We start from the raw sequence: 57,671 nt of genomic DNA, 5'->3' as shown, positions 1-57,671 counted from the left end.
ACGCGTCCCGCGCGACGCCCGCGGCCGCGCCGGGCACCGCATCCAAGATCCCTGCCCCCTACACGACCCTCGTCGGCCGCACCGCCGAGCACGACGAGGTCATCCAGATGCTGTCGAGCCCGGGCGTGCGCATCGTGACGATCGTGGGGCCGGGCGGGATCGGCAAGTCCCGGCTGGCGATCGACGTCGCCGAGGCGATCGCCGCCGGCGGCCGCGAAGTGGCCTTCGCGACGCTCGAGTCGGTGACATCCCCCGACCGCGTCATCAGCGTGATCGCGCGCGCGGTCGGCGTCCGCGAGACCGGCGACGAGCCCCTGGAGACGAAGCTGGTCACCGCGCTGTCCGGCCGGGACCTGCTGCTCGTGATCGACAACATGGAGCATCTGCTCGATGCGACGCCCGAGCTCGTCGACCTCATCACGCGCCTGCCGCACCTGCAGCTGCTCGTGACGAGCCGTTCGCCGCTGCGGGTGCGGGCGGAGCGGACGTTCGAGCTCGGACCGCTCGATGTGCCGGCGCCCGACACGTCGTCACGGGATGCCGCCGCCACGAGCGCCGTCACGCTGTTCGTCGAGCGGGCCACGGCCCTCAACCCCGCCTTCGAGCTCACCGACGCCGCCACGGCCGATGTCGCGGGCATCGTCCGCGCGCTCGACGGCGTGCCCCTGGCGATCGAGCTCGCCGCCGCCCGGACGCGGACGATGTCCGCCGGGGAGATCCTGGAGCGGCTCGACTCCGCCCTCAGCCTCCTGGTCGGCGGGGCGCGCGACCTGCCGGAACGCCAGCGCACGGTCCGCAGCACGATCGAGTGGAGCGTGCGGCTGCTGGATCCGGCGACGACCGCGGCCTTCGAGGCGCTCTCGGTCTTCTCGGGACCGTTCAGCTTCGAGGCGGCCGAGGCCGTGCTCGACGCGGGGGAAGGCGCCGACGCCTACACCGTCATGGAGGCCCTGATCGACACGAGCCTGCTCGGGCAGCACGAGCGCAACGGCGAGCGCGTGTTCTCGATGCTGGCGCTGGTGCGGGCGTTCGCCCGGGACCGGGCCGAAGCTGAGGCTTCGGCATCCGGGACCGCGCAGGCGCGCGAACGCTGGGTGTCGTACTACCTCGCCCTGGCCGGCCAGTCACCGGCGCGACTGCGGGGCGCCGGTCAGCTGGGCTGGATGCGCCGGCTGGATGCCGCCTCCGAGAACCTCGCGTCGGTGATGCGGTACCTGCTCGACCGGTCACGCCTCGACGAGGCCGCGGAGTACGCCTGGTCGCTGTACTTGTACCTGTGGGTCGCGGGCCTGCTCGGGGTCGTGCGCGACTGGATGGCCGAGCTGCTCGAGCATGCTGAGCGGGACGCCATCGCACTTCCGCCGCGCACCGAGGCGATCGCCCTTTATTACACGCGCGCTGTCGCGTTCTGGCAGGACCCCGAACTGGATGTGCGCCCCGGCCTCGAGCGCAGCGCCGGGCTGTTCGATCAGGCCGGCGAGCCGTTCGGTGCCGCGCTGGCCCGGGTGTCCCTCGCGCTGGGCCACCTCGCGGCACCGACCAACCCGGACGTGGATGCGGCGCGAGGCACCCTGGACCGCAGCCTGACCGGGTTCGCTCAGGCCGGTGACGCCTGGGGCCAGGCGATGACCCACGTGACGCTCGGACGCATCGACCTGGCCGTGCAGAACGTTCCGGGCGCTGCCGCGCACTTCGACGAGAGCTGTCGCCTCGCCGCGGAGGCTGGCGAGATGCTCGGCCTCGTGATCGCGCAGCACCACCGCGGGTGGCCCAAGCTGTACGGCGGCGACATCGACGGGGCGGAGGACGATTTCGCCGAGGCCCTCGACATGTCCCTCGCCATGCGTCACGACGAGGGCATCGCGTACGGGCTGCAGGGACTCACCGGCATCCGCGCGGCGCGGGGCGACGCCTCGCAGACCGGCCTCCTGCTCGGGGCCGCCCAGCGCCTGCGGCGACGCACCGGGCTGGTCAACACCGCCGGTTTCACTCTGGAAGGACCCTTCGTGGCCGCCCTGCGCGAGCACGGCGGCGCCGCGGCGCTCGATGCGGCGGCCGCCGAGGGCGCCGAGCTGCCCATCGCGGAGGTGCTCGCCCGTGTCACCCGCTGAGCCCGGACCCGACCGCGTGCTGCCGGTCACGAGAGTGGTCGCGCTCGTGATCGTGCCGTTCCTCGTGGCCGCCGCCTTCCTGCTGTTCGTGTTTCCCGCCCGCACCGGCGAACTCTTCGCGTGGGCGATCGCGCCGCCGGTGTCGGCGTACATGCTCGGTTCTGCATACGTCGGCGGGATCTGGTTCTTCCTCGGAGTCGCCGTGACGAAAAGATGGCATCGGGTCGCGCCCGGCTTTCCGGCGGTCGTCGTGTTCGCCGGCGGTCTGCTGGTCGCCACGCTGCTGCACCTCGACCGCTTCTCGCAGAACCTCTCGTTCTCCACGTGGATTGTGCTGTACGCGACGACCCCCTTCGCCGTCGCGTGGCTGTGGTGGATGCAGCGGCGCAGCGATGACGGACGCCTCGATGTGCCCGACTCCCGGGTCCCGCGGCCCGTTCGCGGAGTCATGCTTGCGGTGGGTGCGGCATCGCTGGTCACCGGAGCGGTGATGTTCCTGGCCCCGTCACTTGTGATCCCGTTCTGGGCGTGGGAACTCACGCCGCTCACGGCGCAGGTGCTCGGCGCGGTGCTGTCCCTGCCGGGGATCGTGGCGATCGGGTTCCTGCGCGACGACCGCTGGAGCTCGTTCCGCATCCTGTTCCAGGCCCAGCTGGTGAGCCTGGTCGCGATCATCTGCTCGCTGATCGCCGGTCGAGACGCCCTGCTGTGGGATCGGCTCGCGACACCCGCGTTCCTCGCGCTGATCGCGGTCGCGTTCATCGGGTACGCGACGCTGACCGCCGGAATGGAGATCCGCATCCGGCGGTCTGTGAAGAACGTCTGAGCCGGACGTATCCGGTGGCTCACGTTCAGGACTATGGTTCAGTCATGTCAGCACACCCTCGCCCGGGTCGCCGCGGCCTGCGCTCCAGCGCCGCCGTCGCCATCGCCCTCCTCGCTCTGATCTTCGGAGTCACCGCCCCCGCTTACGCTGCGAAACCCACGACACCTGTCGTCGAAAAGTACGTCTCGCTCGGCGACTCGTACGCGGCAGGCCAGGGCGCGAGCGATTCGCTGGACTCCTGCCAGCACACCGCGGCTGCCTACCCGGTGCTGCTCGATGCAGCCCCTGGCATCAACCTTCTGCGCACTCCGGCCTGCAGCGGTGCCACCATCGCCGATGTCACTGCGACCCAGTTGTCGCAGGTGAACCGCGGCACGACCCTCGTGACGCTCACGGTCGGCGCCAACGATGTGGGTGCCGGCGCCATCTACACCACCTGCTCGGTCGCGCCCACCTCGGACGCCTGTGAGGCAGCGCTCGACTCGGCACAGGAAGCGCTGAATTCCGGCCTTATCGGGCAGGACCTGTTCGCGCTGATCCGCGCGATCGCCGAGCGTGCGCCGAATGCGCGCATCATCGTTACCGACTACCCGCTGCCATTTAAACTTCCCTCCAATGAATGGATCCCGAACTACGTCGACGGGGCCACGGCCATACTGAACGACCAGATCGCCGGTGCGGTGGCGGCTGCGGCCGAGTGGGCCACGAATGTCGAGCTGGCGAGCGTTGCCGACGACTTCGTGGGGCACCAGGTGGGCAATGCTGACCCGTGGCTGGGCGCGAATCCCGCGGATCCGATCACCTTCCTGCACCCGACAGCCGCCGGCCAGGCCGCCTACCGCGACGCGATCCTCTGGGCGCTCGCGAACTGACAAGCCAGCGCCGAGAAGGCGCCTCCGCCGCCGAGGTGGTGGGTTCGGTCCCAAGAAGGTGCACCTTCTCGGGCTCGAACCCACCTTCTCGCGCCTTAACCCGCCTTCTCGCGGCGCTCGCTCGCGTAGCACGGGCCGCGCCCGCGCGCCAGGGCTCCCGGCGCCGCGGCTCGGTGCGTAGGGTCCGCTCTATGGATGAGACCACGAGCAACGACCCGACCGGCATGACCCCCGAAGAGAAGCGGCGCGATCAGCTGCTGTCCGCGCCGGGCGCCGTCGAGAGCGACGCCGACCCGCGCATCGAGGTCAGCGAGCACGACGGCAACACGCGCATCGACATCGCACCCGACGCAGCGGTGCGTCCCGGCAACCCGTTCGAAGACCCGGACGGCGGTGCGCTCGAGGGCCCCGACGTCGAGACCTCCACAGCCGACGGGGCGCCGAAGGGCGACAGCGGCCAGGCGGGCACCGATCCGGACGGGACCGAGAAGCCCGGCGGTCTCGGCCAGGACGGCACGATTCCCGCCGACCCATCCGGCATCGCGGCCGGCCACACCGGCGAGGTGTCGACCTTCGAGCCCGAAGAGGACGAGGCCGCCCCGGCCTGACGCCACCACCCCACCCGCTTCATCCGTCACCCGCGTACGCGAAAGAAGCCCATCGGCGTACCCCGGTGACGGACGAACGAGACCCACCCGCTTCATCCGTCACCCGCGTACGCGAAAGAAGCCCATCGGCGTGCACAAGTGACGGACGAACGGGGGAAGCTACAGCGCGAGCCGCTCCCGAACGACGTCCGCGAGGCGCCCGGCATACCGCTCGGCGACATCGGCTGACGCCGCCTCCACCATCACGCGCACCATCTCCTCGGTGCCCGAGGGCCGCAGCAGCACGCGTCCCGATTCGCCGAGCTCGGCCGAGACCTCGGCGACCGCCGAAGCGACCCCGCCGTCTGACGCCGCCCGGGTGCGATCCACGCCCCGCACGTTCACGAGCACCTGCGGGTACACGGTCATGATCGAGGCGAGGTCGGCGAGCGAACGCCCGGTCCGCGCCATCTCGGCCATGAGGTGCAGGCCGGTCAGCACGCCGTCGCCCGTCGTGGCGTACTGGCTCATGATGACGTGACCGGACTGCTCGCCGCCGAGCGAGAAGCCGCCCTCGGCCATCGCCTCCAGCACGTAGCGGTCGCCGACGCCGGTCTGCACGACGCTGATCCCGTGATCAGCCATCGCGCGATGCAGGCCCAGGTTGCTCATCACCGTCGCGACCAGCGTGTCATCCGCGAGGTGCCCGCGCTCCTTCATCGCGACCGCAAGCACCGCCATGATCTGGTCGCCGTCGACGACCCGGCCGCGGGCGTCGACCGCGAGGCAGCGGTCCGCGTCGCCGTCGTGGGCGATGCCGACGTCGGCGCCGACGCGCACCACGTGCGAGGCCAGCAGGTCCAGGTGCGTGGATCCCACGCCGTCGTTGATGTTCAGCCCGTCCGGATCCGCCCCGATCACGGTGACCCGTGCTCCGGCATCCCGGAACGTCTCGGGCGAGACTCCGGATGCCGCCCCATGGGCGCAGTCCAGCACCACGTGCAGGCCGTCGAGGCGGTGCGGCAGCGACGCGAGCAGGTGGACGACGTATCGGTCTTCGGCGTCGGCGAACCGGCGGATGCGGCCCACGCCGGCACCGGTCGGCTGCAGCTTGGGCAGCGCCATGGCGGCTTCGATGCGCTGCTCGACCACGTCGGGCAGCTTGACACCGCCGCGCGCGAAGATCTTGATCCCGTTGTCGGGCGCGGGGTTGTGCGAGGCCGAGACCATGACCCCGAAGTCCGCGCCGATGTCGGCGATCAGGTACGCCGTCGCCGGGGTCGGCAGAACGCCGGCATCCAGCACGTCCACGCCCGAGGACGCGAGCCCGGCCGCCACCGCAGCCGCGAGGAACTCCCCGGAGACGCGCGGGTCGCGGGCGACGACGGCGGTGAGGCGCTTGCCGGCGGCTTTGCGGGCCTCGGCAGTACGGCCCTGGCCCAGGACGACAGCAGTCGCCTGGGCCAGGGTGAGTGCGAGATCGGCGGTGAGGGGGCCGTTGGCCAGCCCCCGCACCCCGTCCGTGCCAAAGAGCGGCATACGGAGGGTCGAACCGATCAGCGCTTGGAGTACTGAGGAGCCTTGCGGGCCTTCTTGAGACCGGCCTTCTTGCGCTCCTTGACGCGCGCGTCACGCGAGAGGAAGCCGGCCTTCTTAAGGGTGGCGCGGTTGTTCTCTTCGTCGACGCCGTTCAGCGAACGGGCGATGCCCAGGCGCAGCGCGCCGGCCTGACCCGAGGGGCCGCCGCCGGAGATGCGCGCGATCACGTCGTACGCGTCGGTGAGGTTGAGCACCGTGAAGGGGTCCTTCACAAGCTGCTGGTGCAGCTTGTTCGGGAAGTAGTCCTCGAACGAGCGACCGTTCACGGTGATGACGCCCGAGCCGGGGACGATGCGCACGCGGGCGATGGCCTGCTTGCGACGGCCGACCGCGGCACCGGGGACGCTGAGCACGGGGCGCTCGGCGGCAACGGCCGTCTGGTCGACAACGGTCTCGGTGGAGTAGTTGGTTTCGGTGGAGTCTTCGATATTCGCCACGGGGATGTCCTTAAATCTGGAAGCGGCGCTTACTGGGCGACCTGGTCGAGGGTGAAGGTCTTGGGCTGCTGCGCACCGTGGGGGTGCTCGGCGCCGCGGTAGACCTTGAGCTTGGTGAGCTGCTGCGCACCCAGGCTGTTCTTCGGGAGCATGCCGCGAACGGCCTTCTCGACAGCGCGCTCGGGGTTCTTGGCGAGGAGCTCCTCGTAGGTGACCGACTTGAGGCCGCCCGGGTAGCCCGAGTGGCGGTAGGCCTTCTTCTTCTGGAGCTTCTGACCGGTCAGCGCCACCTTCTCGGCGTTGATGATGATCACGAAGTCGCCCATGTCCATGTGGTTGGCGAAGGTGGGCTTGTGCTTGCCGCGGAGAAGGGTCGCCGCGTGCGAGGCGAGCCGGCCGAGGACGACGTCGGTGGCGTCGATGACCAGCCACTCGCGCTGGGCTTCGCCAGCCTTGGGGGTGTACGTGCGCGTCACAATAGTGCTGCTTTCTTGATTCGAACGGAGATGTTCGTGAATCCCGCTCCGGGGGGTTTGATTCCGGATGCCGGATCAAACGCGCCAGTGGAGGGCTCACGTTCGCGGTGCCAGGCCAGCAGGGCGCGGGCACCAAGGATCGAGTCTACGGCATCGGGATGCCGACGCCAAAAGCGTGCGGAAGCGCCGGCGCTTCGCCGAGGGGAGTTGATGCGGGTGGTGCTTGTGAGAAACACCCGTATGACACAATTCACCTTCCAGCACCACTCCGGTTCGCCCCCAGCGACGCCATCCGGCACCCGGAGTACCCGTACCGCACCGCACGGCAGGACTGGAGCAAGTGCATGACCGAAACCACCGACAGCGGGCGCACAGCGGTCATCGTCGAAGACGATGCCGAACTCCGTCACCTGCTGGTCGATGTTCTCGAAGCCGCCGGATTCTCGACGGTCTCCGTGGGAAACGGCATCGACGGCATCCAGGCGGTTCTGTCGCATCAGCCGATGATCACGACGCTCGATGTCAACATGCCGGGCATCGACGGGATCGAGGCCGCACGACGCATCCGCGCGGCCAGCGACACGTACATCGTCATGATCACGGGGATGGGTGACGAGGCGGACGTCGTGCTGGGCCTCACGGCCGGCGCGGACGAGTACATCACCAAGCCGTTCCGTCCGCGGGAGTTCCGTGCCCGCATCGACGCGATGCTGCGGCGCGGGCGAGCGGCCGCAGGAGTGGGAGCGGCATCCGCGGCGCCTGTTCGCACCCAAGAGGGGGCCGCTGCGTCCTTCCCGTCGGCGCCCGGCACGTCCGCGCCCGCGACGGCGCCGGCGCTCGTGTCCCAGGCCGCCGGCGACCAGCTCGTCATGCGGGAGACCGGTGCGGTCGAGGTCCCCGCGCAGGATGGGCAGTGGATGGCGCACCGCAATCTGCGCCTCGACCTCGACAGCCGCATCGTGCTTATCGATGAGGACGAAATCCACCTCACCCGCACGGAGTTCGACCTGCTCGGGGCGCTGCTCGAATCGCGGCGCCGCGTGCGCAGCAAGGCCGACCTCGCTCTGCAGCTGCGCGGCGAGTCGTACGTCACGACGTATTTCGTGGGGGATGCCGACAAGCGGGCGGTCGAGGCGCACATGACGAACCTGCGCCGCAAGATCGGCGACAACCCCGCACACCCTCGATTCATCGAGACCGTGCGGGGCGTCGGCTACCGCCTCACCGCAGAGACCGCGCCTCCCCCGGCGTGATCTTCGGGTCGCCCTTCCCCAGTGCGACCCTTCTGCGGCGAGTGGCTTCTGGACCGTTCGGGTCGATCCAGATCTCCGAGCCGTTCGCGCGGCTCAGACCTTGACTCCCTGTCTGCGGGATCCGCCGGTGTGTGTCCCCCGAAGTGGGGACGAGCACCGGAGCACCCCGTGGGAACCACCTTGTTATGCTCGCTTCCACGTAGCACTCGTTCTTCACGGAGGCGGGCGCAACGAATCCTCAAGGTTTGCGCAACGCCTCACTGCGGTGGATGAGCGCGAGCGCAGCGACAGGCGGGCGCGATGATCACGCTCTACACGGTGACCCTCACGGTGGCGTGCTGTGTGGCCGTTGCGCTGGTCGTCGTCTCGGAGCGGCGCACCAGGGCCGCCGATCCGCAGTGGGTCACCACGTCGACGTTCGCGGTGCTGGCGGCCAGCTGCGCCACCCTGTCAACCCTCGCTTACGCGATGGCGGGCCCCGTCGACGCCAACCTGTTCCCGCTCGTGATCGCCGACATCTCCATGCCGCTGTCGATCGGTCTGGTCCTCGCCGCGGTGCGACGGGCGACCGGCGAGCGGCGCACCTTCGCGATCATGTCGATCACGGTCTCGATCGTGGTGGGCGCGACGACGCTCCTGCTCTCCCCGGCCGCCGGCCAGGCCGCCAAGCTCGTCGTCCTGGCGGCGCTCAGCATCATGACCGCCGTGGTGTGCCTGCGCAGCCGGCTCCCCGTTCTCGGTGCGGCGCTGGTTGGGGTGACGCTCGCCCTCTACGGCGCCTACTGCGCGCTGCGTCTGGCGGCGCCGTTCGTACTCGAGCCCGATCACTGGTCGCTGGACTACGTCTTCGCCCGCGGCCCGAGCACGATCGCCGCGGCCCTCGCGGTCGCGCTGGTGGCGGCGGGAATGATCGTGATCATCCGGCGCGCGCAGACCCCGGAGCTGACCTCGATCGTCAGCAATGAGACGCTGACCAACTGGATCGAGGCTCTGCTCGCTCAGCGCAGCTTCGTCCTGGCGATCACGATCTCGGTGCCGGCGCTTCCGCTGCACCGTGCGGCGTTCGGTCGCGCGTGGGCGCTGTCGATCGCCACGGCGGTCACACAGGCTGCCGCTGCCGTGCTGCCGACCGGGAGCGTCATCGGCCGCGCGGCCCCTGGGGTGCTCGTCGCGCTTCAGTTCACGAACACGTTCGACCTGCCCACGATCCGCACGCTGCTGCAGGCGAGCTACGAGCGGATGCTGCCCGCCGGCGCACCGACCGACCCTCCCGACCTCGAGGTGCAGCAGCTCAGGATCACTTCCGCCGCCGATGTGCGGCGGTTCGCCCGGCGGGCGCGCGTCGCCGCGCGGCGCGTCATGACCTCGCAGGGGGTGTGAGCGATGACCACGCCCGCGCCGCTGCCGATCGGCACCCGCACCGCCTCGATCTGGCAGTCGCAGCTGCTGCTGTCGATCGTCGTGGTGGTGATCGTCCTGATCGTTCAGGCGCTCTCGCCGGAGTCGCTCAACCAGTGGACCTTCACGATCGGCGTCTCGCTCGTGGTCGTCCTGACCGCGGTGGCCCTCGCCCTCCCCTGGGACCGGCTGCCGCGCTGGGTGGTGCTGATGATCCCGCTGCTAGACATCGTCGCCGTCGGCCTGATGAACCGCGACACCCCGGTCGATTTCGCCTTCCTCTGGGTGTTCCCGGTCACGTGGGTGGCTTCGCACTTCCCGCTGTGGGCGACCGGCACGGCCCTGGGCACGGTCACGGTCATCGTGCTGCTCGAAGAGATCCGCCCACCTGCCGACGCGAACGGCACGCTGCGCCTGATCGTCGTGACGCTCTCGCTCACCTTCATCGCGATCAGCACGTACTCCTCGTCGCGCCAGAGCCGGGCCTTCAAGCGCCTGCTGCGCCGCGAGGCGACCAAGCTGAACGAGACGCTCACGCGCTCGACGCGCCAGGAGCGCGAGCTGTCGCGCGTGCTCGGCTCGATAGATGTCGGCGTGGTGCGCCTGTCGGCCGACGGCGAGATCCTCGAGGCGAACAAGACCTACCGCGACCTCTACGACATCGACCCCGACGATGCGGGCTTCGCTCCGCGCTCGGTCGAGTACGACGGCTTCGAGGGCGACCCGCTCGGCAACGCCCGCCGGCCGATCATGCGCGCGCGTCGCGGGGAGCAGTTCGAGGACGAGCGCACCTGGCTGTTCACCGCCGACTGGGAGTGGCGCGCACTCGCGGTCACCGCGCTGCGACTGCCCGACGACTCCGGGCTGGCCTCGGGGGGATCCCTCGTGATCGCCCATGACATCACCGCGATGATCAGCGCCGAGCGCGCGCGGGCCAGCCTGGCAACGCGGGTCTCGCACGAGCTGCGCAATCCCCTGACCACGATTCTGGGGTTCTCCGACCTGCTGCTCGAAGAGCCCGACGTCGCCGGCCGCACCCGCGATCGCGTGCAGGCGATCACCTCGGCCGCCGAGCGCATGCTGACGCTGGCGAACGAGATCCTCGAGTCGGGCAAGCGGGCGCAGAAGGCCGAGTCGATCATGACCAGCACCGACCTCGCGAAGGTCGTCGCCGATTCGGTGGAGTCTTTCGCTCCCGCTGCCGAGGCCGGCGGCATCCACGTGGTCCTCGCCGTGTCCGAGCCGGTGTCGGTGCACGGCGACGCGTTCCGCCTGCGCCAGGTGAGCGACAACCTGCTGAGCAACGCGATCAAGTACACGCCGAAGGGCGGGCGCGTCACAGTCGAGGTGTTCCGCTCGAGCGCGAAGGACGGGGATGCCGCCGCCGCGGATCAGGGAGTGCTGGTCATCACCGACACGGGGATGGGCATGGGCCCGGACGACCTCGAGCGCATCTTCGAGCCGTACTTCCGCACCGCCGCCGCCGAGGCCAGCCCCATCACCGGCACGGGACTGGGCATGGGCATCGTGCGCTCCCTCGTCGACGAGCATCGGGGCGAGCTGTCCGTGAAGAGCGAGCTCGGGCGCGGCACCGTCGCGACGGTGAGCCTGCCGCTGGACGAGGGGCCGGATGCCGCGCCTCCGCCGCCCCGTGCCCAGAAGCTGCCGCGGGAGACGACCGATGCGTGAGGCTGCGGCGGCGACGGTGGAGGGAGCGGGCGACCTGGTGGTGGGCCTCACGACCACCATGACGGTCTGCGTCGCGCTGATGATCTGGATCGGACTGCTCGGCCGGGCGAGCCGCGCAACGCTGCTGTGGACCTTCGCCCTGTTCCTCGGCCTGCTCGGGTCCTACGGAACGCTGGCGTCCGCGGCGATGGGCACCGACGTCCTCCTTCACCCGGTCGGGTTCGGCATCATGTTCGGCATGCCGCTCGTCATCTGGTCGGGGCTCCGCGCGGCTCAGGGCAAACGCTCGCTCGCGTGGATGGGCTTCGCCCAATCGCTCGTCTCGGTGGTGCTGCTGGCGCTCACGACGAACCTCCCGAACGGCTTTACCGTCTTCCGCTGGCTGTTCTTCGCGTCGGCGATCGGCGCGATCCTCGGGGCGATCGAGGTGCTGCGCGGCACGTTCCGGGGGTCGCGGTTCGGCGTGCCGCTCGTCGTGGGTTCGGCCGCCCTGGTCCTTCTCGGAGCGGTCGGCGCGGCGGGCGACGTCGGGAACTCGAGCCCCGAGGCCGATCTGGTGTACATCCGCGGCGTCGTGATCGCGATGAGCGTCTACGCGATCTGTGCGACCGTGAGCCTGCTCTTCCTCGCCAACCGACGTCCGGGCGCGCGGGACGCGCTCGAGGCGATGGATGCGTTCGCGATCGAGCCGATGATGCGCGCCGTTGTCCGCGAGCGGCTGCTGCGCGCACGGCGCCGGAAGGAGCAGAGCTGGTCCTTCATCGATCTGCGGCTCGATGACGCGCGCGATCTGCGTGACGCCACCGGCGACGCGGCGTTCGGAGCGACGATCCGTCGGTTCGAGAACATCGTGGCCGAGACGTTCCCCTCCGACGTCGATCTCTGCCGCGTTGCACCGGGGCACGTCACCGTGTTCGCGTCGCAGCCGGCCGGAGCGGTGCGGGAGTTCGTCCGCACCGTGCTGAACGAGGTGTCGACCGCGGACGGCGAGGCGCCGACGAGCCTGCGCATCTCGGCGAGCGCGGGAATCGTGCCCGTGGACGTCGCGACCGCGTCGTACGAATCCCTCGTGGATGCCGCCGCCCTGCTGGTGCAGGACGCCCAGAGCGAGGGCGGCGACCGGTGGCGGCGCGCGGAGGCCGCGGCTGCTTCGTGATGGCGACCGCCGGCGGAGGTCGCGTTCGACAATTCTTGTCCCCTCTTCGGAGGACAGGGGTTCGCCTTCGCCCCCGGTGAGAGGCTATTTCGGTCACCGTGGCGAAACATTCCCTTCACGCAACATCGGTACGGTCGTCGTCATGACCCTCCCCTCCATCAAGGCCGTGATTCCCGCGGCCGGTCTCGGCACGCGGTTCCTCCCCGCCACGAAGGCCATGCCGAAAGAGATGCTGCCCGTCGTCGACAAGCCGGCGATCCAGTACGTCGTCGAAGAGGCGGTCGCCGCCGGCATCGACGACATCCTCGTGATCATCGGTCGCAACAAGAACGCGCTGGCCAACCACTTCGACCGCGTCACCGAGCTCGAGCACAGCCTCGATGCAAAGGGCGATCACGGCAAGCTCGCCCGCGTGATGGAGCCGAGTTCGCTCGCCGACATCCACTTCCTGCGCCAGGGCGACCCGAAGGGTCTCGGGCATGCGGTGCTGCGGGCCAAGAAGCACGTCGGTCACGAGACGTTCGCCGTGATGCTCGGTGATGACCTGATCGATGCGCGGGACGCGCTGCTCTCGCGCATGATCGAGGTGTCGCTGGCTCAGTCGGCGACGGTCGTCGCGCTGATGGAGGTGGATCCGTCGCACATCCACCTCTACGGCTGTGCCGATGTGGACCGCACTGACGATGCGGACGTCGTGAAGATCAAGGCGCTCGTCGAGAAGCCGGCCGCGGCCGAGGCGCCGAGCAACCTGGCGATCATCGGCCGGTACGTACTGAAGCCCGAGATCTTCGAGGTGCTCGAAAACACCGCTCCCGGCAAGGGCGGGGAGATCCAGCTGACCGATGCACTCGAGGAGTTGGCGGCCGATGAGTCGATCGCCGGAGCGGTACTGGGTGTGATCTTCTCGGGTCGTCGCTATGACACCGGTGATCGGCTCGACTACATCAAGTCCAGCATCCTGCTGGCGCTGGATCGTGAGGATCTCGGACCCGACCTGGCGACGTTCATCAAGGAGCTGGCGCCAAGACTGCCTTAGTCAGGCCGGTGGTCACGGAGTACCTGTGGGCGCGGGTTCGGGTGCCGGCGTCGAGGGCTCCGGCTGCGGTTCCGGTGCCGGCTCGGGCGCCGGCGCGGGATCCGTCGTCGGCTGCGGCAGCGGCGCGGGGTTCGCCGGGCGCACCGGCGTCACCGGGGTGACGTCGTTCTCCGCCCGAACCTGATCTTCGCGCAACGCCGTGACCGCGGCCGCGTAGGCGAGGAGCTCGGCGTCCCCTGATCCGCCCGCATTCTGGGCGGCGGGGACGGCGACGGATGCCGCGACAACAGCATCGCGGAAGCTCTGCAGTGCCCGCCTGTTCTCACCCTCGATGACGACAGCCGTCTCGGGCAGTGAGGCGCCGAGGGCGACCTGGGCGACGCGCAGCGCATCGACCTTTTCCTGCAGCGCTGTCTGCGCAGCGCGCACTTCCCGTGTCGCCGTCGTGACGAGCCCGGCGTGGGCCTCCGCGATCTTCGTGGCTGCCTTCAGCTCATCGATGTCCGCCATGTCGACATCGCCGCGCTCGTATGGATCAGGTACATCGCCGAGGTCGGCCGCGGCAAGCTGCGCTATCAAGGCGGCGAGCGCAGCGTTCGACGCGTCGAGCAACGGCTGAGCCGCCATCCCCGCGATCGCGGCGAGCGGCGGACCTGCCGAGTCGGCGGTCGCCTGAGCGCTGGCGACCGTGTCCTCGTACTGCGAGACGGCCTCGTCGAGCAAGGGCTCCGGGTCGGTGGCTGCCGCTTCGGCGCCCTCGAGTTCAGCGACCGCTGCGGCCAGCTCTTGCGCCGCGACGTTGTTGGCCGCGATGTTCTGTGCGATCAGCACGGACCCGACGACGACGCCTATGAGCAGCACGATCGAGACGGCGACCGACCAGCGCACTCGTGTGCTCCACGCCCGGATGCCGCGGCGTTCTGCAGGATAGAACGCCCCGGTCGAGGATGCCGGCGTGGTCCCCACCGGGGACGCTGCTGCGGGTGCTGCCGCGGCGGCCGCCGCAACGGATGCCGGCAGGGCGACAGTCTTCGCGTCCGGTCCCCCGCTGACGGCGTCCAGCCAACTGGGCCGGGTGGAGGCGAGGGCCGCGTCGGCGGAATCGACGGATGCCGCCTCGTCGGCCTCGTCCGACCCCGGCTCGTCGGGCTCGTCCGACCCCAGTGCCCGGCCCGCGAGCATCGCGCCGGCAGCCAGGGGAACGGCTTCCTCGCTTCTCTCAGCGGTCTCCTCGGTAGCCGGCTCGCCCGTCGACGGGCCTGGCGGCTCGACCGGCGACGCGAATGCCGGCTCATCACCTGCCTCGGATGCCGGCTCGCCGAACGACTCGAATGCGAGATCCTCGTCGAAGCCGAGCTCAGCCAAGTCTTCGGCGAGGATGAGGTCGGCTGTGCTCGGTGACGGGTCGTCCCACAGTGCCGTTGACGGTTCAGCGGGCGGCGCGTCGTCCGTCACCGAAGACGAGTCCGACCAGACCGCTATCCCCGCCGCGATCTGCTCGGTGGCGTGGTCATCGGGCGATGGCTCCACTGGATCTGACTCGACAGTGGCTTCGGCCGGCTCAGGGAGATCGAAATCGGGTTCGTCTGACGCGAGATCATCGACGGGCGCGGGCGGGGTCTCCTCGAACACTGTCGGCGCTGCCGGCGACTCCACCGCGGGCGGGACCCACATCGTTGGCGCCTCAGACTCGGCGACGAATGGTTCGACCGGCGAAGCCATCAGACTCGGATCCCACGTGAAGTCGGGTTCTTGTGCCGGGGCGTCCGACGTCTTTTGCGCTCCGAACAGCGCCGCGAGACTGTCCCGCCGGGCGCCCTCATCAGCGGCAGGCACAGCACGGTCCGGCTGTTCTGCCGGTCCGAAGAGTCGCGCCAGTTCGTCTTCCTGCGCGCGGTGCGCGGCGTCTTCGGGCGCGCCACCGAGCGACTCCACGTCATGGCGCGGGTCGATATCGGAATCCTCGGGTGCTGTCACGCGTATGCCTAGCTCCGCAGGGAAGGAGCGGCGTCAGCTTACATGGGGAGCCCGAAAGGACACCTTGGTGCTTGCGCAGAACCCCCGGTCACGCGTATAACCCGCCACGAGCGTACTGACTCCACGCGCGCCGACCGCGCCCGGCCGGGCCCGACCCGGACAGACCCGCCCGGGTTCACTCGTCCTGCCCGTCCGTTCACGCCGCACGCCATCCCGTCCGCATCTCGGGACGCGGCGAATCCCACGCCCACCGCACCGCCGACCTGGACGGCAGCACGACCGGATCCTCGGGAATTCCGGGTGGCCGGTGAAGGACGAACGGTCCTCGTCCATCCCGCCTGATCCGCCACCCCGCGTTGTGAAGCAGCATGTGGTGGAAGCGACAGAGCAGCACCCCCGACTCGATGTCGGTGCGCCCGCCCTCCGCCCAGTGCTCGGAGTGGTGGGCTTCGCAGTACGACGCGGGGACGCGGCATCCCGGCCAGAGACACCCGCCGTCGCGCACCGCGAGCGCCATCTTCTGCTTCGGAGTGAACAGCCGGTCGTCGCTGCCCACGTCGAGCGGGTTGCCGCACGAGTCCACCGTCACTTTCACAGACCCGACGTCGCACAGCGCTCGGTCGATCACCGACCCGGGCAGCGCGTCACCGCCGTCCTCGAGGTGGGCAGTCGCCACCAAGCGCCCGAACGCGTCGCGCGGGCCGATCGCATCGCGCACCACGACGATGCGGACGCCCGGCTGACGAACTCCGAACACATCGGATGCCGTCGCCAGCGCCCCGGCACGGAACACGTCAGTGACCAAGTCGTACGTCAGCTGCTCGTTGGTGCGGGTGTCTGCGACCAGATCGGCAGCGGCCTCACGCTCCTCCGCGGTCATGAACCGCGGTCCTCCACGGCGAGGCCGCAGCGCGGAGGCGATAACGGAGTCCCAGAACGCTGCACCCTCGTCGTCGAAGTCGATGCGCCCGTGCCGGCCACCGTCGGCATCTGTCCACGTGCGGAATGACGGCGCCTCGAAGCGGCGCGCGCAGCGCTCCTCGGTGCCAATCGGATCCAGCGCATCGCGCACTTGCCGCGCTCGCCGAGCCAGCTCTTCGACCTCGATGCCGTCCGCCTCCGCCACCAGCTGCGCCGCTGCTAGCCCCCAGACCTCGCCGACGCCGTCCAGGCGTTCCGGCGGCTCGCCCACTCCGCGCAGAATCGCGTCGTGCTGGGCCGGTGTCAGCAACCCGGCGAACATCGCACGGCCAAGCGACTCATGCCACGGCCGCTCGACCGGCGCAGCCGCCAACTCCGAAGATTCGTTCGCCCCCGCAGAACCGTCGAGCAGCGCTCCACCCACCCGCACGGCGCGTACCGCATCCGCTCGCGTTCCGCCCGAGATCGACTGCACCAGCGAGACGGGAGACGAATGCCCGCGCACCGCGGCGGCGCCGCTCTGACCCAGGTCGCGCGACGATCGCTCGCTCAGAATCGCCGCACCGACTGCCATCAAGCGGTCCGCATCATGCTTGACCGCTGCGGCGATCTCGACCATCGCGACGACCGCGTCCGTCTCCCACCGCCGGGCAGCAGCGACCAGATCGGCACCGTCGACATCCACACCAAACTGCGAGTCGAGGGTGCAGATCCGCTCTCGCATGTCGGTCAAGATGGCCATATTCGATACTGACATGAGCCGCCGACATTCATACATAGATTCGAGCCGTTGTGGATATCAGCCCACAGCCACAACGCTGAGGCCCGCCGCCCTGCGACAGGACGACGGGCCTCAGCGGCCGTTCAGGCGGTCACTCTGCGGCGCCCTGGTGAAGACCACCGCCGGCACCGGCCGAGCCCTCCGCGACCGGTCCTGCCGGAGCGGGCAGCGCGAGCCCACCGGGGATCGACTTGCCCACTACGCCGTTCACCGTCTCCGTTGAGTACGAGTAGGCGAGCACAGCGAGCGCGATGGCATCGGAGTTGACGCCGAGCGCCTTCTCACTGATGTTCAGGATCGTGTCGCACCCCTGGTGGTAGCACGGGTCCAGCCACTGTCCCGCCGTGCCGCCCCAGATCGCAGCCTGCTCCGGCGTCTTGACCTCTTCCGCGCCGGTGAACAGGCCGCCCGAGGCGATGCCGGCATCGATGAATGCGGCGTAGTCGCTGCGTCCGCTGAACTCGGCATCGGTGTAGGGCTCATTCACGCTCGTGAAGTAGCTCTCGAAGAGGTCCTCGATCTGCACCGAGCCCTCCGGAACCTCGACCGGAGCCGGGTAACCCGACTCGTCACTGTCGTAGATCATGAACATGTAGTTCGGCGAGGCGATCATGTCGAAGTTCAGGTAGAGCGCGATGCGGTCGCGTTCCTCCTGGGGCAGCCGGTCGACGTACGAAGTCGAGCCGACGAGGCCTTCTTCTTCGGCCGCCCACCAGGCGAACCTGATCGTGTTCTCGGGCTTCAGCTTCGACAGGTTCTGCGCGACTTCGAGCAGCGCGGCCGAGCCGCTGCCGTTGTCGTTGATGCCGGGCCCCTCGGGCACCGAGTCGAGGTGCGCACCCGCCATCACGACGTTGTCGTTGTTGCGACCGGGCAGCTCGGCGATGACGTTGCGCTGCGGCACGACAACGGGGTCGGGCACGAACACCCGCGCAGTCGACCCAGACTGGCTCAACGACGCGCCGCCCTCAGGAGTGGTGAAGGCGACCGGCGCGGTAGCCACATACTCCCCGAGCGTCGGGTTGAGCAACCCGGGCACGTTGTTGGCGATGATGATCGCTGCCGCTCCCGCCGCATCGGCGTTGGCCGCCTTGACGGCGAAAGTGCACCCACCTCGCTGGATGAGTGCGATCGTTCCCGCGGCGAACCCGGTGAAGTCGCCCGCCTCGCAGCCGCTCGTTCCCGATCCGTAGTCGATCGCAGTCACTGCGGCGGTGATGTCCCCCACGGGCGAGCCGGTCACGAATGCCGTCTCGAGGGTGGCATCGACAGGCGTCAGCTGCTGCACGGTGGGCGCAGCCTGCTGCTCGAAGTCGAATGTGTCTTCGGTGACGGTCCACCCGGCATCCCGCATCACATCGATGACGTACTCGACGCTCGCGTCATACCCAGAGGTCGTCGCAGCGCGGTTGCCGTCGTTGGCATCGGCGATTGCCTGGAAGGCCTTGAGATGCTCCATCACGCCATCTGGAGTGACACAGTCGAGCAGTTTGGCAACGGTGTTGTTATTGCGGTTGTCGCACTGCGCGGCAGGAGGTGCCGCGAATGCGCCTGTGGCGGGAAGTGTGGCCAGCGCGAGCGCGGCCACCGCCCCACTTGCGACTGCCATCGCGCGTCGCGATGGCTTTACGGATCGGAACATAGTTCTCCTTCGTAGTCGGTGTCGTCGTCGATACCGTGTGGGGCGGGCCGATGTCTGCATCGCCCGCCTGGGGGGACGGATGCCGGGGTACCGGCGTCCGCTTTCGACGCTACGTGCTCGACACCGGGTTGCACCAGGGGCGGGAGTGAGTTTCTTCCGTATCGGCGGAGCCCGTAGCTCAGCCCAGCAGCGTGCCGGCCACCGCGAGCACCACGAACGACCCGTTGTACACGACGTGCGTCAGCACAGCCGGCCAGATTCGTCCCGTCAACATGACGAGCGCCCCGCACACCACACCCAGCAGCGCAAGTGAGATGACTTCATCGACCGAGAGCGCCCCGTCCAGCGAATGCAACATGACGAACAGTCCCGCAGAGACGACCACCGACACCGCCCCCGCCATCACCGCACCCACCGGCCGCCGCAGCAGCCTGTAGAGCGAGACGAGCACCACGCCGCGGAAGAAGAACTCCTCCAGAACCGGGGCGATCACGACCGGCGCGAGCACGTCCGAGAACACGAACCCCGACGGCAGCGACCCCCCGATCGACGGGTACGACGGCAGCGCCCCCGACCCGCCAGTCGCCACGGCGAGCCAGCCCTGCACCATCCGCAGGATCAGCCCAAGACCCACGCCCCACAGAAGGTCGAGAAACCGCAACCTCAGCAGCCCCGCCGGCCGAGACCGGGTGAAAGCCCACACGATGGGCACCAGCATCCCGAGCCACAGCACCGCCGTCGCGGCGAGTCCACCGGCGGAAGGCAGCACCACCGTCACCAGCGTGCCGAGCACGACGCCCAGGCCGACGCCGATGAGCGCCACCGCGAGCACACCCGCCCGCCACGGATGCACCGTGCGCCCGCCGAGCCGCCAGTCGGTGCGGCGCGTTGATTTCACAGAGTCGGATGCCGCAGCCCGCCGCTCTGACCGAGTCGAGACGTCAGACGCCTCGGCACGGGGCACCTCGTTCACGTCGGTAGAGTCGAGCGACATGCGCGGAACGTTACCAGCCCCGGAGGTGCGCCCTTGTTCGAGGTCCTGACGGTCTGCACCGGCAACATCTGCCGCTCGCCGCTCGCCGAGCAGCTGCTGCGCAAAGATCTCGGCGAGCACGCCACGGTCACCAGCGCCGGAACCCGCGGTCTGCGCTCGGCACCGATGACTCCCGAGGCGCTCGCCTTGGCCGACCAGCTCGGCATTCCGACGGCCGATTCCACGGCGCACCGCTCGCGGTTTCTGATCGAGCAGCACCTGCTCGCGCCCGACCTGATCATCACGATGACCCGCGACCACCGCCGCATGGTCGCCGAGCTGGCGCCATCGCGCGTGCGCTCGACGTTCACGGCGCGCGAGTTCGCGCGGCTCTCGGCCGACATCACCGACGAAGAGATTCAAGATGTCGCCGCCAAGGCCCCCGTGCAGAGCCCAGGCGCGCGCGTCCGCGCCGCCGCCGCGCTCGTCGCGAGTCGTCGCGGGATGGTGCTGCCGCCCGACAAGCCCGAGGACGACGATGTGATCGACCCGTACGGGCGGTCGTGGCAGACCTACGAACTCTCCGCCGCCCAGCTGGCGCCGGCGCTCGACGAGGTGGTACGGGTGCTGAGCGCCGCAGCATCCGGCCGGTAGAGAAATCAATGAGCCCCCGGATTGAAGGGCATCGATCCGGGGGCCACAACCGACGTTACGGGGCCGTCAACCCCCGCGTCTGTCGGTATTTCGGGGGACGCCTGTCCCCTCTTCGGGGGACGCGAAGAGCTTCGAAACCGAAAACACCCGCAGAAAGACGCGGAATCCGTCCCTCTCCTTTAACATGCCCGTCACGTCCCGGCGAGGACTCCGAAACGCATCCGTGTCACCATGGACGCACCTCGGGGCTTCCCCTCGCGCTCTCGCACCATGAGCGCGACCCACGAGGGAAAGGCGTCATGGAGCTCACCGACTACATCCGTATCCTTCGCAAGAACTGGATCATCATCGTTCTGGCGACGCTGCTCGGAGTGGGCGTGGCGGCAGGGTATTCACTGACGCGCACGCCGATGTACGACGCGCAGAGCACGGTCTTCGTCTCCACTCAGGCGGGCGGAACCGTCGCCGAGATGCAGCAGGGATCCACCTTCACGCAGTCGCGAGTGACGACGTACTCCAACCTGGTCACGACGCCGATCGTCATGAATCCGGTGATCGCCAAGCTCGATCTCGGCATCTCGGCCAACACCCTCGCGGAGTCGGTGTCCGCTACTGCTCCGCTCAACACGACGCTGATCACGATCTCGGTCACCGACGCCGATCCGCTGCTCGCTGCCGACATCGCCAACGCGCTGGCGGCGAGCCTGACCGCGGCCGTCGAGTCGATCGAGACGCCGAACGGCAGCGAAGAGAGCCCCGTGCGGCTCACCCGTGTGAAAGATGCGATTCCCGCCCTCGCACCTTCGAGCCCGAACGTGACCCTCAACCTCGTGCTCGGCGGTCTCGTCGGTCTCGCGATCGGCATCGGCATCGCAGTGCTGCGGTCGATCCTCGACACGCGCATCCGCACGCCCCAGGACCTCACGCCCGTCACCGACGCACCGCTCATCGGCGCGATCGCGTTCGACCCGAAGGCCAAAGAGCGCCCGCTTATCGTGCACGCTGACCCGCTCAGCCCGCGCGCCGAGTCCTTCCGGGCGTTGCGCACCAACCTGCAGTTCCTCGATATGGGCGGCCGTCACAGCTTCGTCGTCACCTCGAGCGTTCCGAGTGAGGGCAAGTCGACCACGACGATCAACCTCGCGATCGCACTGGCGGACGCCGGCAAGCGCGTCGCGCTGCTCGACACCGATCTGCGCAAGCCCAAGGTGGCCGAGTACCTCGGCATCGAGGGTGGCGCCGGGCTCACCGACGTGCTGATCGGTCGCACGAAGGTCGGTGACGTGATGCACCCGTGGGGCGACCGCAGCATGTACGTGCTGCCCGCCGGCAAGATCCCGCCCAACCCGAGCGAGCTGCTCGGGTCAGACCAGATGGCCACGCTGCTCGAGGTGCTCGAGCGCGACTTCGACGTCGTGCTGTGTGACGCTCCCCCGCTCCTTCCCGTCACGGATGCCGCCATTCTGGCGCGTGCGACGAGTGGCGCACTGGTCATCGTGTCGGCCGGCAGGACGAACCGACACCAGCTGTCGGGCGCGATCGACGCTCTGCAGACCGTCGGTGCGAAGGTCGCCGGCATCGTGCTGTCGATGGTTCCTACCCGCGGACCGGACTCGTACGCGTACGCATATGGCTACGGATATGGCCAGGGCTATGGCTATGTGCAGGGCCGTTCGCGGGCCGAAACCCGAGCCGCTCGCAAAGCCGGCCGCAAGATTGCTCCCGCTCCGGTCGGGCCGGCCGCCGAGCCCGTCGAAGCGTCGTTGTCTCCGCTCGTCGAGCCGGCGAGGCGGGACGAAACGTCTGACAGCGTCTCTCGCACCCCGTAGGCCGTGGCAAACGACAGATCCTGGCGCTCGTCCAGCTTCCGTTGGAGTGCCGTGGCTACGCTGGTGGTTGCCAGTCTCGGCGTTAGCACCCTCGTCTCTGCGGCATACGATCACGCCGCGCCCAACGAGACCCCCGGGATGGCTGCGCCCGTACCGACCTTCACCCTCGGTGTCCCGACGCCTACTCCCACACCGCCGCCCGAGCCGATCCCGGCGCCCCCGGCGGGACGTCGAACGCTTCCTCGCCGTACGCACGGGAGCCGGCTCGAACGTCTGGTGGCGCGGCGTCGCGGGCGCGTGCGGCGGAACCCCTCCGCTCATCGAGCGCTCAACCGATGCGGGCGCCACCTGGACCGACGTGACACCCCTATGTAGAGGTGTCACTCAACTGGCCGCGCTCGATACGTTCGCGCAGACCGAGGCCGAGATCGTGGTGAGCGTGGGGCCGACCTGCGAGTCGCAGGCGATGCGCACCTTCACGCAGGGCCAGTTCTGGGAGTCGTACCCGCATGTGCTGGCAGCATCGCGCTTCGTCAGAGTGACCGACGCCGGGACTGTGAAGCTGCCGTCCGGCCCGGCGGCGGCGCCGTGCGCCGACGCTCGCGGCTTGCGGGCTCAGGGCGACGTCGTCGCGCTGATCTGCGAGTCGACGGCGTTTGTCGCGAAGGAAGGTGATTGGATCGCTTTGCCCACTCCGGATGCCGCAGCCATCGCCATCGACGGGGTTGACGTAATCGTCGCCCACGCTGCCGACGGCTGTTCGGGCCTGGCTCTCACTCGCTTCGCCAATGCCGACCGATCCAAGCCTGAGCGGTCGCAGTGCGCCCCCGGTCTTGACCGGACGGCGCCGACCGCGATCACGTCGACGGACGGGGGCGCATCCGTGTGGTCGGGTGAAGCCCTCGTCACAGTCCCGTAATCATCAGCCGACCCTTAGCGCCGCGCAATCGGCCCGTGAGTGGTGGACATGAGTGTCCAAGCCGACCCTTGAGACGCGTTGATCGCGTGGTCGAGGCTTCTCTGTAAAGCGTCCGCCCCACGACGACCACCTGACACGTAAGCCAGGGCCATGGCAACGCCTCACCTCCTGATCCACGCGTCATTCTTGGTGTCGATGTAACGCCGCGCGTTCACACGGCCGAAACGCGCGCCTGACAGAGTGACTTTCGTGCCGAGTGAATCAGCGATACAACCGTCAGGTAACCTCGTTGCCGCCACCGGACCAGCGGGTCGCCCCCGCGCGAACTACATGCCGCAGCTGGACGGCATTCGGGCTCTCGCCGTCATCGTCGTCCTGATCCATCACGCTTCGACCCCGCTCGACTTCCCTGGCTGGATGGGCGTCGACGTGTTCTTCGTGCTGTCCGGCTATCTGATCACCGGCATCCTCATGCGCGAGATCGACGACGCGGGGCGCATCCGTATGAAGCGCTTCTACGCCAGGCGGCTGATCCGGTTATACCCGCCGCTGCTGCTGGCTGTTGCCGTCTGCGCAGCGTCGGCCCTGCTCGTAAAGGGCGCCGTCTCCGTTTTAGCAAACGCGCTACTTGCTGTCACCTACCTCATGCCGATCGTGACCTCGTTCAGTCTCGCCGGGGGCGACATGTGGCGGCACACGTGGAGCCTCGGCATCGAGGAGATCTTCTACCTTGTCTGGCCGGCGCTGCTACTGGTGCTCATCCGATTCACGAAGTCACGTCGCGTGCAAGGAGTCCTGGCGGGCGCGTTCGGGGTTGTGCTCACGGTCGGAATGCTCATCGCCGACTTGACAGCAGATCACTCCGTCTACTTGCTTCGCTCTGGTGGCCTATTCTTCGGGTGCGCCCTCGCCCTGGTGATGCACCGAAGCGGCCGCGCGTTCGGCCGCGCCTGGGGATACGCCGGCCTGGCGCTGATTGTCGTGGCGATCGTCGGATCATTGTGGGTGACCGGGTACACCTTCGGCGTGGTCCTGACAATCGTTGGCACGGTGCTTCTGCTGATGCACGTCACCACGCGCGAATCCGAGATCGTGCATGCCCTAGGTTCCGCGGCCCCGGCATACGTCGGACGAATCAGCTACGAGCTCTACATCTGGCATTACCCGCTGCTTGTGATCGTGGCAACAGGCATGGGAGGCACGCTGCTCGATGCCGCCTGGATCGCCATGCCTCTGGCAATTGCGGCCGCAGTTGGGAGCCACGCGCTTCTGACCCGCCCGATGGATCGGTGGAAGGCGCGACTCCCCTACGAGCGGCGTGCGCGGCGGCGGGCGGCACCCGCGACCGAACGTGCAGTCCGCTAGATGGAGTGAGCGTCACGCACCAAATCGAGAAACTTGGCCGCCACTTGCACCGCTTCCTCCGTGGTGCGCCGATCAATGAGGCGACGAAGTGCGAGCTTTGTCGATAGGAAGTAACCGGCCCTTGCGGGCATCCGCGATGTCCCCGTGTTCTGCTCCGTGGACTGCATCCGAGACCGACGACGTCACACGCCTAACTTCGAGCCAAAGCGCCCTTGCTCATCGGAAGTACCTGAATCGCCTCCACCTGCTTGGCGTTGAACCCTGCGACCGTAATCGCGAGCAGCATCCACGTAATCGGGAAGTAGGTCGCGTTCGAGAACAGGCTCGACACGAGGGTCACGATCAGTGCCATTCCGGCGATAGATCGCGTCCCGCGGATGCAAGCCCATGCGAGGAATAGGATCAGGGGCAGAGCGAGGAACGCCCCGTCAACCCACATCGCGAGCAACCAATTCGAGGCGACGTTGTTCGTCGATTCACCCGTGACGAAGTCGCCCCAGACCCCGACACGGCCAGAGGCACTGAGCCCGTGGCCCCACGGCGGAATGTCTGAGGCAAGGTCGAGGAGTAGGTTCGTCTGCCTGACCCGAGCCTGCCCGGAGATGTCGTCGGGGTCTGGATTCGTTCCCATCATCGTGCCCACGCGCACGATGACGTCGTTGCGGAGCGCGGTGTTCACCGAGAAAGCGATAGCCCCCACAACGGCTACGACGACGACTGCAATCGCACGACCGGTCCGCACCCGCTCACTCGGCTTGGATCGCCCTCGTAGCAGGAACACGATTGCCCCGAGGACAGCGGCGACTACTACTGCCACCCATGCCGCGCGGGCGAAGGCGAGCACTAGGGCCGACACATTGAGCACAAGCAGTGCCGACCGGAGCCCCCATGGCATCGGAATTAGCCATGCGAGGATCACACCGATTCCCGCGAACATGCCCAGCCAGTCCGGCTCGGGGTAGATGCCTGTAGGGCGCCCGATCGAACTCACGTCGAGGTGCCACAAGTCCATCGGGATGATGCCAGTGACCTGCGACAACCCGACGAGCGAGGCCAGTGAGACCACCGCTAGTAGGCCAACGAGCATTCTGTCACGGTCGACTTTCACAGTCCCGAGGATGATGATGATGGCGCTGGCGGTGAGCCCGATCAGTTGCAAGGCGAGCGTAGGGCTGTTGACCAGATCACCCATAAGCGCTGTACCCCCTAGGACGAGGGAGCATGCGCCGAGAACGACCGCCGACCCCGCGCCCTCCTTGTCGCTTTGCCTGGCAGCGAGGAGTAGCCACAGCACGACCAGTAGGGTGAAGACGTGGATGCGGAGCACCTGAACGCCGACTAGCCCGGCAGATGCTCCCACTGCGTACGCGAGTACGAGTTGCCTGTAACGGAGCGGGATCGCAAACAGCACGGCCATCCCAAGGAACGCGACTGCGCCTACGGCTGCGAGCTCCAACAGATTCGCGTTACCCATAACGATGAGGGTATCTGCCGCTCGTGTACAGCTTGTTACGTTCCCGTCAAGAGCATGCGGTGCCATCGGTCACGAAGAGGTCGTTTGCGCCGAACAGGAACGTCAGACCTGCCGAGACTTGCGACGATCGCTGCGCTCGTAACCGTCGTGGGCGCTTCGGTGGCGAGAGCCGCGCCCGTTACCCGTGATCGCGGTTAACTTCCCTTCACCGTTGCTCCACCAACCCAAGCAACGGGGATAACCAAGTTGAGGCTCGCGATGATCGGGGATGTGAACGTGCCAATCGCAGCGTGACCGTCGCCGGGACGTCACCCGACTTTGACAGCACGGTGCACATTGCAGCTACTGCAAACGAAGTGCATGGCGCGGCACCTCAAGCCGTGCACCGGTGTTGCCACGGCGCCGCGTCCCCCGAAGAGGGGACACGATGTTGCTCCTACCGTCATTTGCGCGACACATAGCGCTGATAGCGTTTTTTGCGGGGGAACTTCGAGGCAAGAAAGGATGGTCTGTGACGTCTGACCTGCAAAAGGTCGACGCGACGACGACGTCGCAGCGAATTCCTCAAATCTCAACATCGCACATCCCCGCTGAACAGCCCTCAGCTGCTTCGGCGGATGCTGTGGCGATGGCGCCGAACGCGCAGATGGTGTCTGCGCCCAGCTCGATCTCGAGTTCGACTCGGGTTCCGCGCGCACCCGATCGGTGGCGGCAGCGCTACGCGCGGCGAATCTGGATCAGCGACCTGCTCGTCCTGATATGGGTCGTCTACGGGACGCAGATCGCCTGGTTTGGTCTAGGCAACGCGCAGGTCTCCATCCGAGAAGACAGCCGTCTCAGTGACTTCTCGTACTGGTTGTTCTCAGGAGGCCTCGTACTCGGATGGATGTGGGTACTCAGCTTGATCGACTCGCGCAGCGAGCGCGTGATCGGCAACGGGAACGCCGAATACAAGCGCGTACTCGACGCGAGTGTCCGACTATTTGGAATCGTCGCGATCATCGCCTTCTTGCTCCGAGTCGATGTTGCGCGAGGGTTCCTCCTCATCAGCCTTCCTATGGGCGTGCTGATTCTTTTCGTCGAACGCTGGCTGTGGCGTCAATGGCTGATCTCGCAGAGACTGAGGGGACGCTATTCGGCCCGCGTGCTGCTCGTCGGTTCCGAATCGACCGTCGCTCACCTCGCCCGAGAACTTCAGCGCACTCCAAGCGCCGGCTACCGCGTTGTCGGAGCATGTGTGCCTTCGGGCAAGGTGGCCTCAACCATCGAAGGCACCGAAATCCCGATCATGGGAAACGTGAACGCCGTTGATCGGGCGCTCATTGCCACAGGTGCCGATACGGTCGCGGTGACCAGTACCGACGAACTACCGCCCGACAAGGTCAAGCAGATCTCATGGGGCCTCGAGGCCGGCAAACAACACCTCGTGCTTGCGCCGAGCATCATCGATATTGCCGGCCCACGCATTCAGACGCGTCCTGTGTCAGGCCTCCCACTCATCCACGTGGAGACACCGCGGTTCAGCCGAGGTCAGCGGGTCGTGAAGCGCACCGTTGACCTGATCGCATCGCTTCTGGGCGTGATCGTCATCAGCCCCGCGCTGGCATTCCTCGCGATAAGCGTCCGACTGTCGAGCGACGGCCCCGTCTTCTTCCGCCAGACACGGGTCGGGCTGGGCGGCAAAGAGTTTTCGATGATCAAGTTCCGCTCAATGGTCACCAACGCCGAGGAACTGCTCGCTGACCTCGAGAAGCAGCAACGTGACGCTGGCAACGAGGTGCTCTTCAAGATGAAGGACGACCCGCGCGTGACGCCGATTGGACGCGTCATGCGCAAATTCAGCCTCGACGAGCTCCCCCAGTTATTCAACGTAATTGGAGGGTCGATGTCGCTCGTCGGTCCGCGACCCCCTCTTCCCAAGGAAGTCGCCCTTTACGCCGACCACGTCCACCGGCGATTCCTTGCAAAGCCCGGAATCACGGGCCTCTGGCAGGTCAGCGGGCGCTCGACGCTCTCGTGGGAGGACTCCGTTCGGCTTGATCTCTCCTATGTGGAGAACTGGTCCCTCGTCGGAGATGTGGTCATCCTCGGCAAGACGGCCAAGGCAGCTCTTGCTCCGGGCGAGACTGCCCACTAATCCGCTCGATACAAAAGGAATCCCTATGCCTTCTGTCGCAATCATCGGCACTCGCGGCTACCCCAGCTACTACGGCGGCTTCGAGACTGCAATCCGCAGACTCGCGCCGTTTCTCGTCGACGCAGGATGGGAGGTGACCGTATACGGTCGCCCTGGAGCAACAAAGCCGGCCGACCCGAATAGGGACCCGAGAGTGCGAACGGTCGAGACCTGGGGCGTAGAGCGGAAGTCCGTCAGCACGCTCACTTATGGACTGTCCGCAGTTCGGCACGCGGCTCGAGAGGGCGCCGACGTCGCCCTCGTCATGAATGTGGCGAACGGCTACTGGCTTCCGATCCTCCGGCGGGCCGGCATCCCGAGCCTGGTGAACGTAGATGGTATCGAGTGGGATCGCGCCAAGTGGGGCCGCTTCGCCAAGAAGGTCTTCCGGACAGGAGCGACTTGGACTGCGAGGCACGGGTCTCGGATGGTCTACGACTCGATGGAGATCGGGCGCCGTTGGCGAGATGAGTTTGGCCTGGACGGTGCGTTCATTCCGTATGGCGGTGATGTTGTCGCGGAACAGTTGCCGGTCGAGCAGGGCCTTCGACACCGCGGCTACGTGCTGGCGGTCGCGAGGTTCGTGCCAGAGAACACGATTCCGGAGTTCCTCGGGGCAGCGAAGGACCTCGCGGACACAACCGATGTCGTCATTGTGGGATCGAGCGGTTATGGCGGAGAGCTTGATGACGCAGCGAGGGCGTTGTCACAGACGTCCGACCGGGTGCACTGGCTTGGCCATGTCAGCGATGACCAGAGACTCAACAGTCTCTGGCAACACGCTGGCGCATATTTTCATGGACACAGCGTCGGCGGCACTAATCCCGCGCTGGTGCAGGCGATGGCATGCGGAGCACCTATTGTGGCGCGTGACACTGTCTATAACCGCGAGGTTCTCGGCGATGCAGGGATATTCACGGCGCCGAGCGCAGGGGCGATCCGCGACGCCATCGTGTCCGTTCTCGCAGATCGAGACTTGGCTGATCAGCTGTCTCGCGCCGCTATTGCGCGCGCAAAGGACTCCTACACGTGGGATGCCGTAAATGGACGCTACGAGTCAGCGTTGCGCGCCCTCATCGCGAGGACTCCCGAGTTGCAAACGAGCGGCAAATGACAGTCATACACGTGGTTCCTGAGCTTCGCGCTGCGCATATCGAGAGATTTACGGAGTGGGCGCCCGGAGATGCCGTTCTGTATAGGGCGACGAAGTGGGACCTCGGCGCCAGAGATTTGGCGGACGGAATCAACCGCCTAACGCCACAATCGCTCGTGAAAGCTCTGAGAGCGACGGGGCACGTCACTGTAGAGATACCCGAGCCTCTCTGGATGCGGGAACTCCCGGTCACAATCGTTACGGCACTGACAGTACGACTCGTCAAGCGACGCAATGCGCAATTGGTCGCCTACTGCATAGAGAACAACAGCATAGAGAACCTCCTCGGTAAACTTGCATGGGGCAAGTCGTCAGCCGCTCGCGTTGTGGGCGCTGTCGTCGGGTCAGTCTTCGGCTCCCTTCTCGATCGAGTCGCGTTTGGCAGCCCCGGAGCAATGGCAACGTACGCCAGACTGCCGGGACTTCTGAGAGCACCGCACAAGCTAATTCTCGAGTTGCCCGCACCGACTCTTCCGTTGGCTTCTGCCGCAGAGATGGATGTGCTATTCGTCGGTCGACTGGAGGAGCGGAAGGGAGTCCGTCCGCTACTGGAGGCATGGCGCCAGATCGAGTCGCAGACGGACTCATCGATAACGCTGGTCGGCGACGGCCCGCTGAGGGAGCTCGTTGCAGAATGGGCGCGTGAGTCACCGACTCGACGAACGCACGTCACCCATATCGAACACAACGCACTTCGCGACACATATGGACGACACAGGATCCTGGTGGCTCCGTCGGTGCGAGACGGTCGCTGGCGGGAGCAGATTGGCCTTCCGATAAAGGAGGGCCTCTCTCATGGTCTGACTATCGTGACCACCGAGGAAACGGGACTCGCAAGTTGGCTGACGAGGGCAAACCATACGGTTGTCGCGGAAGTCAGTAGCCTCCCGGCTGCATTGCTCGCCGCGATCGACGCGCCTCTCGAGCCTGAGGACGTTGTACGCAGCCTTCCGCCGATTGACGGACGACGAAGCGCGGACCAGTGGATGAGGGGCCAATGAGCGATCGCCACGACTCCCCTATCGACACGCTCTCAGCAGTTATTGTGCATCACCGTCGCCACGACACGATTCGCGGAATCATCGATGGATTGCTCACGAGGGGCGTGGACGCCACTCGAATCGTGGTCGTCGACAACTCCGATCTGCCAGCGAAGGTCGACCAGCTCCGCACCGATTTGCCCACGGGCGTACAGCTTGAGGTAATGCGCAATCTTGGTTATGGAGCCGCAGTTAACGTTGGGTTGCGCGCTTTGAGGGATGCGGGCAAGGAGGCTCCGTTCACCCTCGTCGCGACGCACGAGGTGCGAGTCGATGAAGGGTGCCTCCATCGACTCGTCGCTGCACTTCAAGATCCAAGCCTCTCTGCAGTGGGCCCGGAGTTGCTGACCGACCACAATCGCGTTTGGTCCATGGGCGGGATACTCTCTCCTGTCCTCCGGCTTCCGATTCACCGTCGAAGCATTCCAATTACCGCAGCCCACGCCGAGCCAGTCAGCTGCGATTGGCTCGACGGAGCGATCGTGGTCTACCGAACGCGCGACTTGCCGCTTCGGCCGTTCGATGAGTCGTACTTTCTATACACCGAAGAAGTTGACCTTCATCTTCGGCTGGGATACGCAGGTGGACGGATTGCGGTCGTTGCCAGCGCCCGGGCGTGGCAGCAGTCTGACGGAACACCACCGTTCTACTTCGCCCGCAATCTTCGGTTGCTAAATTCCCGCCACGCGGGCATCTTGGGCCGGACTCTTGGCAGCGCCCTTCCCATCTTGCGCCGTCTCGCGGGACTGATCGCACGCCGGCGATGGTCCTCCGCACGTGAGCTGTGGCGTGGTGCCCGCACCCGCCTGCCGCAGTCCGACGCTCGTGTTCTCCTGATTAATCCGCTGGGTTCGGCCCTGAGGCACTACGTGCTTGAAGCTCGTCAGGTCCTGGAGGCGTCGGGCGTTTCCACCGACTCCATTCAGTTTCTAGAGCCCTCAGCTAATGGAGGAGGCAGGGTGCTGTGGATTGTCGAGTACATTCGCAAGCTCCATCTAGCGCGCCGACTTAGCCGCTCTATGCGGAGTTCACAAACCGTTGTCTGCTGGCCCGTGCTTGGGTTGTTCGACAGTTTGCTCATCCGAATTGTCGCTGGCAAAGGAAGCCTCGTGATGCACGACCCGAAGCCGCTCGTGCGAGCTGTGGGGTATGGGCGACTTGGGGCGATCGTCGCAAGGACACTTGCGGGGCGAGTTAAGCTCGTGACTCACAGCAGACACGCTCACAGGGCGCTCGCCCGGGCGACTGGCCTCGCTTCCGACCGCATTGAACTAGTCCCGCACCCGATCCTCACGAGAGCAGAGTCCGGGGATAGGTCAGGGTCGGCACTCGTGTCAGTGATGGGTCAGTACAAACCTGACCGGGACGTTGCTCTCCTCGCCAATATTGCCGCTAAAGCCGATCAATCATGGCGTCTCGGTGTTGTGGGCAGAGGCTGGCCAAACATAGCGGGCTGGACGGTTGAGGCTCGCTTCATCACCGAAGGCGAGTTCGAGAATCGGCTGCAGGAATCCTCGGTTGTACTCATTCCCTATCGTCGCTTCTACCAGAGCGGTGTAGCAATCAGGGCGCTGGAGGTTGGCACCCCTGTCGTCGGCCCACGCGATTCTGTCCTATCAGACGTACTCGGCGAATCCAGCGAATGGCTTACGGACGACTCGGTCAGTAGCTGGCTCAACTCCATATCGATTGCTGTCGCGAGTACGCCATCAGATGTCGCACGAGCACGTGACTCATACATCGTTGGCGCCGTGACGGGATGGGCGCGACTTGCCAAGGAGGTTCGCAATGGATGACCATCGACCCGACAGGGACCTGACAGTCGTCACACTTGCAAGGCCGTCCAGCGCGAAGCATTGGGAAGACATGCCCTCGGTGGCGCGGGTCGTGACATTCGACCACGCGTCAGCCACCGGCAAGCGCTTTGGCAAGCTCGCCTTCGGACTGGGCGTGGACTCGGCCGTGGTTGCGATCAAGGCATCGCTAAAGCCCCGAACGGGTTCTTACTTAGCCACCAACCCATGGATCGCAATCCCCTTGAAGGCACTGACTCGGAAACGAGTCATTGTGACCGGACTGTATGCGACGCCGGGGACGCGATCCTGGAGAATGCTAGCGCGGGCGCTTCATGATTCGCCGATCATCACGCTCGCGACTGTAGAAGCTGAAAACTGGAAGGTGTCTGGTGGACAGGCGTTACCCGTCATCTACGGCAATGACTTTCCATATTCCTCGAGTCCAGAAATCGGCGACGGCGTTACCAGGATCTTCATTGGCGGGTCTTCAGACCGCGATCTGGGGGTAGTGAATCAGCTCGAAAGGGAGATCCTCGAGTCCGGAGAACCCGTCGAACTGTTGACGGCGGTTGGGGAGGGGCCTCGCGTCATCGAAAGCGGTCCGGCGCGCGTCGAACACTTCGGTCGAGTCACGCAGTCGGAGTTCGGAGCGTTGATCGCCCGGTCGGACGTTTCTTTCCTGCCCCTGCGCCCGCGAGGTCGCGCCGCGGGCCATATGATCCTGGTCGGATCCCTCCAGGTGGGCACACCCGTCGTCTTCTGTGGAGCTAGCGGGATGGAGGGATATTCCGATGGAGTGTTCGTTCGCGGACTCGACACCGCCGAACGACTGCTTCCGCAGTTGCTGCGTGTCGCGACCTCTGCCCCACCGAGGGAAATCACCCGTGCGTTCTGGCGGGAGAACTTCAGCCGCGCAGCGTATATGAATCGCATCAGCGAGGCGATCCAGTACTTTTCGGGTGAATCGGACTGGGCGCGCACCCGGATTGGTGCGTGAACGACGTGAGCAACTCAATGATCGGCATCGTGACATTCAACCCAGAAGTAGAACTGTTTCGTCGATGCATCGAGAGCGCAGTCAGTCAATCCTCGTTGGTCACAGTGGTCGACAACGGTTCGTCAAACGTCGGGCAGATACGGGAGGTCTGTGACAAGGCCGGCGTGCGCTTGGTTCAGCTTGCGCAAAACCGAGGCGTCGCAGCGGCCTTGAACCAGATCCTGAAGGTCGCTGAAGCGTCGCGGAATTCGGAGGTGCTTCTGCTAGACCAAGACTCGATTTTATCTCCCGGTTCGATGTCCCACCTACTTGAGACCATCGCCGAACCGGATGTCGCCATCGCTGTTGCCTCTGTTCATGAAAGGAATACGGGCAATAGGCAGGTTGGGTCGTCAGAAATCAACTACTGCATCACATCGGGCTCACTTGTGCGGGTAGCCACTTGGCTTGAACTCGGCGGGTACGACGAATCGATGTTTGTCGATTTCGTAGACTTCGACTTCTCAGCCCGCATTCGGGTCTCGGGAAGAAGGATCGTCAGAGACGGCCGCGCCACCCTGGATCACGCTATTGGTGAATCGGAGCAGAAGAGGCTGGGCAAGATCTACAACTATTCCCCGTTCCGCCTGCGCCATATGGCCGCTGACATGACGTACTTCTCGCGAAAGCACCGGCACACACCCCGCCGGTTGTTGCCTCCGCGAACTTCTCGCGTCGGCGTCACGGCCGTCCTCGTCCGCAAAGCGATGCTCATCGCGCTCTATGAGCACAACCGGCGCAAGAAACTCATGGCGCTCGCACGTGGCGCGGTCGAAGGATCACGGACGCAAATGCCGAACGCGCTCGCAAACGTGGGGGAGGCGGCGCAGACATGACAGACACTCAAACGAAGCGGGCCCATCTGACCGGACTGGGAGCGCGAAACGGCGCGTTGACTCTTCTGGCCGGGCAATGGGGCAAGTATTTGCTCCAGCTGGCATCCTTCGTCGTACTCGCACGCTTGATCCCCCCCGAAGCCTTCGGCCAACTCGCCATGGTGACCAGCATCGTGGGCATTGCTACAGTCTTCAACGATCTAGGACTAAGCCTCGCTGCGTTGCAACGAGAATCGTTATCACGGGCCGAAAAATCCAATCTGTTCTGGCTCAACACGGCAGTCGGACTGGTTATGTGCGGGCTTGTAGCTGCGGCCGCGCCCGCGATCGCAGCACTATACGACGATCCGACTTTGGCACCGGTCTGTCTCGCGCTTTCGACGACCTTCCTCTTTGGAGGCATATCCGCGCAACATCGGGTAGAGATCAACAGGCGCAATCGGTACTCCGCACTCGCCGCCGTCGACCTGATCTCCCAACTTGTCGCCTTCGGGGTTGCGATCCTGCTTGCAATGCTGTCGCTCGGCGTGTGGGCGCTTGTTGGCCAGGCCGTTGCTGCGTCTCTGTTTTCGGCTGTTCTCGCAATCGGTCTAGCCCGATGGCTTCCTGGTTGGTGGTCCCGCGGAACGCCAGTGCGTCCATTCCTTCGCTTTGGAATTCCGACACTGCTCGTGCAACTTGTGAATTATGTGTCGACGAACGTGGACAATGTGGTCGTCGGACGGGAGTTCGGCGCAAGTTCGCTTGGCATATACAGCCGAGCGTTCCAGCTGATTTCGTTGCCGATACAGCAATTGGTCTCCCCCCTCACCCGAGTAGCGATTCCTTACCTCGCAGCGTTCGCGGTAGATCGCGACAGGTCCCGCCTGCAACTTGCGGCACAGCGAGTTCAAGGAATTCTGACTACCACTCTCCTCGGAGCACTAAGTCTCCTGGCATCGCTCATCTCACCCGTGATCGTCATCCTCTTGGGCCGTGAATGGGTTGAGGCAGCACCTCTGGTGCAGATCCTTGCTGTGGGGGCGGCGTTTCAGTGTTTGGGGTATCTGTACTACTGGCTCTTTCTTTCAGTAGCCCGGACCAAGTTGCTCTTGCTTGCGGAACTACCGGGGCGAGCAATTCTCATCGCCCTGGTGTGCACGATGTGGCCACTCGGGATATACGCAGTCGCGTGGAGCGTCGTCGTCGGGCAGTTTCTCGTGTGGGCCACGGGAACGCTCTTCTTTCTGCGCAGAATTGGGATCCATTGGACACCGTTGGTCCGCGTTGCCCTGGGGCCGGTGCTTGTATTTGGTCTCGCCTCGGCCGCTTGCCTCGCTGTGCAACACTTAGCGCCCGCACCGGGCCCCCTGGTCCTGCTCCTGCTCCTTCTGGGTACTTGGCTCGGAGTAGTGGGAATCATGTACGCACTCATTCGTCCCTTCCGAACCCAACTGAACTGGATTACCCGCTTCATGTTGAAGAGGCAGAAGGGGATGCTATGACCGCCGAGGCCCGCCCTCTCACCGACATCAAGCCCCGCAATCAACTGCGAATTCTCGCATGGCCTTCGCCGCGACGGGATCTCTCAAACCCTTACATCGCGTTGCTTTACGGTGGCATGGACCGGACGCACGCTGACATATCGGACTACTCCGTCAAAGTAGCTCTCGCCGAGAAGTTCGACGTCCTGCACCTCCACTGGCCGGACTGGACCATCGTCCAGCGAGCGTGGTGGCGGGCCTACCCTCGCTTGATCGGGTTCATGCTTGCCGTGACCGTTCTCCGAGTGCGCCGGACAGCGGTGGTTTGGACGGTGCACAACTTACGGCCCCATCAGTCTCGATCTCGATTACGCGAGTGGCTCCTCTACCGCTTTCTGTCACGAACAGTCGATCGTCAAATTCACTTGAGCCACGCGACCCATGGGGAGATGGTCGCCACAGGCCATCCGTGTGCACAGACTCCCTTTACGGTGGTCCCCCACGGCTATCTTGCCGACCCCAGCTCGTTCCCGACCCGCACCGACGCTCGAACTGAGTTGGGGGTCGGGGCAGACCAGCAGCTGATCGTCTTTGTGGGTGGCATCGACAGGTACAAGGGCGTTGATGCGCTCATTACGGCCTTCACCTCGTTGGTGAATCCGTTAGCTCGCCTGATTGTCGCTGGGCGACCCTATGACGACACAGTCGCGAACGAGCTTCGCGGACTGGCAGCGGATGACAGCCGCGTCCAGCTCGACCTTCGATTTCTTCCCGACGAGGGCCTGAAGTGCCTTATCGCAGCGAGCGACCTCACAGTCCTTCCTTACACCTCCGGCCTGAACTCTGGAACTGCGTTCCTCGCCCTCGCGGGCGGCTCACCATTGCTTGTTCCCGCAACCGCAACCTTCCTCGCTCTGCGTGATGAGGTGGGTGAATGCTGGGTCACCTTCTTCCAGCGAGAACTGCGCCCGCGCGATATTGAGTTGGCCCTGATGACGGCCGAGGCCCGCAGTGGCAACCCGTCCGTGGCCACATGGGAACGCATTGCGGCCGAAACCGTCACATTACTGGCGAGTTCGGCAGCCCTTAGACAGCATCGTCGGACACTCGAGTGACGAGCCTGGGCGGTCATAGTGACTGGCGCGACATCGGACCGCAATGTGCAAACGATACGACTTACCTCCGGAATACAGACGACTTGATAGGTGGGACTCTGTGAAAGGCATCATCCTCGCCGGCGGCTCGGGCACGCGGCTGCACCCGATCACTCTCGGCATCTCGAAGCAGTTGATCCCGGTTTATGACAAGCCGATGGTCTACTACCCGCTGTCGACATTGATGCTCGCCGGCATTCGAGACATCCTGATCATCACGACCCCCCATGATGCAGAGCAGTTCGAGCGACTGTTGGGCGACGGATCTCAGTTCGGCGTTAGCCTGACGTTCGCGCGACAACCATCCCCGGACGGGCTGGCCCAGGCGTTCACGATCGGTGCGGACTTCATCGGCGACGACAAGGTCGCGCTCGTCCTCGGTGACAACCTTCTTTACGGTCCGGGGCTGGGAACACAGCTGAAGCGCTATTCCGACGTGGACGGTGGCGCGATCTTCGCCTACTGGGTCGCGGAGCCCACGGCTTACGGCGTAGTCGAATTCGATGCTGCGGGTAGGGCGGTCTCGCTCGAGGAAAAGCCAGCGGTGCCGAAGAGCAGCTTCGCGGTGCCTGGCCTCTACTTTTATGACAACGATGTCATCGAGGTGGCCAGAAACCTTGAGCCGAGCGCTCGAGGCGAGTACGAGATCACTGACGTGAACCGTGCGTACCTGGAACGCGGGAAACTGCAGGTCGAAGTCCTCCCGCGAGGTACAGCCTGGCTGGATACAGGAACCTTCGATCAGATGACGGACGCGGCCGACTACGTACGCACGATGGAACGCCGTACCGGGCTGCGAATCGGAGTGCCGGAAGAGATCGCTTGGCGGCAGGGCTTTCTCACCGACGGAGAGTTGCGAACTCGCGCCGAGAAGCTCGTGAAGTCCGGTTACGGCGCATACCTCCTTGAGACCCTGGAAAGAAGCCGCTGATGGGGAACCTTCTTGTGACCGGTGGTGCCGGGTTCATCGGTTCGAACTTCGTTCATCATGTCGTGGAACACACCGATCACCATGTGACGGTGTTGGATGCGCTCACGTACGCGGGGAACCGGGAGTCTCTGGCGGGGTTGCCGTCGGAGCGGGTCGACCTCGTCGTGGGGAACATCACGGACGCGCCGTTGGTGGATGAGTTGTTCGGTCGGGCGGATGCGGTGGTGCATTACGCGGCGGAGTCGCATAACGACAACAGCCTGCATGATCCGCGGCCGTTCCTGGATACCAACATCGTCGGGACGTACACGCTGCTGGAAGCGGCCCGCAAACACGACACCCGGTTCCATCACATCTCCACCGACGAGGTGTATGGGGATCTGGAGCTGGATGACCCGGACCGGTTCACGGAGAACACCCCGTACAACCCCTCCTCCCCCTATAGCAGCACCAAAGCCGGGTCGGACCTGCTGGTGCGCGCATGGGTGCGGTCGTTCGGGGTCCGCGCGACGATCTCGAATTGCTCGAACAATTACGGGCCGTACCAGCATGTCGAGAAGTTCATCCCCCGCCAGATCACGAACGTGATCCGCGGGGTCCGCCCGAAACTGTATGGCGCGGGGGAGAACGTGCGGGATTGGATCCACGCCGATGACCACTCCTCTGCGGTGCTCACGATCCTCGATCAGGGCCGGATCGGGGACACGTATCTGATTGGCGCGGACGGGGAAAAGAGCAACAAGGACGTCGTCGAACTCATCCTGGAGCTGATGGGGGAACCGGCGGATGCGTATGAGCATGTCACCGACCGGGCCGGGCACGACCTGCGGTACGCGATCGACTCCACTAAGTTGCGCACCGAGCTTGGGTGGACTCCCTCGTACGGGGACTTCGAATCCGGGTTGACCGCGACGATCGCCTGGTACCGGGACAACGAGGCTTGGTGGGCGCCCACCAAAGACGGTGTCGAAGCGTTCTACGCCACCAAGGGGCAGTGACCAGAGTGAGTATCGCGTTCGGGAAGGCGTTGACGCGCACCAAGACGACCATCCCGGGGTTGGTGGTGTTCGACCTGCCCGTGCACGGCGATGCGCGGGGGTGGTTCAAAGAGAACTGGCAGCGGGAGAAGATGCTCGCACTGGGCCTGGAGGATTTCGGGCCGGTGCAGAACAACATCTCCTTCAACGACCAGGCCGGCACCACCCGGGGCATCCACGCCGAACCGTGGGACAAATGGGTGTCGGTCGCGACCGGGCGGATCTTCGGCGCGTGGGTCGACCTGCGCGATGGCCCCACCTTCGGGGCGGTCTACACGACCGAGCTGGACCCGTCCCGGGCGATCTTCGTGCCCCGCGGGGTGGGGAACTCCTACCAGACCCTCGAACCGGACACCGCGTACACCTACCTGGTGAACGACCACTGGTCACCGGACGCGGAGTACTCGTTCCTTAACCTTGCCGACGAGACGGCGGCGATCGACTGGCCGATCGCGCTGTCCGAGGTGGAGATCTCCGCCAAGGACCTCGCCCACCCCCGCCTGCAGGACGTGCACCCTATCCCGCCCCGCAAGACCCTGATCCTCGGCGCCGGCGGACAGCTCGGACTCGCCCTCCGCGCCCACTACGGTGACGCCCCGCACATCGAGTACGCCACCCGCACCGACCTGGACATCACCGCCCCCGGCCTGCCGTCCGCGCGCCGGTCGCGGGATTACGACACCATCATCAACGCGTCCGCCTACACCGCCGTCGACACCGCCGAAACCCCCGACGGGCGCACCGCCGCGTGGGCCGCCAACGCCACCGGCGTCGCCGCCCTCGCCCGGATCGCGACCGCGAACGGGATCACCCTCGTCCACGTCTCCTCCGACTACGTCTACGACGGCACCAAACACGGCGAATACACCGAAACCGACCCGATCAGCCCCCTCGGCGTCTACGGGCAGACCAAAGCCGCCGGCGACACCGCCGCCGGCACCTGCCCCCGCCACTACATCATCCGCACATCCTGGGTCATCGGCGAGGGACACAACTTCGTCCGCACCATGGCAAACCTCGCCGAACGCGGCATCAACCCCACCGTCGTGAACGACCAGACCGGACGACTCACCTTCACCACCGACATCGCCGCCGGCATCCACCACCTCCTCACCACACACCCCGAATACGGCACCTACAACCTCACCAGCACCGGCACCCCCACCACCTGGGCCGACATCGCGCGATCCGTGTTCGAACTCACCGGCCACGACCCCGCCCGCATCACCGGCGTCACCACCACCGACTATTTTGCAGGCGCCACCGCCCCTGTCGCACCACGACCACACAACAGCACCCTCAACCTCGCGAAACTCGAAGCCACCGGATACACACCCGCGAATCATCGCGTCTCGCTGGCCGACTACCTCACCTCCCTGAACCACTCGAGACCGTCACGATCGAAGTTCGCTGGCGTATGACCAATCTGCGAAACATCGCTCTGCTAGTAATGAAGTCCCGCCGCCGATGACCGCCGGCAATGTCCCCCCAAGCTCACTCTCGAGGAGTCCTATGCGCCTCTCTGTCATCGGTTGCGGTTATCTTGGCGCTGTTCACGCAGCCGCCATGGCCTCGATCGGCCACGATGTTGTCGGAATCGACGTTGATGAACGAAAGATCGACACGCTTGCACGAGGTGAAGCGCCCTTCTTCGAGCCCGGTCTCGCGGAGATCCTTGCGCAAGGCATCGCATCTGGGCGTTTACGGTTCACGACCGATATGGCTCAGGCGCACGGTGCCGATGTCCATTTCGTCGGCGTCGGAACTCCGCAACAGAAGGACGGCTATGCGGCCGACATGACATACGTGAATGCCGCGATCGATGGTCTTATTCCTTACTTGCGTGCAGGCGACATCGTGGCGGGCAAGTCGACTGTTCCTGTTGGTACGGCCGCTGACCTCGCCGAGCGTGTGACGCCAACCGGCGCCACACTCGTCTGGAACCCAGAGTTTCTGCGCGAGGGCTGGGCCGTGCAAGACACGATCGATCCGGATCGCTTGGTTGCGGGCGTGCCGAGCGGCGAGGAGGGTGAGCGCGCCGCCGACATTCTGCGCGAGGTTTATCACCCCGCGATTGCCAAGAACACACCTTTCATCGTGACCGACTACGCAACCGCGGAACTTGTGAAGGTCGCGGCGAACGCCTTCCTTGCGACCAAGATCTCCTTCATCAACGCGATGGCCGAGATTGCAGAAGTGACCGGGGCTGATGTGACGCAACTGGCGGACGCGATCGGTCACGATGCGCGCATCGGCCGACGCTTTCTGGGCGCCGGTATCGGCTTTGGCGGAGGCTGCCTCCCGAAGGACATACGCGCGTTCTCCGCCCGTGCTGAGGAGCTCGGCCGCGGCGAGTCCGTGTCGTTCCTCCGAGAGGTGGATGCGATCAACCTTCGCCGGCGCGACCGCGCCGCACAGCTCGTGGTCGAGGCATTCGATGGCAACGTTTTCAAGAAGAACATCACGGTTCTCGGGGCTGCTTTCAAGCCCCACAGCGATGACATTCGTGACTCCCCCGCACTCGACGTTGCGGTTCGACTCCATGGTCTCGGCGCCTGGGTTACGATCACTGACCCGGCCGCAATTGAGAATGCCCGCCGTATTCACCCCCAGCTCAACTACGTGGAGGATCGCGACGAGGCCCTCCGAGGGGCCGACGCTGTCATTGTCGTCACGGAGTGGGACGAGTACCGTCGGGAACTCGATCCCACTCACGCCGCTTCGCTCGCCGCCGGTCGGGTCGTTGTGGATGGGCGCAACTGCCTTGACGCGGCAGCTTGGCGGGCCGCTGGATGGGCGTATTTTGGAATGGGACGGCCTTAGCCGAGGCGGGGTCGAAGACACGAAGTCTCCCAATGGACCGCGAGATCTTGCTGAGCGCGGATGGATCTCAGCCGCTCCCCTCCGTTGTCGCCCTGCAGCTCGACGAAGCCCTAGAACTTTGCACAGCATGGCTGCATAGCATCGCCGCCAAACATGAGATCCGGTTGCTCGTCTTAAAGGGCGACGCGCTTGCACGCCAATCTCTGCGCGCAACGCGCACGTCCTCGGATGTGGACGTTCTGATCGAGCCGCACCGATTCGACGACTTCACACAGATCTTGACCGCGGCTGGTTGGCGGGAATATGAACTCAGCTTCGCGGCGGAGCAATTCACATTCCACTCGCGCACTTTCCACCGCCGAGGCTGGCCAAACTCGGTCGATGTGCACGCATATTGGCCGGGGTTCCTGGCGCCAGCGGCCGACGCGTTTGAAGCCCTGTGGGTGCGCCGCGCGTCGTTGGAATTCGCACATCACCCATGCGATGTGCCCGACCGCATAGCACACGCCCTCATACTCGCACTCCACTCCTTGCGAAGTTCACAGGCCCAACTCCGCCACAAGACCGAACTGGCGAGCGTTCTCGACCTCGAACTGGACGATCGCGAGAAGTTGGATGCGGCCGCCTTCATTCGGGCAACTCAATCTGCGGCTCCGCTAAGCGACGTCATCCGCCACCTCGGAATTGACGTAGAAATATCAGCCGCGGAGTGGAGGTCAGCGGAGGCAATGCAGTGGCGCAGGAAAGTCCGCGAGACCGAGGGTCGTGCTAGGTTCTGGATTGAGGGGCTGAGGCGCGCCGCTTGGCTCGATAAGCCGGGGATGCTGCGAAAGGCGATTTGGCCGACGCGGCGCGACATGTTGCTTGAACATCCTGACGTGATGGACCGAGTCGGGCCGATGCTTTCCGCCCGAGCACGGAGACTAGGTCGCGGGATTCGGCAGATCGTTCGTCTGTCTTCTCACCGGTCCGATTGACGCGGGAACGATGATCTCTCCGATACCCGCGACTGTCTCGAGAATTGCGGCCGTTGCGCCACGCGTTCTCGGCACGGAAGCATTCACCCTGTGAACATGAATGGAATGTGAAAGATTGTTGCGCTCAGGTGACAGCAGCCTAACCAGTGCGGAACGTGACGTGCAGAACTGCTATGTTTCATTCAAGCGATGACGCTCGAGCGTCATCGCTTTTTTCTGCCTGGATGCGAGCCATAGTCCGGGATCCTGTTCCACATTCCATCATTTCTCGCACCGCTTGCCTCGGGGAGACCACCATGACTGATATCACGAACAACATCCCGCCCTCACCGTCGGAGTATCGCGGCCCGAGCCGGCGTCAAGTCATCAAGACGGCGGCTTGGGCAGCACCAGTCATTGCGCTGGCAACCGCTGCACCAGCATCTGCCGCGCAGTCCAGCCTTGCTGTGATCATCTCCGTTGTGAAGGTTGCCGAGGTTTATGACAAGGGAAAGACCACCTGGACCTACAAGGTCACGGTCGAGAACCCCGCGCAGAACAAGTCCTCCGCGACGCCGCAAATTTCACTCTCAGTGAGCGGTGGCGCCGTTGCGTCCCAGACACCGGCGAGCCCCACAAACGTCTTCCAGCCCACCGTGGCTCAAGGCGCCACGGACTCCAGCGGTACCGTCCTGACGATCTCGGTCTCGGGGGCGAAGACTGTCACGGTGAACCCCACTGTGGTCTTCGTCGGCGAGCAGTTCCCTTCCACTCTCAACGGCCTCACGCTCACCTCAAAGGCCTAAGGCGCGATCAACGTCCGGCCAGATGACCACGCCACCCGCGTCTGCGGGTGGCGTGGTCATCATCTCGTCGAAGTCCGCCGTTCTTGGCATCGCTTTGCGTCGAGCTGCCACTGCCCGTGAGAGCGCCTTGGCGCGTCGTCGAGATCGTACGACACGAGGCCGAAACAGTTGCCGAGTAGCCTTCAATTCACTCACTAGGGAGGGCCAGGATGGAACTGCGCGACTATTTGCGTGTCTTGCGTGCGCATTGGCTCGGCATACTTGTCCTCACTTTTCTTGGCGTTGCAGCCGCTTGGGGCTGGAGCGCTATCCAACCGCGCGTCTACACGGCCACCACGAGCGGGATCGTCAACGCCGTGACGGAAGCATCAGACAGCGGGTCGCGTCTCGTCGGAAACCAGCTCTCCCAATCCGTTGTCAAGTCGTACCTTGACATCGGATCGTGGAGATCGGTAGCCGAATCCGTCATCGATGATCTCGGCCTTCGGACAACGCCCGAAGCCTTGGTGGCGAGGGTTGACGTGACGAACCCGCTCGATACCGTGGTCATCCGCGTTTCGGCCGAGGCACCGTCCCCGCAAGATGCTCGAGACCTCGCTGAGGCGTGGGTTCGCGGTATGGTCAACGAGATCGAAGACCTCGAGACGAACGGCTCAACGACCCAGGCGGCCGTGTCACTGATCCCCGGTGACTCCGCTCGCCTGCCCACGTCTCCCTCGTCACCGAATACACGCCTGAACCTTCTGCTCGGTGGCCTCATCGGCCTCGCGCTCGGCATTGGCTACGCGGTGACCCGCCACGTGCTCGACCTGCGGGTGCGCAGCCCGCGCGACATCGAGCGCGAAACAGGAGTCTCGGTCGTCGGGACTCTGCCCGAGTCGAAAGAGCTCACGAACGCGCGCAAGGTGCTGACTTTCTCGGGTCGGAGCGATTCGCATTCGGCTGTGGCGGAAGCCACGCGCGAGCTGCGCACCAACCTGCGCTTCATCGACATCGATAACCCGCCGCGCGCGATCGTGGTCACCAGTCCGATCCCGGGCGACGGCAAGTCAACGATCGCCGCCAACCTCGCGGTGAGCATTGCCGCCGCGGGAGAAAACGTCGTTCTCATCGACGCCGACCTTCGCCGGCCCATGGTTGCCTCGCTCTTCGATCTGCCCGAGGGTGCGGGGCTCACCGATGTGCTGACCGATCGGGCCGAAATCTCCGACGTCGCGCACACCGTTGGGCACGAAGGCAATCTGGTCGTGATCTCGGCAGGGCGCATCCCGCCGAACCCGAGCGAGGTTCTCGGATCGCTGAAGATGCGCGAGCTGATCCAGACACTCGCGCAGCACGCGTTCGTTGTGATCGACTCTCCCCCGCTGCTTCCGGTGACTGATGCCGCGGTGCTGGCGACCAACGCGGATGGCGCTATCGTCGTGGTCTCTGCCGGCAAGACGACGTACGACATGCTGCACAAGGCGCTCGGCAACCTTGAGAAGGCACGTGCACGACCGCTGGGCGTGGTACTGAACAAGGTACCCAAGAGCGGTGCAGGCGCGGCCTACTACGGCTACCAGTACCAGGGCGAGTACAAGCCGCGCGAGGCTCCGGCTGAGGCAGACGCGCGATAGGGCGCTTTGACCAGGCCCGTAGGGTTGATGAAATGACGGCATCCCCCCTGCCTCGGCCTGCCCGCGTCGCCGGCGTCCTCATCGCGGTCGTCGTGGGCTTGGGCTTGGCCGTCTCCGTCTTCGCATTGGGCTGGATCGGTGTTCGCGGAGCCATCGCGGCTGATCATCTGCGCAGCGCCCAGGATTCTGCTGGCCAGGTCGTCGCGAACATCGGCGATCCGACTGTCGCCGCGGCAGCGATCGCCGCGGTCAGCGACGACGTCTCCGCCGCGCATGCTCTCACCAGCGATCCCATCTGGCGTGCACTCGAGACGACACCGTGGCTCGGGGCGCAGCTGGTGGCGGTGGCGACCGTCGCGTCCGCGGCCGACAGCGTCGCCACGGATGCGCTCACTCCGCTTGCCGATGTGGCGGCGACGCTCAGCCCGGCATCGTTCAAGCCCACCGACGGACGCGTCGACGTCTCAGCCTTCATCGCGATGCAATCCGCAGCCACCACCGCTGCCACGGCGATGGCCACCGCCGACGATTCGCTCGATCGCATCCCCACGTCGGCTCTGGTCGGTCCGCTGCGCGACGTCATCACCCAGGTGACCGACCAGTTCGCGGCAGCTCAAACAGGTACGCAGTCGCTCGAGAACGCATCCCGCCTGGTGCCGGCGATGCTCGGCGCAGAGGGGCCGCGCGACTACCTGGTGCTCTTCCAGAACAACGCCGAATGGCGGTCGCTGGGCGGTATCAACGGTGCGATGGTGCTGATCCACACCGACGGCGGAGCACTGCAGCTGGCCACGACCGACGCGGGCAGCGCATTCCCGGGGAGTGACACCTCGGTGGTACCGCTCTCCGATGAAGTCACCGCGATATACGGACAGCGGCCCGGCCAGTGGATGCAGAACGTGACGCAGGTGCCGGACTTCGCCGTCTCCGCACAGCTGGCGCGCCGGCAGTGGGCACTGAAACACGGAACGGAGGTTGACGGTGTGCTCGCCCTCGACCCGATCGCGCTCTCGTACATCCTTGCTGCGACGGGCCCGGTCACGCTTCCGAGCGGCGATGTGCTGACCTCCGAGAACGCCGTCGCGCTGCTGCTCAACGACGTCTACCTGCGCTACCCCGACACTGCCGATCAGGACGCCTTCTTCGCGGAAGCCACCGGCGCCATCTTCGGCGCTCTCACCAGCGGACCGGTCGACCCGAGTGGTCTGCTGACTGCACTCGCCAAGGCCGGCGATCAGAATCGCCTCATGATCTGGAGCGCCCACGACGAGGATCAGGAACTCCTCGCCAACACCTCGCTGGCCGGCGGGCTGCCCCGCACCGACTCGGAGGTGTCCACATTCGGCGTCTTTGTCAACGACGGCACCGGTTCGAAGATGGACTTCTACCAGTCGGTGGACGCGCAGGTGCTGTGGGAGAGTTGCACGCTCGATTCGCGGGATCTCGCACAGGGCATCGCCGACCTCAACGTCACGGTCGCCAACAATGCGCCTGCCGACGCGGCAAATCTGCCCGACTATGTGACCGCGGCCGGCTGGTACGGGGTTCCGCCCGGCTCGACACGAACCGTCGGATACATATATCTGCCCGAAGGTTTCGAACTGACCAATGCAACTCTTTCGAACGGCTCGGGCTTCAGCGGGGGAATGCACGACGGACGAAGAGTTTTGAGTTTCGATGTCGTTCTCGCGCCGGGCGAATCGGTCGTGGCAAGCGTTGCCGCGTCGCCCACGTCACCGACCGGAGCGACCCTCGTCGCACAGGTGACCCCGACAGTTAACGCGAATGTAACGAGGCCGATTAGCGCTTGCCTGTGAGTTTCCCTACACTCAAGGTAGGGCATCGCAGCTCGGATCCATTGTTCCGAACTGACGATGCTTTTTCGCGCATTAAAACAAGCAGCACCTCGCACCAAAGAGCACTTCCTCGTTTTACCGCTCTCGCACAAAGCACGGTCCCCATGCAGTATTCACGCCTCACGGCCTCACGAAAGAGTTCGACCATGAAGCACTCGATCCGCCTTGCAGCGGTCGCCGCTCTCGTCGCGGCCTCCGCAATTGCGCTGCCCGCGGCAGCGCAAGCCGCTCCTCCCATCTATCCGCCGTCCAACGCGTGCAGCGTTGTGCCGACGGTCATCACTCCCGGTGCGACCGTGACGTTCAACTGCGTCAACGGCTCGTTCACCCCCGGAGAGTTCGTCTCGGTCACGGTCGAGGGAAACACGAACGCCTCCGTCGGATTCATCAAGTTCGCCGTCACGTCTTCGGGCAGCACCACGGCGACCTCCGGCGGCGGAATCTCCGTGCCGATCACGTTCCCGAGCGACGCTTCGGGCAACTACAACATCGCTGCGGTCTCCGAGACCTCCGCGGGTGGCACGAGCACCGTCTCAGTCTCCGCTTCGGGCTCCGGCTCGGGCAGCGGATCCGGAAGCCTGCCGGCGACCGGTGTCGACAGCAGCTCTCTCCTCGGCCTGTGGGTCGGCGGCGGGGCGCTCGTCCTCGCGGGAGGTGCGGTCGCCCTCACGGCAGCCGCGCGTCGCAACCGCAAGGAGCACGCGGGCGTCTAGTCTGCGACACCCCGTTCCAGCGAAGAACCCCCGGCCCATGCGGTCGGGGGTTCTTCGCGTTTTGAGCCAAGTTCCGTTGCGTGAGGCGTTGGTTGCGGCATCCGCCAGATCAGCGCAAGACAAGCGCAAGGTTTTCCACCGGTTTTGTCAAGGCGGCCTGCGACGGCCCTCGCGAAGGTAGCGTTGCGAGTGCGTGGTCAGCAGCTGTGGGGGTTGCCGGCAAGTGCTCGTGAACCCGAAGCTCACGAGGAATGCAGTGAGCGTGCGTTGCGCGCGAGTGCCGACCTGGGGGTCAAGGAAATGACCGGTTTTGCTGTCACGGGAACGACCGCGCGCACGGCTCGCGCGACGACGCCCGGACTGATCGTCCACGAGTGGGTCGAGCGCTGGGGCGGGGCCGAACGCGTGCTCGACGCCATGATGGACGCGTTCCCCGAGGCGGGCGTGCGTGTGCTGTGGGACGATACCCCCGTGCTCGATGGACGCGAAGTCACCGAGTCGTGGATCGCCCGCACTCCCCTGCGCAACAACAAGGCGCTCGCCCTGCCGGCGATGCTGCCGACCTGGCGCGTGCCGAGTCCCGGATCACCCGAATGGATGCTGGTGAGCTCGCACCTGTTCGCCCACCATGTGAAGGCCCGACCCGGAACACGCAAGTACGTCTACGCGCACACTCCGGCTCGCTACATCTGGGAGCCTGAACGCGACCACCGCGGCGATTCCGCGTGGGCGCGGGCGGCCAGCACCATCCTCAAGCCCATCGACCGCCGACGTGCCGCCGAGGCCACGTCTATCGCCGTGAACAGCCGCTTCACCGGCGAGCGGGTCACGCGCGCCTGGGAGCAGCCCTCGCAGGTGATCTACCCCCCGGTCGACACAAAGCGGCTCGTGGCGACGGACGACTGGAGCCCGTTCCTGACCGACGACGAGCAGCGTCAGCTCGACGCGCTGCCCGCGCACTTCCTGCTCGGCGCGTCGCGCATGGTCGACTACAAGCGCCTCGACCGCGTCATCCAGATCGGCGCTCAGGTGAAGGTTCCCGTCGTCATCGCCGGGACCGGGCCCAGCCACGTCGCGCTGCGCTCATGGGCGGCGGCATCCGGAGCCGAAGTGACGTTCATCATCGCGCCGTCCGACGCGATGCTCTACGCCCTGTACCGCCGCGCCCTCGTGTACGTCTTCCCGGCGGTCGAGGACTTCGGCATCATGCCCGTCGAGGCGATGGCGTGCGGAACGCCCATCCTTGCGAGTTCGGTGGGCGGTGTGCCGGAGACCGTCGAAGCGGTCGGCGGCGGAGTCACGTGCGAGATCGAGCGCTGGAACGACTGGGACGAGCTGATCCATCAGGCGACATCGTTGGATGCCGCGGCCTTCCGCGAGCGCACCCAGATGTTCTCGCGCGCCCGGTTCATCGCCGAACTGCACGACTGGGTCGGGTCGGAGTAAGGCCCGGGCGGCTCAGGCCGCGTTGGCCTTCGCCTTCGCCGTCAGGGTCGCAGTCACCAGGATCGGCAGGTGATCGCTGCGGCCCTGCGGCAGCGTGCGCACCTTGTCGATCGTCATGCCGACCGAGGTCGCGAAGTCGTAGTGCCCGCGGAAGAACCGGTAGCGCGTGTAGGTGCGCGCATCACTGAGGTTGAGCTCGTAGCCGTGCTCGCGCACCTTCTGGCCCAGGTTCTCTTTGAACACCGGATAGTTGTAGTCCCCGACCATGAGCACCGGCAGCCCGGCGCCGAGCTGGCCGAGTTCGGTGAGCGCGGTGCGGATCTGGTGGCGCCGCAGCGAGTTCAGCGCCGTCAGCGGGGCCGCGTGGAACGACGCGACGATGAGGTCGCGGTTCTCGTCGATGTCGTGGAGCTTGACCCCCAGCATCCGTTCCTCTGCGGGTTTGAGCACGCGATCGTGCATCGACTTCTTCAGCGCCATCGAGCGCACCTCGAGCAGGCGGAACGTGTTCTCGCGGTAGTAGACGGCCAGGCCCAGCCGGTTGCGCGAGGTGGCCTCCGCGAGACGCAGATCGCCGATGGATGCCGGCATGTCGGCCGTGTCGCACTCCTGCAAGCACAGCACGTCGGGGTGGTGCCGCTGGACCAGGGCGCTGAGCTCGGTGGCCGCGCGGTGCTTGCGCAGGTTATAGGAGATGACTCTCATGAGGTCACCAGCCTAGAACCGTCGCGTTTCGCGCGGGCGTCTTTCCGCGCATCGCTGGTGAACCTCCCAGGCAAGCCGCGTGTTGATGGCGCGCCAATTTGTCCACAGCTATCGTACATATATACGAGAGTGTCGGAGGCCCTCGGTACTCTGTTCTCATGACCAGAACCCTCGATCTGCTCCCAGGGGAGGTCGAGGCCGTGCGCGCCACCTGGTCGAGTCCGGATGCCGCGTCGCTCAGTGACAGCGAGCTGGTTGCCGTGAACGAACGGTATTGCCGCATGCGGCGCATGCTCGATGCCGACCAGGCGCAGCTCGCCGCAGAGATCGCGCGGCGGTCCAGGCCCGAGCTCGGGCCCGAGAGTTTGGCCAAGACGCAGGGCTTCCGCAATCCGACCGCGCTCATCGCCGCGACCGGGGGCACCTCGACCGTTGACGCGGCGCGCTTGGTGAGAGTGGGCGAGGCGACCGCGCCCCGGCAGCTGTTGTCGGGTGAGAAGGCTCCAGCGCGGCATCCCCATGTCGCTGCGGCATTGGTCCGGGCGACGCTCACGACCGCTGCCGCGGGAGCGATCATCACGATGCTCGATCGGGTCGCTCTGCGCGCTGGTCTCGAGCCGATCGACGCCGCCGAGCGGACGCTGGCAGAGCAGGCACCGGGCCTGTCGATGGACCAGCTGTCGCGACTGCTCGTGCGCGCCGAGGCGTGGCTCGACCCCGATGGCGTCGCCCCGCGCGAAGACGAGAAGCGCGGGCTCGAGCAGTTCATCATGCGCGAGGTCAACGGAATGTTCGAGTTCACCGGGCGACTCACCCCCGAGCACGGCGCGCCGGTGAAGGTCGCGATCGAGGCGATCGTGTCCGACCAGATGCGGGCGACGCGCGATGCCGCACGAGACGGCACGGCCGACCCCGATGCCCCGCGCCGATCGGTGGTGCAGATGCAGGCCGACGCGCTCGTTCGGCTCTGCGAGCACGCCCTCGGGTGCACTGAGACCGACCTGCCCCTGAAGGGAGCGACCGTCGTCGTGCGCATCGACCACGCCGACCTCGTGGGCGGCTCCGGCTACGCGACCATCGACGGTGTCACGGCGCCGGTGTCGGTCGCCACCGCCCGTCGCATGGCGGCCGGCGGCGAGATCCTCTCGTGCGTACTCGGTGGAGACTCGCAGGTGCTCGACTGGGGCCGAACGAGACGGCTCTTCACCCGCGCTCAGCGCCTGGCCCTGGTGGAACGCGACGGCGGGTGCGCGATGTGCGGGGCTCCGCCCGGACACGTCAAGGTGCATCACATCCGATGGTGGGCACGGGATGCCGGACCCACCGACCTGCAGAACGGGGTGCTCCTGTGCGAGTCGTGTCACCACCGCATCCATGACAACGGGTGGGAGATCCGGATCGAGGGTGTCGGGATGAAGGCTCGGGTCTGGTTCATTCCACCGCTGCATGTCGACCCTGTGGGGACTCCCCGGCTCGGTGGGCGCGCGCGGTACGACTTCGCCGCGTGAGGTGGGCCGGCGTGCGGCAGCGGTGCTCGCGCGACCTATGATCGGCGATTGTCCGAGTGGTGGTTGCCACGCCGTGATCGGGGAGTGTCCGAGCGGTGGTTGCCACGCCGTGATCGAGGCCGTGCTCCCGACCGGTACCGTGAGCATGTGACCGACACCGCGACCGACGCCCCGCCGCGCAAGCCGTGGTGGCGGCGGGTGATCGGCAGCGTGTGGTTCCAGGTGGCGGCGGCGTTCGTCGTGACCGGGCTGATCCTGAGCTTCGTCGCCAAGCCCTACTGGGTGCCCTCCGGCTCGATGGAGACCACACTGCAGCCCGGCGACCGCGTCATGGTCAACCGTCTCGCGTACATCGGCGCCTCCCCCGGCACCGGCGACATCATCGTCTTCGATGCCGGCGACACGTGGGACCTCGGTGTCTCGACCGACGAGAACCCAATCAAGTCCGTGCTGCGGTGGATCGGCGAGGTCACCGGCTTCGGCCCGTCGAGCGCGCACACGCTGATCAAGCGCGTCATCGGCACTCCCGGGCAGACCGTCGAATGCTGCACCGACGACGGCAAGCTCACGATCGACGGTCAGCCTCTGGATGAGCCGTACGTCACGAACGACTTCCCCTTCGAGCCGGGGCAGCTCGACTGCGAGTCCGACACGCCATCGGTGCGCTGCTTCGACGCGGTGACCGTGCCCGACGACTCGTACCTGATGCTCGGCGACAACCGCGCGAACTCGTCGGACTCCGCCGCGTACTGCCGCGGCGGCGCTCCACCCGAGGACTGCTGGCGCTGGGCGACCGGACCCGACGTCGTCGGCAAGGCGTTCGTGCTGTTCTGGCCGATCACCCGCTGGAGCGGCCTGTAGGCCGATGTACCAAATCGCCTCCTGCGTCCTCTCTATAGAGAGGCACGGCGACAGGAGACGCGATGACCACCCAGCTGAACCACACTCGAGCGGCGCAGACGCCGGCGACCGAGGATCACCAGCGCACGCTGACGGATGCCGTCGCCGCCGCGCACCTCGCCCATCGGCGCACCGAGCACGAGCTGCGGCGCAGCGAACTGCGGCGCGACCAGACCGCCCGCGCACTCGAGCTGAACCTGGGCGCGCTCACGGAGATGGAGCGCGACCGGCTTCGCTTCGCGTACGCGGATGCTGCGGCATCCGTCGCCGTTCACCGCGAGGCGTTCGAGCGTGCCGTCGAGCTCGAGCATGCGGCAGAGGTGCTCGCCCGCGCCTTCGACCCGGGCGAGAGTGTTCTCGTTCCGCGCGCGGCGGAGCCCGCCCGCCTGCACCTCGTGGGGTAGCCCACACTCACGGGCAGGGCTGGAACAGCGCCTTCACGAATGCGGCCGACTGGTACACGTACTGCGACGTCCAGGCTTCCAGTGTCTCGGGACGCTCGGCGGCGATCACCGAGACCTCGCCGGGATAGCACTTGGCGAACAGGTAGCGCGTGCGCATCACGTGCGGCGCCGTCGTGACCACGATCAGCGAGGGAGGGTCCGCCCCCTCGGACAGCTGCTTCATCAGCAGCACCTCGCCGCGGGTGGTAGACGGGTCGGCCACGGCGCAGGTGACACCCGTCTCCTGGCAGATCGCCAGGTCGCCGGCGGTCTGCCCGCCCGACGCCTGCACCGAGACGACGATGCGGTCGGCGAGGCCGTCGTCGCGCAGCTGCTCAGCCAGGTCGAGCCTCGCCTGCATCGGCGGGCCGAGAACCATCACGACATCGCTGTGCTCCACGGTGTCCGTCGGAGGGAAAACGTACAGCGGCAGCCCGACGAGCACGATGAGCCAGAACCCGGCCAGCACCGTGAGCAGACCGCTCCAGGCGCCGAGTCTCACTCGCGGTCGCGCCTGTTCCGGGTCTGCTCGGCACGCGCGGCGAGCAGTGCGTTGTCTGGGTATCCGACCTCGGTGAGGGTCAGCCCCCGGGCGGCGAGTACGGTGAATTCGTTCGTGCGCTCGAGCTCGTCGCGGATCACGGCCAAGTGCGCCGCGGTGAGCCTGCCCTGCCCCACAGCGACGCACGCGCCGACGAGCGCCCGCACCATGCTGTGGCAGAACGCGTCCGCCTTCACGTTTGCGACGAGAACGCCCGCGGCATCGCGGTGCCAGTCGAACTCCAGCAGCGTGCGGATCGTCGTGCCCTCTTCGCGCGGCTTGCAGTAGGCCGCGAAGTCGTGCAGTCCGACGAGCGACCTCGCTGCGGCATCCATCGCCCCCGCGTCGAGCTGCGCGCGCACGGTGGTGGTGCGGTGCCGCTCGAGCGGGTTGTATCCGGTGACCGCGTCGGCGACGCGGTACTCGTACCGCCGCCACACCGCGGAGAACCGCGCGTCGAAGCCCTCGGGCGCGAGCGACGAGCGGTGGGCGGCGACGTCCGAATACGCGCCCACGACACCGCGGATGCGGGCCGCGAGCCGTGCCGCGGCCGCTTCGACCGCCATCGACGGCCCTTCTGCCATGACCGCGGAATCAGCTGCTGGTGCCTCCGCGCGCATAACTCCTGCAATCTGTTCGGCGCCCGCCTCGACACGCCGCTCACGGCCGCCGTCCGCCCCCGAAGTGAAGGAGTTATGCGCGGACGACGGTCCGCGCCCCGCCCCGGAGAACAGGCGCGCGACCTGTCCCTCGTCCAGATCGAGGTGGGCGACCTGCCCGGAGGCGTGGACGCCGGCATCCGTCCGCCCGGCGACCACCAGGCGCGGCTGCCCCCCGAGGATCCGCCCGAGCGCACCCTCGATCGTGCCCTGCACTGTGCGCAGCCCGGGCTGGAGCGCCCACCCGCGGAAGTGCGTGCCGTCGTAGGCGAGATCGAGCCGGATGCGCACCTGGCCAGTGTAGTTCCGGCCCCGGCCCGCGCTCAGGCCGGCTCAGCCCCGCTCACCGATTCCGCGACGTGGGCCGGCTCGCCGACGAGCCGCGCCTCGACCAGCCGCGACTCAACGAGGTCCGCGACGAAGGACTGCACCTGCGACGGCACCTCGGCCGCGGCATCCATCCCCGCCACCTCGATCGTCCGGGCGACGAGCTGCGTGAGGGTCACCGACTCCTCCAGCCACTCCCAGATGAGCGCGGCCGATCCCGTCAGTGCAGCCGGCTGGGCGAGCTTCTCGTCGGGCTCCGGCGTGAGGGGCAGCACCACGATCCGGTCGCCGCTGTCGACCCATGCCACATCTTCCCGCCGCGCGAGCAGCGGTTCGTCCGAGACGAGCAGCCCGGCATCCAGCAGCTGTCCGACCGCGACGAGCACCGCGGCGCCCGCGTCGAAGCCTTCCGGCTCGCCGTACTCGCCGGTCGCGGCCTCGGTCAGCTGGGGCAGCCCCGCCCCCTCCGAGGCGCGCCACACCGCCGGCGCGATCCCGCCGAGCAGGGTTACGTGTCCCTGTCCATGCTCGCGGATCGTGAGGAGGGCGATGCGGTCGGGGTCATCGACAGCGGCTTCGTCGGCGACCTCGACGCGCGAGAACCGAGGGCCTTCCGGCGCGGCGGGGACCACGACGTGCGCCGGCCGGGGATGCACGACGATCGGCGCCGCCGGCCGCATGAGCGAAGCGATCACCGGCGGGAGTGTGGCCGCCTCGCGGTACCGCACCGTCCGGATGCCGCCGGTGGCGGTCGCGAGCGCGGTGATGAAGCGCAGGGCCGCCGGCTGGTTGTGCAGGAAACTGGTCTGGGAGATCAGGTCTTCCAGCGCATCTCCGACATCGGTCTGCTCGATGACCGGATCTTCGGGACCGTCCGGGTCGCGATCGAGCAGCACGACAGCCGCGACGCGCAGCTCAGCATCGGGCACGGGCTGCAGACCGAGCGCGGAGGGCGGCAGCTGGGTCTTCGGCGCCGCCGGATCTTCGATCACCGAGAGCGGTTTGCGGTAGGGCCAGACCCGTCCGTCGTCGTCGATCGCGATCGTCTCGTCCGAGACGTAGCCGTACACAGCGCCGAGGGCGCGCGAGGCCGTGGTCTTGCCGCGACCCGAAGGGCCGACGAGGACGACCACCTGACCCTCGGGGCTTGCGACACCGGCGGCGTGCAGCATCCACGCCCGCCCGCGCGCTGCTTCGATCGCGGCGAGGGTCACCTGCTGCGAGAGGCTCGAGAGCATATGCACGCGCGCCGAGCCGTACGGCGTCACCGTGTCGACCGGCTCGGCATCGGCATCCGCCAGCGCGTCAGCCCACGCCTCCCGAACCGCCGCTTCGTCACCCTCGTCGAGCTGGCTCACATCGATCGCGATGCAGGAGCCGACGGCGTCGACGAGAAGCGTGGTGGGCACATCGGAAGCTTACGCGGCACGTGTTGCGGCGCGATGACACGCAGACGACCACCTCCGGAGTCAATACCCCTGGACTGAACTACCCAAGAGTCGCCGCACACGGTAGCCTTGCCCGAAGTGCGCCCGGTCCTGGGGGAGCGGCGCATCTGTCGAGCAGCATCCGTCGTGGCATCCGAAGCCGCGTGTGGGGATGGATGTGCGCCCGTCTGGGACGGAGTTGTGTCATCACCGCTTTCATCGAATCACCAGCGCGTTCGCATCCCGCGGCCGGCGCGGCTTCCGGGCTGATCATCCACGAGTGGGTCGAACGCTGGGGCGGCGCGGAGCGCGTGCTCGAGGCCATGATGCAGGCCTTTCCGCAGGCCGACGTGCGTGTGCTGTGGAGCGAAGCAGACGAGCTCCTGGGCCGCCCGGTCACCGAGTCCTGGATCTCCCGCACTCCCCTGCGCCACCACAAGCCGCTCGCGCTGCCGGCGATGCTGCCGACATGGCGGATGCCGCTCGGCTCGGATCCCGACTGGGTTCTGGTCAGCTCGCACCTGTTCGCCCACCACGTGCGCACACCGCGGCGGACGAAGAAGTTCGTCTACGCGCACACCCCGGCGCGCTACATCTGGGAGCCCGAGCGCGACGAGCGTGGCAACCACCCGCTCGTGAAGGCCGCCAGCACGGTGCTGAAGCCGATCGACCGGCGCCGCGCCGCCGAGGCCACCTCGATCGCCGTGAACAGCGAGTTCACCGGCGAGCGCGTGCGCAAGGCCTGGCACCAGCCCTCGACCGTGATCTACCCGCCCGTCGCGACCGAGACGCTGACGGCGACCGAGGACTGGCGCACACCGCTCGCCGATTCCGAGCAGCGCCTGCTGGACGCGCTCAAGCGGCCGTACCTGCTCGGCGCCTCGCGGTTCGTGATGTACAAGCGGCTCGAGCGCGTGATCGACGCCGGCGTCGAGACCGGCCTGCCGGTCGTGATCGCCGGCAACGGCCCGGGCGAGATGGAACTGCGGGCGTACGCGGCCGAGCGCAACGCCGATGTGACGTTCGTGATCGCGCCGTCGGACGACCTCATCCGCGCGCTCTACTCCAACGCGATCGCCTACATCTTCCCGGCTGTCGAGGACTTCGGCATCATGCCGGTCGAGGCGATGGCGTGCGGCACACCCGTGATCGGCAGCAGCATCGGCGGCGTCCACGAGAGCGTGAGCCTCGTCGGTGGCGGAGTGACGGCCGACCTCGAGCACGACACCGACTGGCACGATCTGCTGCAGCAGGCCACCGCGCTGGATCCGGCCGAGTTCCGCCCGCGGACCCTCGCGTTCTCGCGCAGCCGGTTCATCGGCCAGCTGCAGGACTGGGTGATCTCGGGTCTCGACGCCTGCTAGCCCCGGGGCGGCACCGGCGGCGGAGGCCCGATTCCGAGCTGTGCCCAGGCCTCGGCATCCGCATCTGGACTCCACCCCTGCACCGGCACGCGCCCGCGCAGCGACTCCGCCGCCGCGACGATCAGCAGGCCGATGCACGCCCCCGCGGTGTTCGCGATGATGTCGAGCACGCTGGGCGTGCGCTTGTCCAGCAGCAGCGCCTGCGAGCATTCGATCGCCACGGTCACCACGAGCGCGATCGGCAGAATCAGATAGCGCTTGCGCAGGATCAGCATGAGCAGCACCCCGAGCGGCACGAACAGCACGATGTTCGCCGCGAACTCGATGCGCGCATACGTCAGCACCGGCACGAGGTTCGTCACCCGGCGCAGAAAACCGCCCGCCCCCGCGTCGACCGGAACCGGCCACAGCGCGACCATGGCCAGGCTGATGCCGTACAGCGTCAGCACGACGCGCGCGACCGCGCGGGCGGCGGTGCCGGGGTAGCGCTCACCGGAATCGGCAGAGTTCATGCGGGCCTCTCACTCGGGCGCCGCGTCGCTGGTGCGCGTTGGGGGCGAGTTTACCGGAGGTTCACCCGAACACATTGCGGCCCGGAGCGAGGTGCTCGCCGACCGCGTCGAGGGCACTGCGCGCGAGACGCACGCGGTTCTCGCTCTCGCGTACGATCTCGCGAGCGAGCACGGGGTGGGCGCGTACGACGTCGTCGAGCAGGTGCACCGGGATCGCGACGACCTCGAGCTCGGTGAGCGCGATCGAGCGCGAGATCGTCTGGGTGCGGGTGAGGGCGGTCAGGCCCACCGCATCGTGCCGCCCCAGCTCGGTCACCTGAACGAAGCCGGCATCGGTCGGGATGCCGAGCAGCACGCGTCCGGACAGGATGAAGCGTGTGGCCGTCGGGATCATCCCGGGACGCAGAATCACTTCGCCCTGGCAGTACCGTTCGAGCCGCGCCGAGACGGCGAGCGCATCCGCTTCGGCGTT

50 protein-coding genes (2 of these 50 running past the window's edge) are annotated in these 57,671 nt (G+C 66.5%); 36 read left to right on the top strand and 14 right to left on the bottom strand.

What is annotated here, in order from left to right; translation table 11 throughout:
- The 4 genes from RWQ91_RS10850 to RWQ91_RS10835 all read left to right on the top strand — a co-directional run.
- Positions 1–2,111 carry the 3' portion of a DUF4062 domain-containing protein gene (locus tag RWQ91_RS10850; protein WP_314505866.1) on the top strand. The gene continues 472 nt to the left of window position 1, outside the view, so the window shows 2,111 of its 2,583 coding nt (coding positions 473–2,583); the start codon falls outside the window, past its left edge; the stop codon is at positions 2,109–2,111.
- Positions 2,098–2,937: a hypothetical protein gene (locus RWQ91_RS10845; protein ID WP_314505864.1), complete on the top strand. Its 840-nt coding sequence runs from the start codon at positions 2,098–2,100 to the stop codon at positions 2,935–2,937. The genes RWQ91_RS10850 and RWQ91_RS10845 overlap by 14 nt, the downstream gene beginning before the upstream one ends.
- A gap of 44 nt (positions 2,938–2,981) precedes the next feature.
- Positions 2,982–3,809 carry an SGNH/GDSL hydrolase family protein gene (locus RWQ91_RS10840; protein WP_314505863.1) on the top strand — a complete coding sequence of 276 codons (828 nt, stop codon included), beginning with the start codon at positions 2,982–2,984 and terminating at the stop codon, positions 3,807–3,809.
- Positions 3,810–4,000: 191 nt separating this feature from the next.
- Positions 4,001–4,417, top strand: coding sequence for a hypothetical protein (locus RWQ91_RS10835; RefSeq protein ID WP_314505861.1), 417 nt, complete (start codon positions 4,001–4,003; stop codon positions 4,415–4,417).
- A gap of 159 nt (positions 4,418–4,576) precedes the next feature.
- On the opposite strand, the gene glmM is transcribed toward RWQ91_RS10835, so the two are convergent.
- From glmM to rplM, 3 genes are read right to left on the bottom strand one after another with little or no spacing between them, the layout of a single operon-like run.
- A complete protein-coding gene (gene glmM, locus RWQ91_RS10830) occupies positions 4,577–5,935 on the bottom strand; it encodes a phosphoglucosamine mutase (RefSeq protein ID WP_314505858.1) in 1,359 nt (452 codons plus the stop codon).
- 17 nt (positions 5,936–5,952) lie between these two features.
- The gene (gene rpsI, locus RWQ91_RS10825; RefSeq protein ID WP_314505857.1) at positions 5,953–6,432 is read right to left on the bottom strand and encodes a 30S ribosomal protein S9; all 480 of its coding nucleotides are present in this window, start codon (positions 6,430–6,432) and stop codon (positions 5,953–5,955) included.
- A 29-nt stretch (positions 6,433–6,461) separates the two neighbouring features.
- Positions 6,462–6,908: a 50S ribosomal protein L13 gene (rplM, locus tag RWQ91_RS10820; protein WP_314505855.1), complete on the bottom strand. Its 447-nt coding sequence runs from the start codon at positions 6,906–6,908 to the stop codon at positions 6,462–6,464.
- A 344-nt stretch (positions 6,909–7,252) separates the two neighbouring features.
- Between rplM and RWQ91_RS10815 the strand changes: the two genes are divergently transcribed.
- The 5 genes from RWQ91_RS10815 to galU all read left to right on the top strand — a co-directional run bounded on the left by RWQ91_RS10815 (position 7,253) and on the right by galU (position 13,440).
- Entirely contained in the window at positions 7,253–8,161 is a 909-nt protein-coding gene (locus tag RWQ91_RS10815) for a response regulator transcription factor (protein ID WP_314505853.1), read from the top strand.
- Positions 8,162–8,461: 300 nt separating this feature from the next.
- Positions 8,462–9,541, top strand: coding sequence for a hypothetical protein (locus tag RWQ91_RS10810; RefSeq protein ID WP_314505851.1), 1,080 nt, complete (start codon positions 8,462–8,464; stop codon positions 9,539–9,541).
- A 3-nt stretch (positions 9,542–9,544) separates the two neighbouring features.
- Positions 9,545–11,248 (top strand): ATP-binding protein, encoded by a 1,704-nt coding sequence (locus tag RWQ91_RS10805; protein ID WP_314505849.1) that lies wholly within the window; start codon positions 9,545–9,547, stop codon positions 11,246–11,248.
- The gene (locus RWQ91_RS10800; protein WP_314505848.1) at positions 11,241–12,404 is read left to right on the top strand and encodes a hypothetical protein; all 1,164 of its coding nucleotides are present in this window, start codon (positions 11,241–11,243) and stop codon (positions 12,402–12,404) included. The genes RWQ91_RS10805 and RWQ91_RS10800 overlap by 8 nt, the downstream gene beginning before the upstream one ends.
- 142 nt (positions 12,405–12,546) lie before the next feature.
- Positions 12,547–13,440 carry a UTP--glucose-1-phosphate uridylyltransferase GalU gene (galU, locus tag RWQ91_RS10795; protein WP_314505846.1) on the top strand — a complete coding sequence of 298 codons (894 nt, stop codon included), beginning with the start codon at positions 12,547–12,549 and terminating at the stop codon, positions 13,438–13,440.
- Positions 13,441–13,452: 12 nt separating this feature from the next.
- Here the strand turns inward: galU and RWQ91_RS10790 are convergent, their stop codons facing one another.
- The 4 genes from RWQ91_RS10790 to RWQ91_RS10775 form a co-directional block, all read right to left on the bottom strand.
- Positions 13,453–15,417: a hypothetical protein gene (locus RWQ91_RS10790; protein ID WP_314505845.1), complete on the bottom strand. Its 1,965-nt coding sequence runs from the start codon at positions 15,415–15,417 to the stop codon at positions 13,453–13,455.
- A 196-nt stretch (positions 15,418–15,613) separates the two neighbouring features.
- Positions 15,614–17,080 carry a DUF222 domain-containing protein gene (locus RWQ91_RS10785; protein WP_314505843.1) on the bottom strand — a complete coding sequence of 489 codons (1,467 nt, stop codon included), beginning with the start codon at positions 17,078–17,080 and terminating at the stop codon, positions 15,614–15,616.
- A 130-nt stretch (positions 17,081–17,210) separates the two neighbouring features.
- Complete coding sequence (locus tag RWQ91_RS10780) at positions 17,211–18,728, bottom strand: M28 family metallopeptidase (protein ID WP_314505842.1); 1,518 nt, start codon at positions 18,726–18,728, stop codon at positions 17,211–17,213.
- Positions 18,729–18,939: 211 nt separating this feature from the next.
- Positions 18,940–19,755 (bottom strand): type II CAAX endopeptidase family protein, encoded by an 816-nt coding sequence (locus tag RWQ91_RS10775; RefSeq protein WP_314505840.1) that lies wholly within the window; start codon positions 19,753–19,755, stop codon positions 18,940–18,942.
- Positions 19,756–19,788: 33 nt separating this feature from the next.
- Here RWQ91_RS10775 and RWQ91_RS10770 point away from each other — a divergent pair, with 33 nt between their 5' ends.
- The 4 genes from RWQ91_RS10770 to RWQ91_RS10755 all read left to right on the top strand — a co-directional run bounded on the left by RWQ91_RS10770 (position 19,789) and on the right by RWQ91_RS10755 (position 24,501).
- Complete coding sequence (locus RWQ91_RS10770) at positions 19,789–20,388, top strand: low molecular weight phosphatase family protein (RefSeq protein WP_314505839.1); 600 nt, start codon at positions 19,789–19,791, stop codon at positions 20,386–20,388.
- 299 nt (positions 20,389–20,687) lie between these two features.
- Entirely contained in the window at positions 20,688–22,217 is a 1,530-nt protein-coding gene (locus tag RWQ91_RS10765; RefSeq protein ID WP_314505838.1) for a polysaccharide biosynthesis tyrosine autokinase, read from the top strand.
- Between the two features lie 169 nt (positions 22,218–22,386).
- A complete protein-coding gene (locus RWQ91_RS10760) occupies positions 22,387–23,136 on the top strand; it encodes a hypothetical protein (RefSeq protein WP_314505837.1) in 750 nt (249 codons plus the stop codon).
- Positions 23,137–23,466: 330 nt separating this feature from the next.
- Complete coding sequence (locus tag RWQ91_RS10755) at positions 23,467–24,501, top strand: acyltransferase (protein WP_314505836.1); 1,035 nt, start codon at positions 23,467–23,469, stop codon at positions 24,499–24,501.
- Positions 24,502–24,691: 190 nt separating this feature from the next.
- On the opposite strand, the gene RWQ91_RS10750 is transcribed toward RWQ91_RS10755, so the two are convergent.
- Entirely contained in the window at positions 24,692–25,975 is a 1,284-nt protein-coding gene (locus RWQ91_RS10750; protein ID WP_314505834.1) for an O-antigen ligase family protein, read from the bottom strand.
- Positions 25,976–26,621: 646 nt separating this feature from the next.
- Between RWQ91_RS10750 and RWQ91_RS10745 the strand changes: the two genes are divergently transcribed.
- From RWQ91_RS10745 to RWQ91_RS10660, 19 genes are all read left to right on the top strand, one after another.
- Positions 26,622–28,112, top strand: coding sequence for a sugar transferase (locus tag RWQ91_RS10745; protein WP_314505896.1), 1,491 nt, complete (start codon positions 26,622–26,624; stop codon positions 28,110–28,112).
- A gap of 25 nt (positions 28,113–28,137) precedes the next feature.
- Complete coding sequence (locus tag RWQ91_RS10740) at positions 28,138–29,265, top strand: glycosyltransferase (RefSeq protein ID WP_314505832.1); 1,128 nt, start codon at positions 28,138–28,140, stop codon at positions 29,263–29,265.
- Positions 29,262–30,305: a glycosyltransferase family 4 protein gene (locus RWQ91_RS10735; protein ID WP_314505830.1), complete on the top strand. Its 1,044-nt coding sequence runs from the start codon at positions 29,262–29,264 to the stop codon at positions 30,303–30,305. The genes RWQ91_RS10740 and RWQ91_RS10735 overlap by 4 nt, the downstream gene beginning before the upstream one ends.
- Positions 30,302–32,140, top strand: a complete 1,839-nt coding sequence (locus tag RWQ91_RS10730; protein ID WP_314505828.1) for a glycosyltransferase — start codon at positions 30,302–30,304, stop codon at positions 32,138–32,140. Before RWQ91_RS10735 ends, RWQ91_RS10730 begins: the two co-directional genes overlap by 4 nt.
- Complete coding sequence (locus tag RWQ91_RS10725) at positions 32,133–33,137, top strand: hypothetical protein (RefSeq protein WP_314505826.1); 1,005 nt, start codon at positions 32,133–32,135, stop codon at positions 33,135–33,137. The genes RWQ91_RS10730 and RWQ91_RS10725 overlap by 8 nt, the downstream gene beginning before the upstream one ends.
- On the top strand, positions 33,134–34,012 hold the full coding sequence (locus RWQ91_RS10720) for a glycosyltransferase (RefSeq protein ID WP_314505824.1): 879 nt from the start codon (positions 33,134–33,136) through the stop codon (positions 34,010–34,012). Before RWQ91_RS10725 ends, RWQ91_RS10720 begins: the two co-directional genes overlap by 4 nt.
- Positions 34,009–35,496 (top strand): lipopolysaccharide biosynthesis protein, encoded by a 1,488-nt coding sequence (locus RWQ91_RS10715; protein ID WP_314505822.1) that lies wholly within the window; start codon positions 34,009–34,011, stop codon positions 35,494–35,496. The genes RWQ91_RS10720 and RWQ91_RS10715 overlap by 4 nt, the downstream gene beginning before the upstream one ends.
- A complete protein-coding gene (locus RWQ91_RS10710; protein WP_314505821.1) occupies positions 35,493–36,590 on the top strand; it encodes a glycosyltransferase in 1,098 nt (365 codons plus the stop codon). The genes RWQ91_RS10715 and RWQ91_RS10710 overlap by 4 nt, the downstream gene beginning before the upstream one ends.
- Before the next feature lie 100 nt (positions 36,591–36,690).
- A complete protein-coding gene (gene rfbA / locus RWQ91_RS10705) occupies positions 36,691–37,560 on the top strand; it encodes a glucose-1-phosphate thymidylyltransferase RfbA (protein WP_314505820.1) in 870 nt (289 codons plus the stop codon).
- Positions 37,560–38,558 (top strand): dTDP-glucose 4,6-dehydratase, encoded by a 999-nt coding sequence (gene rfbB / locus RWQ91_RS10700; RefSeq protein WP_314505818.1) that lies wholly within the window; start codon positions 37,560–37,562, stop codon positions 38,556–38,558. The genes rfbA and rfbB overlap by 1 nt, the downstream gene beginning before the upstream one ends.
- Positions 38,559–38,563: 5 nt before the next feature.
- Complete coding sequence (locus tag RWQ91_RS10695; RefSeq protein WP_314505895.1) at positions 38,564–40,018, top strand: bifunctional dTDP-4-dehydrorhamnose 3,5-epimerase family protein/NAD(P)-dependent oxidoreductase; 1,455 nt, start codon at positions 38,564–38,566, stop codon at positions 40,016–40,018.
- A gap of 91 nt (positions 40,019–40,109) precedes the next feature.
- Positions 40,110–41,420 carry a UDP-glucose/GDP-mannose dehydrogenase family protein gene (locus RWQ91_RS10690; RefSeq protein WP_314505816.1) on the top strand — a complete coding sequence of 437 codons (1,311 nt, stop codon included), beginning with the start codon at positions 40,110–40,112 and terminating at the stop codon, positions 41,418–41,420.
- A gap of 32 nt (positions 41,421–41,452) precedes the next feature.
- On the top strand, positions 41,453–42,397 hold the full coding sequence (locus RWQ91_RS10685) for a nucleotidyltransferase family protein (protein WP_314505814.1): 945 nt from the start codon (positions 41,453–41,455) through the stop codon (positions 42,395–42,397).
- Between the two features lie 296 nt (positions 42,398–42,693).
- Entirely contained in the window at positions 42,694–43,182 is a 489-nt protein-coding gene (locus RWQ91_RS10680; RefSeq protein ID WP_314505812.1) for a hypothetical protein, read from the top strand.
- 209 nt (positions 43,183–43,391) lie between these two features.
- Positions 43,392–44,798, top strand: a complete 1,407-nt coding sequence (locus RWQ91_RS10675; RefSeq protein WP_314505811.1) for a polysaccharide biosynthesis tyrosine autokinase — start codon at positions 43,392–43,394, stop codon at positions 44,796–44,798.
- A 32-nt stretch (positions 44,799–44,830) separates the two neighbouring features.
- Positions 44,831–46,615 (top strand): DUF4012 domain-containing protein, encoded by a 1,785-nt coding sequence (locus RWQ91_RS10670; RefSeq protein ID WP_314505810.1) that lies wholly within the window; start codon positions 44,831–44,833, stop codon positions 46,613–46,615.
- A gap of 185 nt (positions 46,616–46,800) precedes the next feature.
- The gene (locus RWQ91_RS10665; protein WP_314505808.1) at positions 46,801–47,367 is read left to right on the top strand and encodes a cell wall protein; all 567 of its coding nucleotides are present in this window, start codon (positions 46,801–46,803) and stop codon (positions 47,365–47,367) included.
- A gap of 193 nt (positions 47,368–47,560) precedes the next feature.
- Complete coding sequence (locus RWQ91_RS17195; RefSeq protein WP_399546285.1) at positions 47,561–47,671, top strand: zinc finger domain-containing protein; 111 nt, start codon at positions 47,561–47,563, stop codon at positions 47,669–47,671.
- On the top strand, positions 47,668–48,813 hold the full coding sequence (locus tag RWQ91_RS10660) for a glycosyltransferase (RefSeq protein WP_314505807.1): 1,146 nt from the start codon (positions 47,668–47,670) through the stop codon (positions 48,811–48,813). Before RWQ91_RS17195 ends, RWQ91_RS10660 begins: the two co-directional genes overlap by 4 nt.
- Before the next feature lie 12 nt (positions 48,814–48,825).
- Here the strand turns inward: RWQ91_RS10660 and RWQ91_RS10655 are convergent, their stop codons facing one another.
- Positions 48,826–49,518 (bottom strand): endonuclease/exonuclease/phosphatase family protein, encoded by a 693-nt coding sequence (locus RWQ91_RS10655; protein WP_314505806.1) that lies wholly within the window; start codon positions 49,516–49,518, stop codon positions 48,826–48,828.
- A gap of 158 nt (positions 49,519–49,676) precedes the next feature.
- Between RWQ91_RS10655 and RWQ91_RS10650 the strand changes: the two genes are divergently transcribed.
- The 3 genes from RWQ91_RS10650 (at position 49,677) to RWQ91_RS10640 (ending at position 52,330) form a co-directional block, all read left to right on the top strand.
- On the top strand, positions 49,677–51,026 hold the full coding sequence (locus RWQ91_RS10650; RefSeq protein ID WP_314505804.1) for a DUF222 domain-containing protein: 1,350 nt from the start codon (positions 49,677–49,679) through the stop codon (positions 51,024–51,026).
- 147 nt (positions 51,027–51,173) lie between these two features.
- A complete protein-coding gene (gene lepB, locus RWQ91_RS10645; RefSeq protein ID WP_314505802.1) occupies positions 51,174–51,887 on the top strand; it encodes a signal peptidase I in 714 nt (237 codons plus the stop codon).
- A gap of 62 nt (positions 51,888–51,949) precedes the next feature.
- A complete protein-coding gene (locus tag RWQ91_RS10640; RefSeq protein ID WP_314505800.1) occupies positions 51,950–52,330 on the top strand; it encodes a hypothetical protein in 381 nt (126 codons plus the stop codon).
- Between the two features lie 7 nt (positions 52,331–52,337).
- On the opposite strand, the gene RWQ91_RS10635 is transcribed toward RWQ91_RS10640, so the two are convergent.
- From RWQ91_RS10635 to RWQ91_RS10625, 3 genes are read right to left on the bottom strand one after another with little or no spacing between them, the layout of a single operon-like run.
- Positions 52,338–52,871 carry an ElyC/SanA/YdcF family protein gene (locus RWQ91_RS10635; protein ID WP_314505798.1) on the bottom strand — a complete coding sequence of 178 codons (534 nt, stop codon included), beginning with the start codon at positions 52,869–52,871 and terminating at the stop codon, positions 52,338–52,340.
- Entirely contained in the window at positions 52,868–53,860 is a 993-nt protein-coding gene (locus RWQ91_RS10630) for a tRNA pseudouridine synthase A (RefSeq protein ID WP_314505796.1), read from the bottom strand. The genes RWQ91_RS10635 and RWQ91_RS10630 overlap by 4 nt, the downstream gene beginning before the upstream one ends.
- A 32-nt stretch (positions 53,861–53,892) precedes the next feature.
- Positions 53,893–55,305: an ABC transporter ATP-binding protein gene (locus RWQ91_RS10625; protein ID WP_314505795.1), complete on the bottom strand. Its 1,413-nt coding sequence runs from the start codon at positions 55,303–55,305 to the stop codon at positions 53,893–53,895.
- 194 nt (positions 55,306–55,499) lie between these two features.
- On the opposite strand from RWQ91_RS10625, the gene RWQ91_RS10620 reads away from it, so the two are divergent.
- Complete coding sequence (locus tag RWQ91_RS10620; RefSeq protein WP_314505792.1) at positions 55,500–56,687, top strand: glycosyltransferase; 1,188 nt, start codon at positions 55,500–55,502, stop codon at positions 56,685–56,687.
- Here the strand turns inward: RWQ91_RS10620 and RWQ91_RS10615 are convergent.
- Entirely contained in the window at positions 56,684–57,199 is a 516-nt protein-coding gene (locus RWQ91_RS10615) for a VanZ family protein (protein WP_314505790.1), read from the bottom strand. The genes RWQ91_RS10620 and RWQ91_RS10615 overlap by 4 nt on opposite strands.
- Before the next feature lie 61 nt (positions 57,200–57,260).
- Positions 57,261–57,671 carry the end of a mechanosensitive ion channel domain-containing protein gene (locus RWQ91_RS10610; RefSeq protein ID WP_314505788.1) on the bottom strand. Its footprint extends 1,020 nt past the window's final position, so 411 of the gene's 1,431 nt are visible here — the last part of the coding sequence; its start codon lies off the right edge, out of view — the gene reads right to left on this strand; it ends in the stop codon at positions 57,261–57,263.

The organism is uncultured Microbacterium sp. (assembly GCF_963524805.1).
Classification (GTDB): Bacteria; Actinomycetota; Actinomycetes; order Actinomycetales; family Microbacteriaceae; genus Microbacterium.
This window is presented reverse-complemented; position numbering and strand designations above follow the sequence as displayed.

What these genes read in the sequence shown, in the direction of transcription:
- RWQ91_RS10840 (WP_314505863.1), top strand. Translation starts at nt 2,982, where the DNA reads ATGTCAGCACACCCTCGCCCGGGTCGCCGCGGCCTGCGCTCCAGCGCC.
- RWQ91_RS10835 (WP_314505861.1), top strand. Translation starts at nt 4,001, where the DNA reads ATGGATGAGACCACGAGCAACGACCCGACCGGCATGACCCCCGAAGAG.
- glmM (WP_314505858.1), bottom strand. Translation starts at nt 5,935, where the DNA reads ATGCCGCTCTTTGGCACGGACGGGGTGCGGGGGCTGGCCAACGGCCCC.
- RWQ91_RS10815 (WP_314505853.1), top strand. Translation starts at nt 7,253, where the DNA reads ATGACCGAAACCACCGACAGCGGGCGCACAGCGGTCATCGTCGAAGAC.
- RWQ91_RS10810 (WP_314505851.1), top strand. Translation starts at nt 8,462, where the DNA reads ATGATCACGCTCTACACGGTGACCCTCACGGTGGCGTGCTGTGTGGCC.
- RWQ91_RS10805 (WP_314505849.1), top strand. Translation starts at nt 9,545, where the DNA reads ATGACCACGCCCGCGCCGCTGCCGATCGGCACCCGCACCGCCTCGATC.
- RWQ91_RS10800 (WP_314505848.1), top strand. Translation starts at nt 11,241, where the DNA reads ATGCGTGAGGCTGCGGCGGCGACGGTGGAGGGAGCGGGCGACCTGGTG.
- galU (WP_314505846.1), top strand. Translation starts at nt 12,547, where the DNA reads ATGACCCTCCCCTCCATCAAGGCCGTGATTCCCGCGGCCGGTCTCGGC.
- RWQ91_RS10785 (WP_314505843.1), bottom strand. Translation starts at nt 17,080, where the DNA reads ATGGCCATCTTGACCGACATGCGAGAGCGGATCTGCACCCTCGACTCG.
- RWQ91_RS10780 (WP_314505842.1), bottom strand. Translation starts at nt 18,728, where the DNA reads ATGGCAGTCGCAAGTGGGGCGGTGGCCGCGCTCGCGCTGGCCACACTT.
- RWQ91_RS10775 (WP_314505840.1), bottom strand. Translation starts at nt 19,755, where the DNA reads ATGTCGCTCGACTCTACCGACGTGAACGAGGTGCCCCGTGCCGAGGCG.
- RWQ91_RS10765 (WP_314505838.1), top strand. Translation starts at nt 20,688, where the DNA reads ATGGAGCTCACCGACTACATCCGTATCCTTCGCAAGAACTGGATCATC.
- RWQ91_RS10755 (WP_314505836.1), top strand. Translation starts at nt 23,467, where the DNA reads ATGCCGCAGCTGGACGGCATTCGGGCTCTCGCCGTCATCGTCGTCCTG.
- RWQ91_RS10750 (WP_314505834.1), bottom strand. Translation starts at nt 25,975, where the DNA reads ATGGGTAACGCGAATCTGTTGGAGCTCGCAGCCGTAGGCGCAGTCGCG.
- RWQ91_RS10745 (WP_314505896.1), top strand. Translation starts at nt 26,622, where the DNA reads ATGGTGTCTGCGCCCAGCTCGATCTCGAGTTCGACTCGGGTTCCGCGC.
- RWQ91_RS10740 (WP_314505832.1), top strand. Translation starts at nt 28,138, where the DNA reads ATGCCTTCTGTCGCAATCATCGGCACTCGCGGCTACCCCAGCTACTAC.
- RWQ91_RS10735 (WP_314505830.1), top strand. Translation starts at nt 29,262, where the DNA reads ATGACAGTCATACACGTGGTTCCTGAGCTTCGCGCTGCGCATATCGAG.
- RWQ91_RS10730 (WP_314505828.1), top strand. Translation starts at nt 30,302, where the DNA reads ATGAGCGATCGCCACGACTCCCCTATCGACACGCTCTCAGCAGTTATT.
- RWQ91_RS10725 (WP_314505826.1), top strand. Translation starts at nt 32,133, where the DNA reads ATGGATGACCATCGACCCGACAGGGACCTGACAGTCGTCACACTTGCA.
- RWQ91_RS10715 (WP_314505822.1), top strand. Translation starts at nt 34,009, where the DNA reads ATGACAGACACTCAAACGAAGCGGGCCCATCTGACCGGACTGGGAGCG.
- RWQ91_RS10710 (WP_314505821.1), top strand. Translation starts at nt 35,493, where the DNA reads ATGACCGCCGAGGCCCGCCCTCTCACCGACATCAAGCCCCGCAATCAA.
- rfbB (WP_314505818.1), top strand. Translation starts at nt 37,560, where the DNA reads ATGGGGAACCTTCTTGTGACCGGTGGTGCCGGGTTCATCGGTTCGAAC.
- RWQ91_RS10690 (WP_314505816.1), top strand. Translation starts at nt 40,110, where the DNA reads ATGCGCCTCTCTGTCATCGGTTGCGGTTATCTTGGCGCTGTTCACGCA.
- RWQ91_RS10685 (WP_314505814.1), top strand. Translation starts at nt 41,453, where the DNA reads ATGGACCGCGAGATCTTGCTGAGCGCGGATGGATCTCAGCCGCTCCCC.
- RWQ91_RS10680 (WP_314505812.1), top strand. Translation starts at nt 42,694, where the DNA reads ATGACTGATATCACGAACAACATCCCGCCCTCACCGTCGGAGTATCGC.
- RWQ91_RS10675 (WP_314505811.1), top strand. Translation starts at nt 43,392, where the DNA reads ATGGAACTGCGCGACTATTTGCGTGTCTTGCGTGCGCATTGGCTCGGC.
- RWQ91_RS10670 (WP_314505810.1), top strand. Translation starts at nt 44,831, where the DNA reads ATGACGGCATCCCCCCTGCCTCGGCCTGCCCGCGTCGCCGGCGTCCTC.
- RWQ91_RS10665 (WP_314505808.1), top strand. Translation starts at nt 46,801, where the DNA reads ATGAAGCACTCGATCCGCCTTGCAGCGGTCGCCGCTCTCGTCGCGGCC.
- RWQ91_RS10660 (WP_314505807.1), top strand. Translation starts at nt 47,668, where the DNA reads ATGACCGGTTTTGCTGTCACGGGAACGACCGCGCGCACGGCTCGCGCG.
- RWQ91_RS10655 (WP_314505806.1), bottom strand. Translation starts at nt 49,518, where the DNA reads ATGAGAGTCATCTCCTATAACCTGCGCAAGCACCGCGCGGCCACCGAG.
- RWQ91_RS10650 (WP_314505804.1), top strand. Translation starts at nt 49,677, where the DNA reads ATGACCAGAACCCTCGATCTGCTCCCAGGGGAGGTCGAGGCCGTGCGC.
- RWQ91_RS10640 (WP_314505800.1), top strand. Translation starts at nt 51,950, where the DNA reads ATGACCACCCAGCTGAACCACACTCGAGCGGCGCAGACGCCGGCGACC.
- RWQ91_RS10620 (WP_314505792.1), top strand. Translation starts at nt 55,500, where the DNA reads ATGTGCGCCCGTCTGGGACGGAGTTGTGTCATCACCGCTTTCATCGAA.
- RWQ91_RS10615 (WP_314505790.1), bottom strand. Translation starts at nt 57,199, where the DNA reads ATGAACTCTGCCGATTCCGGTGAGCGCTACCCCGGCACCGCCGCCCGC.